General features: G+C 36.9%; 55 protein-coding genes, 3 tRNA genes and 3 rRNA genes. 52 read left to right on the forward strand and 9 right to left on the reverse strand.

Features of this window, described 5'->3' with window-relative positions:
* Window positions 1–49 precede the first annotated feature (49 nt).
* From A5819_RS09825 to A5819_RS09850, 6 genes are all read left to right on the forward strand, one after another.
* On the forward strand, window positions 50–985 hold the full coding sequence (locus tag A5819_RS09825) for a glycosyltransferase (RefSeq protein ID WP_086278631.1): 936 nt from the start codon (window positions 50–52) through the stop codon (window positions 983–985).
* A gap of 16 nt (window positions 986–1,001) precedes the next feature.
* Window positions 1,002–2,126 (forward strand): polysaccharide pyruvyl transferase family protein, encoded by a 1,125-nt coding sequence (locus A5819_RS09830; RefSeq protein WP_086353046.1) that lies wholly within the window; start codon window positions 1,002–1,004, stop codon window positions 2,124–2,126.
* The gene (locus A5819_RS09835) at window positions 2,119–3,534 is read left to right on the forward strand and encodes a lipopolysaccharide biosynthesis protein (RefSeq protein ID WP_086353047.1); all 1,416 of its coding nucleotides are present in this window, start codon (window positions 2,119–2,121) and stop codon (window positions 3,532–3,534) included. The genes A5819_RS09830 and A5819_RS09835 overlap by 8 nt, the downstream gene beginning before the upstream one ends.
* Window positions 3,535–4,280: 746 nt before the next feature.
* Window positions 4,281–5,411, forward strand: a complete 1,131-nt coding sequence (locus A5819_RS09840; RefSeq protein ID WP_086278635.1) for an LCP family protein — start codon at window positions 4,281–4,283, stop codon at window positions 5,409–5,411.
* 128 nt (window positions 5,412–5,539) lie between these two features.
* Complete coding sequence (gene nagB / locus A5819_RS09845) at window positions 5,540–6,241, forward strand: glucosamine-6-phosphate deaminase (protein WP_086278636.1); 702 nt, start codon at window positions 5,540–5,542, stop codon at window positions 6,239–6,241.
* A gap of 133 nt (window positions 6,242–6,374) precedes the next feature.
* Window positions 6,375–7,082 carry an MgtC/SapB family protein gene (locus tag A5819_RS09850; RefSeq protein ID WP_086278637.1) on the forward strand — a complete coding sequence of 236 codons (708 nt, stop codon included), beginning with the start codon at window positions 6,375–6,377 and terminating at the stop codon, window positions 7,080–7,082.
* A 73-nt stretch (window positions 7,083–7,155) separates the two neighbouring features.
* Here A5819_RS09850 and A5819_RS09855 read toward each other — a convergent pair whose 3' ends face one another.
* Window positions 7,156–7,977, reverse strand: a complete 822-nt coding sequence (locus A5819_RS09855; protein ID WP_086278638.1) for a DUF92 domain-containing protein — start codon at window positions 7,975–7,977, stop codon at window positions 7,156–7,158.
* A 179-nt stretch (window positions 7,978–8,156) separates the two neighbouring features.
* Here A5819_RS09855 and A5819_RS09860 point away from each other — a divergent pair, with 179 nt between their 5' ends.
* Window positions 8,157–9,275, forward strand: a complete 1,119-nt coding sequence (locus tag A5819_RS09860; protein WP_086278639.1) for an AI-2E family transporter — start codon at window positions 8,157–8,159, stop codon at window positions 9,273–9,275.
* Window positions 9,276–9,361: 86 nt separating this feature from the next.
* Here A5819_RS09860 and nrdF read toward each other — a convergent pair whose 3' ends face one another.
* From nrdF to nrdH, 4 genes are all read right to left on the reverse strand, one after another.
* Window positions 9,362–10,324, reverse strand: coding sequence for a class 1b ribonucleoside-diphosphate reductase subunit beta (nrdF, locus tag A5819_RS09865; protein WP_086278640.1), 963 nt, complete (start codon window positions 10,322–10,324; stop codon window positions 9,362–9,364).
* 104 nt (window positions 10,325–10,428) lie between these two features.
* Window positions 10,429–12,588, reverse strand: coding sequence for a class 1b ribonucleoside-diphosphate reductase subunit alpha (nrdE, locus tag A5819_RS09870; RefSeq protein WP_086279672.1), 2,160 nt, complete (start codon window positions 12,586–12,588; stop codon window positions 10,429–10,431).
* A complete protein-coding gene (nrdI, locus tag A5819_RS09875; protein WP_086278641.1) occupies window positions 12,569–12,946 on the reverse strand; it encodes a class Ib ribonucleoside-diphosphate reductase assembly flavoprotein NrdI in 378 nt (125 codons plus the stop codon). The genes nrdE and nrdI overlap by 20 nt, the downstream gene beginning before the upstream one ends.
* 1 nt (window position 12,947) lies before the next feature.
* Window positions 12,948–13,172, reverse strand: coding sequence for a glutaredoxin-like protein NrdH (gene nrdH, locus A5819_RS09880; RefSeq protein WP_010760423.1), 225 nt, complete (start codon window positions 13,170–13,172; stop codon window positions 12,948–12,950).
* Between the two features lie 493 nt (window positions 13,173–13,665).
* Between nrdH and A5819_RS09885 the strand changes: the two genes are divergently transcribed.
* The 5 genes from A5819_RS09885 (at window position 13,666) to A5819_RS09905 (ending at window position 17,667) form a co-directional block, all read left to right on the forward strand.
* The gene (locus A5819_RS09885) at window positions 13,666–14,136 is read left to right on the forward strand and encodes a ferrous iron transport protein A (RefSeq protein ID WP_086278642.1); all 471 of its coding nucleotides are present in this window, start codon (window positions 13,666–13,668) and stop codon (window positions 14,134–14,136) included.
* Window position 14,137: 1 nt separating this feature from the next.
* Complete coding sequence (gene feoB, locus A5819_RS09890; RefSeq protein ID WP_086278643.1) at window positions 14,138–16,291, forward strand: ferrous iron transport protein B; 2,154 nt, start codon at window positions 14,138–14,140, stop codon at window positions 16,289–16,291.
* A gap of 4 nt (window positions 16,292–16,295) precedes the next feature.
* Complete coding sequence (locus tag A5819_RS09895; protein WP_086278644.1) at window positions 16,296–16,427, forward strand: FeoB-associated Cys-rich membrane protein; 132 nt, start codon at window positions 16,296–16,298, stop codon at window positions 16,425–16,427.
* Between the two features lie 111 nt (window positions 16,428–16,538).
* A tRNA-Lys gene (locus tag A5819_RS09900) sits at window positions 16,539–16,611 on the forward strand.
* A 177-nt stretch (window positions 16,612–16,788) separates the two neighbouring features.
* Complete coding sequence (locus tag A5819_RS09905; RefSeq protein WP_086278645.1) at window positions 16,789–17,667, forward strand: hypothetical protein; 879 nt, start codon at window positions 16,789–16,791, stop codon at window positions 17,665–17,667.
* Window positions 17,668–18,109: 442 nt separating this feature from the next.
* On the opposite strand, the gene A5819_RS09910 is transcribed toward A5819_RS09905, so the two are convergent.
* Window positions 18,110–18,616 carry a phosphatidylglycerophosphatase A gene (locus tag A5819_RS09910; RefSeq protein ID WP_086278646.1) on the reverse strand — a complete coding sequence of 169 codons (507 nt, stop codon included), beginning with the start codon at window positions 18,614–18,616 and terminating at the stop codon, window positions 18,110–18,112.
* An 85-nt stretch (window positions 18,617–18,701) separates the two neighbouring features.
* Between A5819_RS09910 and A5819_RS09915 the strand changes: the two genes are divergently transcribed.
* Window positions 18,702–18,944: a DUF1450 domain-containing protein gene (locus A5819_RS09915; RefSeq protein ID WP_086278647.1), complete on the forward strand. Its 243-nt coding sequence runs from the start codon at window positions 18,702–18,704 to the stop codon at window positions 18,942–18,944.
* 42 nt (window positions 18,945–18,986) lie between these two features.
* Here A5819_RS09915 and A5819_RS09920 read toward each other — a convergent pair whose 3' ends face one another.
* The gene (locus A5819_RS09920; RefSeq protein ID WP_086278648.1) at window positions 18,987–20,000 is read right to left on the reverse strand and encodes an NAD(P)/FAD-dependent oxidoreductase; all 1,014 of its coding nucleotides are present in this window, start codon (window positions 19,998–20,000) and stop codon (window positions 18,987–18,989) included.
* 226 nt (window positions 20,001–20,226) lie between these two features.
* Here A5819_RS09920 and A5819_RS09925 point away from each other — a divergent pair, with 226 nt between their 5' ends.
* Complete coding sequence (locus A5819_RS09925; protein ID WP_086278649.1) at window positions 20,227–20,814, forward strand: peptidylprolyl isomerase; 588 nt, start codon at window positions 20,227–20,229, stop codon at window positions 20,812–20,814.
* 67 nt (window positions 20,815–20,881) lie between these two features.
* On the opposite strand, the gene A5819_RS09930 is transcribed toward A5819_RS09925, so the two are convergent.
* Window positions 20,882–22,048, reverse strand: coding sequence for a MalY/PatB family protein (locus A5819_RS09930; protein ID WP_086278650.1), 1,167 nt, complete (start codon window positions 22,046–22,048; stop codon window positions 20,882–20,884).
* Window positions 22,049–22,244: 196 nt separating this feature from the next.
* Here A5819_RS09930 and A5819_RS09935 point away from each other — a divergent pair, with 196 nt between their 5' ends.
* The 24 genes from A5819_RS09935 (at window position 22,245) to A5819_RS10050 (ending at window position 43,813) form a co-directional block, all read left to right on the forward strand.
* Window positions 22,245–22,613, forward strand: a complete 369-nt coding sequence (locus A5819_RS09935; protein WP_086278654.1) for a CvfD/Ygs/GSP13 family RNA-binding post-transcriptional regulator — start codon at window positions 22,245–22,247, stop codon at window positions 22,611–22,613.
* 64 nt (window positions 22,614–22,677) lie between these two features.
* A complete protein-coding gene (locus tag A5819_RS09940) occupies window positions 22,678–23,049 on the forward strand; it encodes a hypothetical protein (protein WP_176271402.1) in 372 nt (123 codons plus the stop codon).
* Between the two features lie 125 nt (window positions 23,050–23,174).
* Complete coding sequence (locus A5819_RS09945; RefSeq protein ID WP_086278656.1) at window positions 23,175–23,693, forward strand: GNAT family N-acetyltransferase; 519 nt, start codon at window positions 23,175–23,177, stop codon at window positions 23,691–23,693.
* Window positions 23,694–24,357: 664 nt separating this feature from the next.
* Window positions 24,358–25,918: ribosomal RNA gene (locus A5819_RS09950) — 16S ribosomal RNA — on the forward strand.
* An 83-nt stretch (window positions 25,919–26,001) separates the two neighbouring features.
* Window positions 26,002–26,074: transfer RNA gene (locus tag A5819_RS09955), tRNA-Ala, on the forward strand.
* Window positions 26,075–26,263: 189 nt separating this feature from the next.
* Window positions 26,264–29,175, forward strand: a 23S ribosomal RNA gene (locus A5819_RS09960).
* Window positions 29,176–29,271: 96 nt separating this feature from the next.
* Window positions 29,272–29,387: ribosomal RNA gene (gene rrf / locus A5819_RS09965) — 5S ribosomal RNA — on the forward strand.
* The 16S, 23S and 5S rRNA genes sit together here with 2 tRNA genes alongside, the layout of an rRNA operon.
* A gap of 10 nt (window positions 29,388–29,397) precedes the next feature.
* Window positions 29,398–29,471: transfer RNA gene (locus A5819_RS09970), tRNA-Asn, on the forward strand.
* A 288-nt stretch (window positions 29,472–29,759) separates the two neighbouring features.
* Complete coding sequence (locus A5819_RS09975; protein WP_086278651.1) at window positions 29,760–30,806, forward strand: glycosyltransferase; 1,047 nt, start codon at window positions 29,760–29,762, stop codon at window positions 30,804–30,806.
* 21 nt (window positions 30,807–30,827) lie between these two features.
* The gene (locus A5819_RS09980) at window positions 30,828–32,051 is read left to right on the forward strand and encodes a glycosyltransferase family 4 protein (RefSeq protein WP_086278652.1); all 1,224 of its coding nucleotides are present in this window, start codon (window positions 30,828–30,830) and stop codon (window positions 32,049–32,051) included.
* Window positions 32,052–32,130: 79 nt separating this feature from the next.
* Complete coding sequence (locus A5819_RS09985) at window positions 32,131–33,021, forward strand: NAD(P)-dependent oxidoreductase (RefSeq protein ID WP_086278653.1); 891 nt, start codon at window positions 32,131–32,133, stop codon at window positions 33,019–33,021.
* 100 nt (window positions 33,022–33,121) lie between these two features.
* A complete protein-coding gene (locus tag A5819_RS09990; protein WP_010773374.1) occupies window positions 33,122–33,352 on the forward strand; it encodes a YkuJ family protein in 231 nt (76 codons plus the stop codon).
* Between the two features lie 465 nt (window positions 33,353–33,817).
* Window positions 33,818–34,258 (forward strand): MarR family winged helix-turn-helix transcriptional regulator, encoded by a 441-nt coding sequence (locus tag A5819_RS09995; protein WP_086278657.1) that lies wholly within the window; start codon window positions 33,818–33,820, stop codon window positions 34,256–34,258.
* Window positions 34,259–34,273: 15 nt separating this feature from the next.
* Window positions 34,274–35,233 (forward strand): beta-ketoacyl-ACP synthase III, encoded by a 960-nt coding sequence (locus A5819_RS10000; protein ID WP_086278658.1) that lies wholly within the window; start codon window positions 34,274–34,276, stop codon window positions 35,231–35,233.
* A gap of 50 nt (window positions 35,234–35,283) precedes the next feature.
* Window positions 35,284–35,508, forward strand: a complete 225-nt coding sequence (locus tag A5819_RS10005; RefSeq protein WP_010760445.1) for an acyl carrier protein — start codon at window positions 35,284–35,286, stop codon at window positions 35,506–35,508.
* A 184-nt stretch (window positions 35,509–35,692) separates the two neighbouring features.
* Complete coding sequence (gene fabK / locus A5819_RS10010) at window positions 35,693–36,649, forward strand: enoyl-[acyl-carrier-protein] reductase FabK (RefSeq protein ID WP_086278659.1); 957 nt, start codon at window positions 35,693–35,695, stop codon at window positions 36,647–36,649.
* A gap of 259 nt (window positions 36,650–36,908) precedes the next feature.
* Window positions 36,909–37,838, forward strand: coding sequence for an ACP S-malonyltransferase (gene fabD / locus A5819_RS10015; protein WP_086278660.1), 930 nt, complete (start codon window positions 36,909–36,911; stop codon window positions 37,836–37,838).
* A gap of 3 nt (window positions 37,839–37,841) precedes the next feature.
* Complete coding sequence (fabG, locus tag A5819_RS10020) at window positions 37,842–38,579, forward strand: 3-oxoacyl-[acyl-carrier-protein] reductase (RefSeq protein WP_086278661.1); 738 nt, start codon at window positions 37,842–37,844, stop codon at window positions 38,577–38,579.
* A gap of 26 nt (window positions 38,580–38,605) precedes the next feature.
* Window positions 38,606–39,841, forward strand: a complete 1,236-nt coding sequence (gene fabF / locus A5819_RS10025; RefSeq protein ID WP_086278662.1) for a beta-ketoacyl-ACP synthase II — start codon at window positions 38,606–38,608, stop codon at window positions 39,839–39,841.
* A 1-nt stretch (window position 39,842) separates the two neighbouring features.
* Entirely contained in the window at window positions 39,843–40,337 is a 495-nt protein-coding gene (accB, locus tag A5819_RS10030) for an acetyl-CoA carboxylase biotin carboxyl carrier protein (RefSeq protein ID WP_086278663.1), read from the forward strand.
* Window positions 40,338–40,346: 9 nt separating this feature from the next.
* Window positions 40,347–40,766: a 3-hydroxyacyl-ACP dehydratase FabZ gene (gene fabZ / locus A5819_RS10035; protein ID WP_176271463.1), complete on the forward strand. Its 420-nt coding sequence runs from the start codon at window positions 40,347–40,349 to the stop codon at window positions 40,764–40,766.
* Window positions 40,767–40,773: 7 nt separating this feature from the next.
* On the forward strand, window positions 40,774–42,144 hold the full coding sequence (locus A5819_RS10040; RefSeq protein ID WP_086278665.1) for an acetyl-CoA carboxylase biotin carboxylase subunit: 1,371 nt from the start codon (window positions 40,774–40,776) through the stop codon (window positions 42,142–42,144).
* Window positions 42,145–42,158: 14 nt separating this feature from the next.
* Complete coding sequence (gene accD, locus A5819_RS10045) at window positions 42,159–43,025, forward strand: acetyl-CoA carboxylase, carboxyltransferase subunit beta (protein ID WP_086278666.1); 867 nt, start codon at window positions 42,159–42,161, stop codon at window positions 43,023–43,025.
* Between the two features lie 2 nt (window positions 43,026–43,027).
* The gene (locus tag A5819_RS10050; protein WP_086278667.1) at window positions 43,028–43,813 is read left to right on the forward strand and encodes an acetyl-CoA carboxylase carboxyl transferase subunit alpha; all 786 of its coding nucleotides are present in this window, start codon (window positions 43,028–43,030) and stop codon (window positions 43,811–43,813) included.
* A gap of 476 nt (window positions 43,814–44,289) precedes the next feature.
* Here the strand turns inward: A5819_RS10050 and A5819_RS10055 are convergent, their stop codons facing one another.
* Window positions 44,290–44,694, reverse strand: coding sequence for a VOC family protein (locus A5819_RS10055; protein ID WP_086278668.1), 405 nt, complete (start codon window positions 44,692–44,694; stop codon window positions 44,290–44,292).
* A gap of 213 nt (window positions 44,695–44,907) precedes the next feature.
* On the opposite strand from A5819_RS10055, the gene A5819_RS10060 reads away from it, so the two are divergent.
* The 14 genes from A5819_RS10060 to A5819_RS10125 all read left to right on the forward strand — a co-directional run bounded on the left by A5819_RS10060 (window position 44,908) and on the right by A5819_RS10125 (window position 57,666).
* Window positions 44,908–45,435, forward strand: a complete 528-nt coding sequence (locus A5819_RS10060) for a YqeG family HAD IIIA-type phosphatase (protein WP_086278669.1) — start codon at window positions 44,908–44,910, stop codon at window positions 45,433–45,435.
* Complete coding sequence (gene yqeH / locus A5819_RS10065) at window positions 45,432–46,547, forward strand: ribosome biogenesis GTPase YqeH (RefSeq protein ID WP_086278670.1); 1,116 nt, start codon at window positions 45,432–45,434, stop codon at window positions 46,545–46,547. The genes A5819_RS10060 and yqeH overlap by 4 nt, the downstream gene beginning before the upstream one ends.
* A 31-nt stretch (window positions 46,548–46,578) precedes the next feature.
* On the forward strand, window positions 46,579–46,890 hold the full coding sequence (yhbY, locus tag A5819_RS10070; protein WP_086278671.1) for a ribosome assembly RNA-binding protein YhbY: 312 nt from the start codon (window positions 46,579–46,581) through the stop codon (window positions 46,888–46,890).
* 18 nt (window positions 46,891–46,908) lie between these two features.
* Window positions 46,909–47,553 carry a nicotinate-nucleotide adenylyltransferase gene (locus A5819_RS10075; RefSeq protein ID WP_086278672.1) on the forward strand — a complete coding sequence of 215 codons (645 nt, stop codon included), beginning with the start codon at window positions 46,909–46,911 and terminating at the stop codon, window positions 47,551–47,553.
* The gene (gene yqeK / locus A5819_RS10080; RefSeq protein WP_086278673.1) at window positions 47,543–48,145 is read left to right on the forward strand and encodes a bis(5'-nucleosyl)-tetraphosphatase (symmetrical) YqeK; all 603 of its coding nucleotides are present in this window, start codon (window positions 47,543–47,545) and stop codon (window positions 48,143–48,145) included. Before A5819_RS10075 ends, yqeK begins: the two co-directional genes overlap by 11 nt.
* A gap of 416 nt (window positions 48,146–48,561) precedes the next feature.
* On the forward strand, window positions 48,562–48,900 hold the full coding sequence (rsfS, locus tag A5819_RS10085; RefSeq protein WP_034701966.1) for a ribosome silencing factor: 339 nt from the start codon (window positions 48,562–48,564) through the stop codon (window positions 48,898–48,900).
* A gap of 1 nt (window position 48,901) precedes the next feature.
* The gene (locus A5819_RS10090) at window positions 48,902–49,639 is read left to right on the forward strand and encodes a class I SAM-dependent methyltransferase (RefSeq protein ID WP_086278674.1); all 738 of its coding nucleotides are present in this window, start codon (window positions 48,902–48,904) and stop codon (window positions 49,637–49,639) included.
* A 126-nt stretch (window positions 49,640–49,765) separates the two neighbouring features.
* Window positions 49,766–50,935: a nucleotidyltransferase gene (locus A5819_RS10095; protein WP_086278675.1), complete on the forward strand. Its 1,170-nt coding sequence runs from the start codon at window positions 49,766–49,768 to the stop codon at window positions 50,933–50,935.
* 95 nt (window positions 50,936–51,030) lie between these two features.
* Window positions 51,031–51,747 carry a YebC/PmpR family DNA-binding transcriptional regulator gene (locus A5819_RS10100; protein WP_086278676.1) on the forward strand — a complete coding sequence of 239 codons (717 nt, stop codon included), beginning with the start codon at window positions 51,031–51,033 and terminating at the stop codon, window positions 51,745–51,747.
* 168 nt (window positions 51,748–51,915) lie between these two features.
* Complete coding sequence (locus A5819_RS10105) at window positions 51,916–52,893, forward strand: LacI family DNA-binding transcriptional regulator (protein ID WP_086278677.1); 978 nt, start codon at window positions 51,916–51,918, stop codon at window positions 52,891–52,893.
* 222 nt (window positions 52,894–53,115) lie between these two features.
* Complete coding sequence (locus A5819_RS10110; RefSeq protein WP_086278678.1) at window positions 53,116–54,435, forward strand: sugar ABC transporter substrate-binding protein; 1,320 nt, start codon at window positions 53,116–53,118, stop codon at window positions 54,433–54,435.
* A gap of 15 nt (window positions 54,436–54,450) precedes the next feature.
* Window positions 54,451–55,335, forward strand: coding sequence for a carbohydrate ABC transporter permease (locus A5819_RS10115; protein ID WP_086278679.1), 885 nt, complete (start codon window positions 54,451–54,453; stop codon window positions 55,333–55,335).
* The gene (locus A5819_RS10120; protein ID WP_086278680.1) at window positions 55,332–56,180 is read left to right on the forward strand and encodes a carbohydrate ABC transporter permease; all 849 of its coding nucleotides are present in this window, start codon (window positions 55,332–55,334) and stop codon (window positions 56,178–56,180) included. Before A5819_RS10115 ends, A5819_RS10120 begins: the two co-directional genes overlap by 4 nt.
* A gap of 10 nt (window positions 56,181–56,190) precedes the next feature.
* A complete protein-coding gene (locus tag A5819_RS10125; protein ID WP_217808587.1) occupies window positions 56,191–57,666 on the forward strand; it encodes a glycoside hydrolase family 32 protein in 1,476 nt (491 codons plus the stop codon).
* Window positions 57,667–57,671 lie beyond the last annotated feature (5 nt).

Below are 57,671 nucleotides of genomic sequence, written 5' to 3' on the forward strand. Positions count from 1 at the left end.
GTATATTAGTATATTGACAATGTTTATTTTTGAAAGGTTGATTTGTTAGATGAGAGAAAAAGTTTCTGTATTAATGAGTGTTTATAATGAAAATCTAGATTGGCTAAAAGACGCAGTAGAATCAATAATAAATCAAACATACATAAATTTTGAATTCCTTATCATAGTAGATAATCCGTTTAATTTTGAAAATATAAATTATCTAAAAGGATGGGCATTAAAAGATAGTCGAGTGAGGGTAGTTATTAATGAACAAAATATTGGTCTAGCTGAATCACTAAATAAGGCACTAATATTATCTGAAGGGGACTTTATTGCTCGTATTGACGCAGATGATATTGCCGACAAAAAAAGGTTAGAGCGGCAATTAAATAAATTTAAAGAACAACCAACAATTGATTTTATTAGTGGAAATGTAGATATTATTGACGAAGATGGATATTTAGTTAGAAAAGCTAGAACAAAAGAATATAACATTGGAAAATTGATAAAAATATTACCAGTGGTAAATGTTTTGGTGCATCCAACTTGGATGATTAGAAGAGATGTGTACGAAAAATTACAGGGTTATCGTAAATTTCCTGCAGCTGAAGACTATGATTTTGCTTTAAGAGCTATAGACTCTAATGTGAAGATTCTCCATATGAAAGAAAAACTAGGGCAGTATAGAATCCGAAATACAAGTATGGGTTATGATACTGCATTAATCTCTCAAGTTGTAAGTAAGTATATTGTGGAACTTCATAAGAAAAGAAAAAATGAAGGATTGGATAGCTATGATATAGAGCATTTAAATAGACTTCTTCTGATTCCAGAAGAAGAGCAAAAAAAATATTCTAAATACATAGTAGAACTGAAAATAAAAAATAGAGGAAACTTCATGAAGATGTTAATAACTATTTTTAAAGCAAGCGTGAATTCCAAATATTTTAGACGAGAATTTATAAATATGCTGTATGTTCAATTTACATTAAGAGTATACTGAAAGGACTAATTTGGCTATGAGAAAAATAAAAAAATGGATAGTAGATAATCCAGATAAGTTTCAATTATTGTTCTACTACTATTTTAAAGTTAAATATTCAAGAAAAAGAGACCTCAGTAAGGAGGAGTTGTTTAATGAAATAATAAAAGAACTGAAGAGAAATGGTGCTAAATTTATTGTAGTTGGTACTCCTGAACATGGAAATATTGGAGATGCTGCAATCGTGTATGCAGAATACATGTTTGTCAAAAAAGAATTTCCTAAATTTCAATATATTGAAATTCCGGAAATTTATGTGCCAGAGTTTTCAGAAATATTACCCACTATGATATCAAAAAAGGATAAGGTACTGTTTCATGGTGGAGGGAATTTAGGTTCATTATATCCGGCCGTAGAAATTGTTCGTGAAAAAGTTGTAAAGAATATGATTGAATGGGAAATAGTATCCTTTCCCCAATCAATATATTTTGAGCAAACTAAAGTTGGAAAAAAAATGCTAAAGTTGAGTAAAAAGAACTATAAAAATCCAAAATGGAGTTTTTTCGCTAGAGAACCTGTTAGCTTTAATATAATGAAGGAAAATTATCCTGATTCATTTGTTGAATTAGTTCCTGATATTGTTATGTCTTTAGATATTTCACAAGAATTTGAAAAAAAAGAACGAAAAGGGGTCATTACACTACTACGAACAGATAATGAAAAAGTGATTTCAGGTGAAACCACAGATCAGTTAAATCAGGTCCTTATGAAATTTTTTTCAAATTCTATTACTCAAAGTGATACAACGTTAGAAGAAGGAAAAACAATTCCACAGAAATTGAGAAAAAAAATATTAGTAGAGAAATGGAAAGAAATAGCTAGTCATGAACTTGCTGTTACTGATAGACTCCATGGGATGATTTTTGCTTTTATCACGAAGACACCTTGTATAGTGTTCAAAAATGGAAATCACAAAATTGAATCAACGTACCAACACTGGCTATCAAAATGTGACTTTATACGGCTTGTTGATGATCAATCAATTAGTGAGATTGAGTTAATGATTCAAGAGGTGCTAGATGCGAAAGATTTTGGCTTTTCTTTAAAAGGGGAATATAATCCTTTGATCGAGAGAATTAATAGGATGAATCAAGATGAGTAAGTATCAAAAATTAATAAATAATTCTATCATTTTTACTATTGGCAATTTTGGAAGTAAATTGTTGTTGATTTTATTGGTTCCTCTATATACCTATTCGCTTACCCCGGCAGAATACGGATCAGTTGATTTGTTAATGACAACAGTCAGTTTATTACTTCCAATTGTATCTTTAAATATTTTTGATGGTGTCATTCGTTTTGTCATGGATAAAAATGAATCGAAAGAAAAAGTATTTACAAACAGTATGTTGCTACTTTTTGCTATGGCTGTTGCTAGTAGTTTTGGAATTATGTGTTTGTCATTTTTTTTTCCATTAACAAATCATTTTTGGTATTACTTATATTGGATATTGATACTACAAGCACTTCAAACAACGTTTGCTCAGTTTGCTAGAGGAATTGACAAAATTAAAGTTTATGCTCTTAGTGGGGTGTTATTAACATTTGCTACGGCTGTATTGAATATTGTTTTATTGGTTATTTTTAAAATGGGTATACAGGGGTACCTCATATCTTTAGTATTAGCAAATATAATTACAATTGTATATCTTGCTTGTGTACTGAAAATATGGTCATTTTTTAACTTTAAGAATTTAGATAAACAGTTGATAAAAAGGCTTTTAATTTATAGTCTACCATTAATTCCCAATGCAATTATGTGGTGGTTAATGAATGCTTCAAGTCGATATTTTGTTGTATTTTTTATTGGTAGTTCTGCAAATGGATTGTTAGCTGTTGCAAATAAAATTCCCAGCTTAATATCACTTTTAAATACAATTTTTATGCAGGCTTGGCAGATGTCGGCGATTGAAGAATTTGATTCTAAAGATAAGTCAGTATTCTATTCCAAAGTATTTAACTATTTTTCGCTTGTAATGCTTTTGGGCGCTTCTGGATTACTAATGATTTTAAAACCATTGGTTAAATGGGTTATTAATATAGATTTCTATAATTCTTGGGAAATAGTTCCACCATTATTACTAGCTGTAGTATATTCAAGCTATTCGGGATTTCTAGGAACAAATTATATTGCTGCAAAAAAAACGCAAGGAGTATTTTTTTCGTCGATCATTGGAGCTCTGGCTAGTGTTATTTTGAATCTTTTGCTAATTCCATCTATAGGAACTAGTGGAGTGGGAATTAGTTCTATGGTTAGCTTTTTTTTAATATTTATAATCAGATATTTTGATACTAAAAAGTTTATTCACATGACAATTAATATTAAAAATATAATCATTATCCATCTAGTAATTATACTTCAAATCGTTTTTCTGTACTTATTGGATGGATCTAAATTGATGATAGTTGAGGTACTATTATTTTTCTGTACAATTTTTATCAGCAAAGAGATATTTATTTTGATATTTCAATTTTTAAGAAAAAAATATGTGAAAAAAGATGAAAGTTAGTTAATTTATTAGGGAACATAATGAAAAGTATAAAATTATATGCGGTATTTATTTTTGTTAGCTTGCTAGTGTCTCTATTATTTATTAGATTGTTGATGTTGATAATAAAAAGATACACGCAATTAGTCTATCTTTTTAATTCAATAAACTTTTCATATTTAATTCTATTCTTAGTTTGCTTTTTTCTATGTTTTTTCTATTAATACAGTTAAATGCGAAAAAAATAATAATTTATATGTATGCTTTTTATAGTTGCTATTTTTGCTTACTGTTTATATTTCTTTTTTTTAAACAGGCAAATAATCATGATATTAGTTTAAATATTTTAACAGATTGGATGTATTCAGGAGGAATAATCGAAAGTATATTGAATGTGGTTGGTTTTATTCCTTTTGGCATTTTATTTAACAGACTACAGGCTTTACAAATGGTTATTTTAAGTTTGTTTCTAGTTACAAGAATTGAGATAGCACAATACTATTTTTATGTATGAACGTTCTCCTTATCAGATATTATCTTAAACGTTTTTGGAATGTCTGTAGGTTACTATTTAATAAAAAAATTAAAGGATTTGGAAATAGGGAAAAAGCCCTTTTTGTAAGGAAAGATAGATTTGCTTAAGTTTGTTATTATTTTACAAATACATTAAGATATCATGCCAATTCCCCAAAAAAGTTGCGGCGTGATTCAAATTGTGAGAAAATAGGTTTCATGAATTATTCTTGTAAAAAATGAGGAAGTGTCTTATGAATCTATGGAAAAAAGTAATATTGACTGTTTTAGGAGTGGTTCTTATATCGGTTGCTGGCTTTTGTGCATATGGGATTAAAATGTACTCCGATGCAACATATACAGTGAAAGGGGTTTTCGAGTCTATCGATCGAACATCTAAAAAAAGAGATGTAGCTGTAAATATCGATGCTCAAGAGCCATTCTCTGTTTTATTGATGGGAATCGATACTGGGGATCTAGGTCGTACGGAACAAGGTCGCTCAGATACTACAATGGTAGTTACTATTAATCCGAAAGAAAAGAAATCAACAATGATTAGTTTGGATAGAGATATCTTGACGGAAATTGTTGGTAATGGGACCGAAGATAAATTGAATCATGCATATGCTTTTGGTGGGGCTAAGATGGCGATTGATACGGTTGAAAATTTATTGGATATTCCAATAGATAATTATGTGTCGATCAATATGAAAGGTATGAAAGACCTAATTGATGCTGTGGGCGGTATTGAAGTTGATAATACAATTGGTGAGTTCACATTAGATGGCATCGTTGTTCCTGCTGGTAAAGTTAAATTGGACGGAGAAACTGGCTTAGCATACGCTCGTATGCGTAAAGAAGATCCAGAAGGCGATATTGGTCGTCAACGTCGTCAGCGAGAAGTGGTTGAAAAAATTGTTAACAAAGTAATCAGTTTAGACGGTGTAGCGAAATACAGAAAAATTTTGGACGCGGTAAAAGATAATGTAAAAACCGATTTGACTTGGGATAACATGGTAGATATTCAAAAGAAATATATGCCTGCTTTTAAAGACATCGACTCCTTACAATTAGAGGGGGAAGGTACCGAAATCGGGGGCATTTACTATCAGTTACTGGACCCGACGAAATTGTTTGAAGTCCAAACTGATTTACGTGCTCAATTAGGTATGGCTAAAAATGAAAAAATGCAGGCAACTGATAATGCCAACTATAGTAATTATGCTACTGGTGATGAGACGGGCACGTATAGTGGGTATGATACTAATGCTTACGGTACAACTAGTTATGTAGATCCAACGACAGACGTTAATGGTGGCGGGTCTGGATATACTGATCCAAATGCCGTAGCAGAAGAAACTCCTTATTCAGGAGATGGTTACTGAAGCTAAAACTTCTATTCTTAATCAGAATAGAAGTTTTTTTAATTTCCACCTACTTTAGACTAGAAATCTTTTTTATACGATGTTATAATTGGACTATACCAAATATGAATGCAAGGGAGCAATTTTTAATGCAAATTATCAAAGTAGCGAACGCTGAAGAAGGCGGGAAAAAAGCATTTGAACTGATTAAAGAAGGCATGAACAATGGTGCGAAAGTTTTGGGGCTTGCTACAGGAAGTACGCCAGAAACTTTATATAAAGAAATGACTGCAAGTGATTTAGATTTTACTGATATGACTTCTGTAAACTTGGATGAATACGTTGGTTTAGGTGGAGAAGATGATCAAAGTTACCGTTATTTCATGAACGATCAATTATTCAATAAAAAACCATTTAAAGACACATATGTACCTAATGGAAAAGCAGAAGATCTAGCGGCTGAATGCAAGCACTATGAAAGTATTATCTATAGTAATCCAATCGATATTCAAATCTTAGGTATTGGCCAAAATGGACATATTGGTTTTAATGAACCAGGAACACCTTTAGATAGTTTAACTCATGTTGTTGAATTAACGGAATCTACGATCAATGCGAATAAACGTAATTTTGAAAAAGTGGAAGATGTACCAACTAGAGCTGTTTCTATGGGAATTGGTTCAATCATGAAAGGGAAGAAAATGATTTTAATGGCTTATGGAGAAGCTAAAGCAGATGCAATCAAAGGCATGATCGATGGTCCTGTTTCTGTTGATCTACCAGCAAGTGCATTACAAAATCATTCTGATGTGGTTGTCATTATTGATGATGCAGCAGCAAGCAAATTATAAGATTCATAGAGCTGTGCCGGGATTTAACTTAAATAGTTAGCTCCTAGGCACAGTTTTTTTGTTGAGAGGAACGTCATTCTCTTAATCTGAATTAGTGCTATAATGAAATAGAAGAGCAGTAGGAGGAATGAGTATGATGGATATAAGTTTAACAGTTCCTGAGATTATTATACGGCTATGTTTGGCCATGCTGATTGGTGGTGTGATTGGATTTGAACGCCAATACAAAAATCGACCGGCGGGTATGCGGACACACATTTTAGTTTGTATGGGTGCAACAATCATTGCCTTGATTCAAGTTGAAATTGCAGCAAGTGCTTTGCGGGATGCGATCAATCATCCAGAATTGACTGGTGTGATTCGTTCGGATCAAGCACGTCTAATTGCTCAAGTAGTGAGTGGAATTGGGTTCTTAGGCGCTGGAACGATCATTGTTACCAAACAGTCGGTGAAAGGCTTAACCACAGCTGCTTCTCTTTGGGCTGTAGCAGGATTAGGTATTGCGATCGGTATGGGTTACTATGCTATTGCAATTACTAGCTTTGTGGGTATTTTCATTGCATTGACATTGGTTAGAAAAGTAATTCATGTTCCGACAACCAAAAAATTAGAAATTCGTTATATCCACAAGCAGGAAACAAAAGAATTTATCAATCAATATTTTGAAGAACATAAAATCGAAATAGAAGATGTTAACTTTAATGTGTTATTGGTTGATGATACGCAGATTTACACAAATATTTATACGATCGATTTACCAAAAGGCATGACCTATGCAGAGGTTATAGAGGATTTGTCGATCTATAAAAATATAACGAAATTGCGTTTAGTTAGTATCTGAGTTGCGTTGATAAACATAAAAAAGAAGGTCCTTGAAAATGTTCAAGTGAACCTTCTTTTTATATGATTACTATTTAGATGAAAAAAAGTATGCTCCAGCTTAACAAAACTGTTAAGCTACCGCTAAGAAAATTAACCCAATCATTTGATAGCCAGGAAATGCCACTGATCTGTTTAGTTTGTTGAAGATGGTGTTGTTTTTGTTCAGTCAGTTGTCCACAGATAAGACAACGATACTTTGCTTGAAGTGTTGCGCCTAATAGGCTATCCACAAGAGAGTTAATAAGACCGCAAATAAGCGGCACCATGATTAGTAAACTTATGGGATATTGGTACAGTTGATACCAACCATAAAGAAGCCAAAAGGTTATTGAAATCAACAAACTACCACAGAAAGAAGCAAGGCTGCCAAGAACAGAAACACCACCAGAAAGACCAGCTTCAACTGGTTTAAATGAAACAATCGAGCGTGGGAGTTTGTTACTTAACATACCGATCTCTGAGCCCCAGGTATCAGCTGTTGCTCCTGTGACACCACTAACATAACCAACCATAAATAATTGATTTTTTGTATAATAGAAAAGAACTAATGAAATAACTGCTGGAAGACTGTTAGCAAATACTTGCCAAGCATCTCTTGTATGGTTTTTTTCAGTAATAGATTCAATATCAGATACTTTGAGTATCTTTTTTACTAGATGAATGCACCCTGAACTACCAAAAAATAAAATCAGTAAGCTCCAAGTTTGCCATGAGCCAAATCCACAAACGAACATAGCGATAATAACTACAGCCATAACACCAGACTTTGTTAGTAACTCTGTGATATATGAAAACATACCAATCAAGATACCTGCAATAAATCCTAGCAATAATTTATAAACTAAAATAGTCATGAGACACCTCTTGAAGTAATTGATTTGGTCAAATAGTTATACAACGTAAGTATAGCATGAAAAAGTTATGAGTATTAGAGAGAGAAATTTTTTGCTAAGATAACAGTTTAAATTGAAAAAAATCTTTTTATACTTGAAAAGAATGATAGAATGAAATTACTATGTATTGGAGGTTTTGTATGGGTTCTTTGTTTAAACAATCAAAATTATTATTTTGGACAGTAGAAATTGTACTAACAATCATCGGTGTTTTCTTTTTATTAAAAATGCCAAATGTTTTTAGCCCAATAGTAGGAATGGTATCTGCAGTTTTTATGCCATTATTGATTGCCGGATTTTTATATTATATGTTCGATCCAATCGTTGTTTTGTTAGAAAAACGAGGACTTCCTAGAATTGTTGGGTTTATGCTTACGTTTGCAGTTTTGATTATTTTGATTGCATTGATAGTTAGGAACGTGGTACCTCAATTGGTTAATCAATCTTTAGAATTGAGCCAGTCGCTTCCAAGCTATGCAGAAGAAATGAATCAATGGTTGAATGAATTAAGTGATTTAGAAGCGTTTAAGGGGTTTAATATTCAAGAACAATTAGATAAAGTGAACATTACAATCAGTAATATTTTAAATTTTGCGATTGTCGGTGTAACGAGCAGTCTTTCAAAAATTGTTGGGGTATTGATGAGATTCTTTATTTTACTTTTTACTGTGCCATTTATTTTGTTTTTCATGTTTAAAGATGGTCATAAGTTTTTGGATGCAATGTCCCATTTCTTTCCAAAGAGTATTCGCAGTGAGTTACGTCAAACGGTTAGAGAATTAAATCAAACGTTGTCAGCTTATATCAGTAGTACGGTGTTAGATGCGCTGATTATTGGGATTCTAAGCTTTATTGCGATGACGATATTTAAACAGCCATATGCTTTGCTGTTAGCTGTTTTTTGTGGTTTAACGAATATCATTCCTTATGTTGGACCGTTTATTGGTGCTGTTCCAGCTATTTTAGTTGGGCTGTTCATTTCACCTTGGCAAGCGTTATACATGGCTTTATCGATTTTAGTGATCCAACAATTGGATGGTAATCTGATCAAGCCACTTTTAATGGGGAAATCAATGAATATCCATCCACTGACGATTATTTTAGTTTTGATCGCTTCAGGAAGTGTGGGAGGAATTATTGGGATGCTGATTTGTTTTCCTGTTTATGCCGTGATCAAGACCTTGGGCATTAATATTAGTAAGATTTATAAGATTAAAAAAGAGGCTAAAGAGAGTGGGCTAGAAGATCAAATTGTTTAAAGTCTGATTTTCTTTTAAATGTTGAATGGATAAAAAAAGTCTAAGATAAAACCGTTGGGTTTTATCTTAGACTTTTTTAGAAAGAATTAATCCATACCAATTAGATAATCATCATCTTTCATTGCTTCAACAGTTCCTAATAAGTAACCATTACCAACTTGAGAGAAGAAATCATGATTGCTTGTACCAGTAGAGATACCATTCATAACGATCGGGTTGACATCATTCGCTGTATCCGCAAATAATGGGTCCATACCAAGGTTCATCAAGGCTTTGTTTGCATTGTAACGCAAGAAGGTCTTCACTTCTTCAGTCCAACCTAAACCATCATACAATTCTTCTGTATAACGTTCTTCATTTTCGTATAATTCATAAAGAAGGTTGTACATCCAATCTTTCATTTCGTTTTGCTCTGTTTCAGATAATTCATTGAAACCTAATTGGAATTTGTAGCCAATATAAGTTCCGTGAACAGATTCATCGCGAATGATCAATTTGATGATTTCAGCAACGTTGGCTAGTTTGTTATTCCCTAGGTAATAAAGAGGCGTATAAAAACCTGAATAGAATAAGAAGGTTTCTAAAAAGACACTCGCAACTTTCTTTTCTAGCGGCGTACCATTTTTATAAATTTCGTTGATTTTTTCTGCTTTTGTTTGCAGATAGACATTTGAATTTGTCCATTCGAATATTTCATCGATCTCTTTTTTAGTGTTTAATGTACTAAAAATAGAAGAATAGCTTTTAGCATGGACCGATTCCATAAATTGGATATTATTTAAAACAGCCTCTTCGTGTGGCGTGCGGACATCATTTCTTAGTTGTTCCATCCCACTTTCAGATTGAACGGTATCTAGTAGCGTTAAACCACCAAAAACGTAGCCGACAGTTGTTTTTTCTAAGTCTGAAAGGGTTCTCCAATCATCTAAATCATTAGACAAAGGAATACGAGTATCTAACCAGAATTGTTCCGTTAGTTTTTCCCAAGTAGATTTGTCGATAACATCTTCGATAGCGTTCCAGTTAATCGCTTCATAATAGGTTGCCATGTATTTTCCTCCTCATTACCTTTACGTTAAAATACAGTAAATCATAGAACAAGGCGACCAGAGGGCGCCTTGTTTGTTTTTTGCGAGTTTGTTGCTCTTAATTTTTAGATGACACAACTTTCACATTGGTTGCTGCCGATTTCTTCGGCATCGTCAGTAAATGTTCTTACGTAATAAATTGATTTAACGCCTTTATGGAAAGCATAGTGACGTAAAATATTCAGATCACGCGTTGTTTGTTTTGGTGAATCTTTCCATTCATATAAACCTTCAGGAATTTCAGAACGCATAAACAAGGTTAAACTCATTCCTTGATCCACATGTTGTTGCGCTGTTGCATAAACATCGATAACTTTACGCATGTCCATGTCATAAGCAGATGTATAGTATGGAATCGTATCATTAGCTAGATAAGGAGCAGGATAGTAAATTTTACCGATTTTCTTTTCTTGACGTTCTTCGATCATACGAGTAATCGGATGGATACTAGCACTTGTATCATTGATGTAAGAGATAGAGCCATTAGGAGCTACAGCTAAACGGTTTTGATGATATAAACCATCTGTTTTCACTGCATCACGTAATTTTGCCCAATCATCAGAACTTGGGATAAAGATATCTTTAAAGATTTCTTTGACTTTATCTGATTGAGGAGTGAAATCTCCTTCGATATATTTATCAAAGTATGAACCATTCGCATAATCAGATTTATCGAAATTATAGAAGGTCTCATTGTATTGTTTAGCGATATTATTACTTTCAACTAATGTCCAGTAATTTAATAGAGTAAAGTATACATTAGTAAAATCTAGTGAGTCTTTTGAACCATACTCCATATGATTTTTGGCAAAGAACGTATGCAGACCCATTGCACCAAGTCCAATTGTGTGACTTAATTTGTTTCCGTTTTGAATAGAAGGCACGACATCGATATCAGAAGCATCTGTTACAAATGTTAAGGCACGAGTCATTGCACGAACCGATTTACCAAAGTCTGGGCTGTCCATCAAGTTAACGATATTAGTTGAACCTAAATTACAGCTGATATCTGTACCAAGTGTTTCATATTCTTGTTTACCATTTAAAACAGATGGTGTTTGAACTTGTAAGATCTCTGAACATAGATTACTCATGATGATTTTACCATAAGCTGGATTGCTTCTGTTGGCTGTATCAATGTTGATGATATATGGATAACCAGATTCTTGTTGTAATTTAGAAATTTCATTTTCTAGATCACGGGCTTTGATTTTACGTTTACGAATCTTAGGATTAGCTACTAGATTATCGTATTCTTTTGTAATATCAACATAAGAGAACGGTACACCGTATTCACGTTCAACACTATATGGGCTAAATAAATACATATCATCATTGTTACGAGCTAATTCATAAAATTTATCAGGAACCACAACACCTAAAGAAAGAGTCTTCACACGAACTTTTTCATCCGCGTTTTCTTTTTTCGTTGAAAGGAACATTTCGATATCTGGATGGAAAACGTTTAGGTAAACAACTCCAGCACCTTGACGTTGACCTAATTGATTAGAATAGCTAAAGCTATCTTCGAACAATTTCATAACAGGAACCACGCCACTGGCAGCACCTTCGTATCCTTTGATTGGAGCGCCTGCTTCACGCAAGTTCGCTAGTGTGATTCCCACACCGCCACCAATACGTGATAATTGTAAGGCTGAGTTGATTGAACGACCAATGCTGTTCATATCATCGGTTACTTGGATCAGGAAACAAGAAACAAGCTCGCCACGACGTTTGCGTCCAGCATTCAAGAAAGAAGGCGTTGCAGGTTGGTAGCGTTGATGGATCATTTCATCAGCTAAAATCAACGCTAGTTCTTCATTGCCATCAGCAAAGTACAAAGCATTGAAGGCCACACGATCTTCATAGCTTTCTAAGTATTCAGTTCCTTCGTTGTTTTTAAGCGCGTATTGTGAATAAAACTTGTAAGCTGCCATAAATGATTTAAATTCAAATCGTTGTTCATCAAGAAATGTATATAGTTGTTCAATAAAAGACATAGAATATTTGGCGATAAATGCAGTTTCTAAATAATCATTTTCAATTAAATAATTGATTTTTTCTTCTATAGTATTGAAAGTTCTTGTATTAGGAAGAACATTCTCATTGAAAAATGCTTCTAGTGCTTCTTTGTCCTTATGTAAAGGGATTTGTCCATCAACAGGACGGTTAATCTCATTATTCAGCTTAAAATAGCTGACATCTTTAATTTCTTTTAGACTCAAGTTCACTCACTACTTTCTTAAAGGATTCTACATCTTCGTTCGTGCCGCTAAATTCAAAAGCAAAAACCATAGGAACTTTATACTCGCGGGCTATGTCTTTGGCAGTATACACAAATAATTCTGCAAAATTAAGATTGCCGCTGCCGGCCACGCCTCTTAACTGTTTCTGATTACTTTTGTAATCAAGAAAATCGTTCACTACTTCAGTGATTTCTTGGTCATAAGTAGGAACGACGAGGACAAAAGGCTCATTTATCTCAAAAAAAGGATCCGCAGGCTCAATCTCATAAGCTGCTAAATCCAATTTTTTAATGAAGCGTCTGGTTTGTCCGGTGACAGTAAAATAAACGATTTTCATTTTAGCTAGCCAATTGTTTTAATTGATCAGGACGGAATCCTACAACTGTTGTAGCATCAGAAGTGATAACCGGAACACTTTGGAATCCTTGTTCTTTTAACCAATCGATTGCGTCTGGTTGGATATCGATATTTACTTCTTCAAATGCTATATTATTCTCGCTCAAAAAGCGTTTTGCCATTTTACATTGGATACAATTATTTTTAGAAAAGATTTTTACGTTCATTTTTAATTCCCCCTCAATTAGTTTACTTCACTAGTATAAATCTCTCAGGGAAAAAGTCAACACTTAGGCACTACATATTGTGGTCATTTTTAGATGGAATACCATGTTTTGTGTTTTTGAAAGAAATATGAAAGCACGTATTCTCTAGATTTGAGCGGCTATTCTTGCTATTTTAGCGTTAAAAAAAGAAATTTATTAAAATTTCCATCGGAAATTCTAATTGGCGAAACACAAGATATAGTGGTCGATTGATCTAAGATACACTAATCAAATTTAGTTACTTAAGCGCAGAAAATATTATCTTACTATAGGTAGAAAGAAGATTGATTTAAGTCTCACAAACAGGTATACTTAATGAGAACGATTATCAATATCATTGATGATTAAAATGAAAATTTTTCACAAATGCTTAGCGTGGTTGTTTTTATATTGAAAAGTACAAAGTGAAACGTCGTTATCATATAGTGGTATTTAGAATGGGGAGGGTAATCCAATGCTGACATTGGCACAAGCAAAGTTAAACAAGGTTTATACAATTGAAGAGATTCAGGCAGAAGGTTTTGCGAAGAAGCATTTGAATAATCTTGGTCTTGTGCCAGGTGGAAAAGTCGTGTTGGTAAATTATTCGAGTGAGAATGGAATTGTTTTGTTACACAATAGCCGAATTGCGATCAACCTATCTGTATTGAAACAGATTATTATAGTAGAAAAAAGTATTGATGAAGAAAATTGGGTGTCTCTCGACCAATTAACAATTGGGGAGAAAGCTCGTGTAATTGGTATTCATGGGCAAGGAGCGGTTAAAAGACGGTTGATGGATATGGGACTGACAAAAGGTGTAGATTTACTTGTTAGAAAAATGGCGCCATTAGGAGATCCAATCGAAATCAATTTACGTGGTTATGAATTGACATTAAGAAAAAATGAAGCAGAACTAGTCTTGGTACAGAAAGAGGGAGTATAGGATGAAAGAGCAACATATTGCGCTGACAGGAAATCCGAATAGTGGAAAAACAACAGCATTCAATGCACTGACAGGTGCCAATCAATATGTAGGAAATTGGCCAGGTGTTACTGTTGAACGAAAAGAAGGTAAACTGAAAAAAAACAAACAAGTAACGATCCAAGATTTACCTGGTATTTATTCCCTTTCTCCTTACACTCCAGAAGAAGTCGTTGCCAGAGACTATTTACTGGGCGGTGGACCAGATGTTATTGTCAATATTGTTGATGCGACAAACTTAGAACGAAACTTATATTTAACAACACAATTGATGGAAACAGGTATTCCAGTTGTGGTTGGATTGAATATGATGGATATTCTGGATAAAACAGGTAGGAAAATCAATATTGAAAAACTTTCTTATGGTTTAGGTGTGGATGTATCTGGTGTTAGTGCTTTAAAAAATCGAGGACTGGATGAATTAGTAAAAAAAGCAGTAAAAGCTGCTGAAATTTTTCCTCCAGAGTTGAACTATCCAACGTATGATAATCGTTTAGAAGCAGCATTAAATGAAATCATGGATGTTTTAGGAAATAATGTGCTGGCAAAACAAGCACGTTGGTATAGTATTAAATTGTTTGAAAGAGATGCTAGGGTTCATGAAGAACTTGAGTTAAGTGAACACCAACAAAAGGAAATAGAAGAAATCATCAAGATCACTGAACAAATCTTTGGTGATGATAGTGAAGCGATCGTGATCAATGAACGTTATGAGTTTATCACGCGTTTGACTGCTCTATGTGCAATTGAAAAAAATGAAATTACATTTAGTACAAGTGATAAAATCGACCGAATCGTAACCAATCGTTGGTTAGCCTTACCAATTTTTGCACTGATCATGTGGTTTGTATATTATTTAGCGATTCAAACTGTTGGGACAATGGGGACTGACTGGATCAATGATGAATTATTTGGAAATATTGTGCCGACAACGGTTGAAGGACTATTAGCAAGTTGGCATGTAGCCCCGTGGATGCAAAGTTTGATTTTAGACGGGATCATCGCTGGAGTTGGCGCGGTCTTAGGGTTCTTACCGCAGTTAGCCGTTTTATTCTTATGCTTAGGCTTTTTAGAAGATTGTGGTTATATGTCAAGAATCGCTTTTGTGATGGATCGTTTATTTAGAAAATTTGGTCTATCAGGAAAATCTTTTATTCCGATGTTGATTGCAACAGGCTGTGGTGTACCAGGAGTTATGGCGAGTCGAACGATTGAAAATGAAAAAGATCGTAAGATGACGATTATGGTTACTACATTTATGCCTTGTTCAGCGAAATTACCGATCATTGCCTTGATTGCTGGGGCCTTTTTTCCAAAAAGTAGTTGGGTATCGCCATCCGCTTATTTTATTGGGATCGCAGCGATTGTGTTATCAGGGATTGCATTAAAGAAGACGCGTTCATTTTCAGGTGATCCAGCACCATTTATCATGGAATTACCAGCGTATCATATGCCGCAATTGCGTGGCGTTCTCCGTCATGCCTACGATCGTAGTAAATCATTTGTGAAAAAAGCCGGAACAATTATTTTTGTGATGAGTATCATCATTTGGTTTACATCTACGTATACATTTACATTACAAGAAGCGGCTGAAGACCAAAGTATTTTGGCAAATTTGGGTAAAGTCATCGCACCACTATTTGCACCACTTGGCTGGGGCACTTGGCAAGGAGCTGTTGCGACGATCACAGGCTTAGTTGCAAAAGAGAATGTGATTGGTACATTTGGTATTTTGTTTGGTCATTTAGGTGAAGTATCAGAAGATGGCGTGGAAGTTTGGTCTGCATTGCAGGGCGCGTTTACACCCGTTGCAGCCTATTCATTTTTAGTCTTTAACCTATTATGTGCACCATGTTTTGCAGCAATTGGTGCAATTCGTAGAGAAATGGGTGATTGGAAATGGACTTGGGGCGCGATCGGTTATCAATGTGGCTTAGCTTATGTAGTCAGTTTCATTATCTATCAGTTTGGGCATGTTATCTTTGAAAATGGCCAATTTGGTGTAGGAATAATTATGGCAATGCTATTCGTAATCATTATGGGCTATTACCTAGTTAGAAAACCAAAAGTAACGGAAGAACCAGTTGTCACAATGGCAACATTAGAAAGAGGGTAAAAGTATGGCAACGTTGATTTTAGCAGTATTGATTTTTGGCGGAGCAGGATATGTTGTCTATTCTCGAATTAAAAAAGGGGAAAGTTGTGATGATTGTCATACGACTTGTCCTGTAAAAAAAGAACAAGGGGAATAAAAAAGAGAAGATACAATGAGATAAAATGGTCGTGATTTATTTCATTGTATCCAATGTTTCCTCTTGAACAAACGACTTTCAAGTGCTACAATATTTAAGTACTAATTATTTGGGTCGTTAGCTCAGTTGGTAGAGCAGCTGACTCTTAATCAGCGGGTCATGGGTTCGAGCCCCTTACGACCCATTGGGTGCCAAACCCACGAGAATGGTATTCTGTCGGCGTCTTCGGACGTTTAGAAGATGGAATATGCGTTCTCTTTTTTTGTTTATTTCCAACTTATTTAACGTAATAATCATATAAAGTGAGTAATCAGCTATTTGATGATAAACTAAAAGAAAGAAACATCTAGGAGGGGAAATCATGAAAAAGAAATTGATTTATTCATTCATATTAATCGCAGGACTATCACTAGCTGCTTGCGGGGGAAAAGGTAAAACAGCAGAAAGTTCTAGTTCATCCAAAAATACTGAAAAAACGAGCCAAACATCCAAATCAACGAGCACAAGCACTACGAAATCAAGTACAAGCGAAAGCACTACAAAAACATCTACATCTTCAACAGAAACAAAGACCAGTGAAAGTAATTCTGCCGTAAAAACAGAAAGCAATACGCCGGCTAAACAGGCCGATACAGTTTTGAATCAATTAAATACAGCATTTTCAACTACACATCTACCGCAGGCTATATTGACGAGCCGAACGGCTGAATATTTGACTGCAGCGACTACGAGTGCAGCAGATCAAGCTAATTTTAGAATTTTGTATTATGCTGAAACAAGTCCAATTGAGGTGAATGATCTGGCCGTCAATGATTTACAACCAATTGCTTCATTTGAGAAAAAAACTTATGCCTCAAACGAAGCAGCGGCTAGCGCAGTAAATCAAATCATTGATAATGGTGGGAATCCGATTGATCTAGGTTATGGAATAACTGGGCATCAGCAAGGAGCGGCAGGTTCTACTTTTTTATCATGGCAGGAAGGAAATTGGAGCTTAGTTGTTCGAGCGTCAAACATCAACGGTGAAGTAGCAGAGCCTGTGGCTAAAGAAACAGTTGCGTACTTAGAAACCGCAATGTTGCCGGCACCACAAACAGTTGGACAGATTTCTTTGACAGCTAGTACGAGTGATAGCTATCAAACGAATTCAGTGGTATGGCAAGAAGGAGCAGTTGTTTATACGATTCAACATTTTGATCCGTTACAAGCACTCAAGATGGCTGTGTCAACAAATCAATAATTGAATGAGTTGCTTCTGCATCTACGGTTCTCGTTTCACTCTGATTCTCGAAGTATGGAGGACCGTTTGCTCTCATTTTGTATTCGAATAGTAAGATCCTGAGATACAACTCTTTGAGTTATACCTCAGGATCGTCTTTTTATTTTTTCTTAAAAGTAAGATGAATAAAGTTTACCGCTATAGGCCTTTGATTTATCTTTTGGGGAAGAAAATCAACGACTGAAAAATTTACTTACAACTGTCGGAAGAACTCTTTGTGCCTATAGCGGCAACTTTAAACTTAAGTATAAATAGCATCATATACTTTGAACTTATTGTAATGTAAGAATTAATGTATAGGCAATTGATACGATGCTAAAAATAGAAATAAAAGCAAAACTCTTTTGTTTAGTCACCAATAAATAGTGAGACAGTAGAGTTTTGCTTTTGTATTTAAGAACAATTATTGTGTGATACTACTTTTGTCAGGTTGGGAATGAGCAAGGCGACTAGCAGCGGCAGCTGCAATTGCACCAACGATATCATCTAAAAAGGTATGAACTTGTGGTTTTTCATGTGAATTCAATTTAGCTAAGATTCCAGGTTTTACTTTATCGATATAACCATAATTCGTAAACCCGATCGATCCATAAACATTCACGATCGAAAGTGCCAAAATCTCATCGATTCCATAGAGACCTTCATCTTCTTCTAGAATTTCTTGTAACGGATGAAGTAACTTTTTTTCTTCAGCTAAAATATCTAATTGGATACCTGTAATGATGGTATTATGGACTTCACGTTTAGATAAAACGCTATCGATATTTTCAATACAAGTTGCTAAATCAAGATCTTCAATATAGGGTTTTTGTAAAAATAAAACTAATTCAGCTAAATCTTCCATCTCAACGCCACGGTCTTTTAATAACTGTCGTGCTTTTTTTTCTAATGTTTCGCCTTTTATGACCAAAATAAAAACCTCCAATGCTTCATTTTTAAACTTAGAATACATCAATGGTATACTAACTACAGAGAAAATTGCAAGGAGAAGATCAATGAATCCACTAATAGAATGTTGTGAACAAAATTTGGCTAAAGGAGCAGAGTTGTTGTTAAGTGATCCTTTTATTGAAGAAAATGGGGATGTGATCTCTTATTCTTGTATGAACGAATGCGTTCTTTGTGCCCAAACATATTTTGTTTTATTTGAAGGGGAGCGAATTACCGGGACTACTCCAGAAGAACTGGTTGACAATACAAAAAAGGCAATTATACTTTGGCAAGAAGAAATGGGGTAACAAAAATGGAACTGACTTTTTAACAGCCAGTTCCATTTTTTATTAAAGCATTTTCGCTTCTTTTCCTTCAAATAAACTAGTACTATGCATTGGTTGCGTTCTAGCATCTGGTTTAATAAAGTGCAGTGCATTATTGACGGCGGTCGGCGCTTCACCAAAACCCGTTGCAATCAGTTTGACTTTTCCATCATAGTTGCAAATATCACCAACGGCATAAACACCAGGGATATTTGTCGACATATCAGAGTTGACTTCGATTGCATTGCGGCTAACATTTAAGCCCCAATCTTTTAAATGACCTAATGATGAAGTGAAACCGTAGTTGATAATTAAAGAATCTAAATCAAGCTTTTCAAAGTTATCTGCTTTCGTTTCTTTTAATTGGATTCCTTTAAACGAGTCATCTTCAACTAAAAGTTGATCAATGACATAAGGTGTGTAGATCGAAACTTCAGAATTTTTTAAATTATCTACGCTATGTTCATGTCCACGAAATTCTGGACGACGATGGATAATGGAAACTTTTTCTGCGATTGGCTCTAACATTAAAGCCCAATCAATTGCGGAATCACCACCACCTGCAATTGCGACTTTTTTACCTGAAAATTTATTCATATCCGTTACATAATAATGAACATGATTGCCTTCAAGTTCAGCTGCTCCATCAATCGTTAAACGTCGTGGTTGAAATGAACCATTTCCGATAGCGAAGATAACAGCCTTGGAGTAATGGACACCTTTTGATGTTTCGATGCGTAAGTAGCCATCTTCCTGCACCAGATTTCTCACTTCTTCTTCTAAACAAGTTTCATGAGCAAAGGGAGCAATTTGTTTTTCTAAATTTTCAATCAACTCACTGGCTTTAATTGCTGGAAAACCAGGGACATCATAAATATATTTTTCAGGGTAAAGCGTGGATAATTGTCCGCCAAGTTGGGGCAAACTATCGATTATTTTGGTTTTGGCTTTACGAATCCCTGCATAAAAAGCGGCGAAAAGGCCAACCGGACCTGCGCCGACGATGGTTAGATCATAAATGTTTTTTGAATCAGACATCAGAATTTCCTCCCGTTTCTATAATAAAAAAGCTTTAATTTATATAAAATGAACCTCAAAGTAATTGTATATCGTTTTTCACAAAATAGCACTTGTAACAGAAAAAAGCAAGTAGAAGTTTGTGAATAAAAGGTTCTCTTAAAAGAATAACAAAGATAATGGAATTTTCAAGTGGAGTTGTTTATGATATTATAAGTAAGTAAAAATTAACGAGGAGGAAATAACAATGTCAGAATTTCCACAATTAGATTTAGCAAATGTTAAAGGCCCTAAAGCCGTGATAAAAACCAACCGCGGAGATATTACAGTGCAACTTTTCCCGGAGCACGCACCAAAAACAGTTGAAAACTTTGTTCAACTTGCGAAAAAAGGGTACTACGATGGAGTGATTTTCCACCGCGTTATCCCTGACTTCATGATTCAAGGCGGTGATCCTACTGGAACAGGTATGGGCGGCGAAAGTATTTACGGCGAAAAATTTGAAGATGAGTTTTCTAAAGATGTCTTCAATTTACGTGGTGCACTATCAATGGCCAATGCTGGACCAAATACAAATGGCAGCCAATTTTTTATCGTAAACAACCAAAATGTACCTGCTAACATGTTTGGTCAATTAGAAGGTGCTGGATTCCCGACAGAAGTGATCGAAGCGTATAAAAAAGGTGGAACACCTTGGTTAGATTTCCGGCATACGGTTTTCGGTCATGTTGTTGAAGGCATGGACGTTGTCGATGAAATCGGCGGAGTACAAAGAGACTCTCAAGATCGTCCAACATTCGATGTCGTTATTGATAAAGTAGAAATCAGCGAGTAAGCATTTAACAGTCAAAACCAAAACCCAAACCAAAACTAACTCTTAGTCCTGGCTTGGGTTTTTTATGCTATTCAAAAGAAGCTTTGATTCTACGTAAACCTTCAAAAAGTGTTTCCTTAGGACACGCAACGTTCAAACGCATGTGCTGAGTGCCATTTGGACCGAAGGAAATACCTGGATTCAACACGACTTTTCCGGTATGAATCAGTTGATTTTGCAGCTGTGCATCAGTCAAACCGTAGGCAGAAAAATCTAGCCAAATTAGGTAAGTGCCTTCTGGGCGCATCATTTTGACTTTAGGAAGCTCTGCCTGTAAAAAGTCGTTCACAGTGTCGATATTTTCTTTTAGATAAACTAGCAACTCTGATAACCAACGATCACCATTTTGATATGCCGCTTCTGTCCCTACATAACCAAAAATATTGATCTCGTTTTGGAAATTCCGTTCTTGTGCAGCAATGAATTTTTTTCGAAGATCAGGATTTTCAATAAAAATCATTGAGTTTTTAATACCAGCTAAATTAAATGTTTTTGTTGCAGCAGTTAAGGTAATTGAGAAATCTTTAAATGTCGGATGAACATTTGTAAATGTTGTAAACACGTGTGGCGCAAAAATCAAGTCTTGATGGATCTCATCGCTGATAACAAGCACATCATATTTGGCACATAGTTTACCAAAAGCTTCCAGCTCACTTTTAGTCCAGACGCGTCCACCTGGATTATGAGGGTTGCAAAGAATAAAAAGGCGAATATTTTCAGCAACGATTTGTTTTTCCATTTCTGTAAGATCCATGACAAAGTGACCTTGTTCTGTTAGTAACTGACTACGAACCAGCTTACGGTCATTTTGTTCAACGACTTTAGCAAATGGGGGATACACAGGATCGTGAATCAAGATGGCATCACCAGGTTTAGTATAAGCTTGTATAGCTAAAGAAAGACTTGGAACAACACCGCTGTTGAAAAGAATTGCGTCTTTACTGATCGAATAATTGTGGTGTCGCTTTTGCCAACTTTGAATTGCATCATATAAAGAATCAGGAGCAGGGGAGTAACCTAAAATTCCCTGTTCGGCCGTGTCTTTCAATGCTTTTAGCACAGGTGGATTCGCTTTGAAATCCATATCGGCAATCCATAAAGGCAGCAAGTCATCTTCTCCATAAGTCTCTTTAATGGAGTCCCACTTAGAACAATTTGTATTACGACGATCATAAACTGTATCAAATTCTACCATTCAATTCATCCTTTCTATTGAAAACATGTTCATTTATTAAAACCTAACTATAGTATAATGGACTTTCAGTAAAATATGAACAAAAAGAATCAATAATTTAATAGTAGAAATAAATTCATGCACTTTTGCTTGGAACATGATATCATTTTAGATGAGTACAACATTTTGATGGGAACAATGAAAAGAGGATATGAATATGGAATACAAAATAGGGATGGTTCTTGATGGGACGATTACAGGGTTACAACCTTATGGGGCTTTTGTTTCATTAAGCGATACAGTTCAAGGGCTGATCCATGTCTCAGAAGTGCAAGCAGGCTATACCAAAAATATTCATAGTTTATTAACAGTTGGACAAAAAGTTCAAGTTCAAGTTATTGACATTGATGAATATTCAAAAAAAATTAGTTTATCATTGAGAACATTGGAGGAGCAAATACCGCAGCCAAATCATCGCCGCAAAAAATATTTTACCAATAAAAATAAAAAAATTGGCTTTGAAACGTTAAAGAAAGAGCTTCCTATCTGGACTGACGAGGCAATGGATGCTTTACTTGAGAAATAATTCTGTTTTTTTTCAGAAAATATGGTACAATTTTCCTAGTTTCTGAAAACAAAAATTAATTGAGGTGGATGTTTTGTCTAACAAAAAAGTCGCTGGTACTATTATGCTGAACCTAAATGATGGTTCGAAAAAGTTTCTTGTTCATCCAGTAGGTGAGTCAATGGCGTTTGTTACAACAAAAGTTTCTGAAGATATGACAGGATTAGCGAGTATGTTGCAAGTTTTCAAAGAAGAGGTTCAACTAGATGTTACTTCAATTAATTTGGTCGAGTTGACAAATGCACATACAGATGCTGAAAATATGCCTTTATTTGTATTTGAAATGAATGAAGATCTTGTAGTTCCTACTATTGATAATAGATATGTGTGGGAAAAACCATCTGAATTAAAAAATTTATTAGCTTCTTATGATATTCAGGGAGTACCGATGTTTTAAAACAAAAGCAAATACATAAAAATAAGAGGCTTATACTGCTAGTTACCTTTTATTCAAATGTTACGGAACAAAACGAAATTATAGTTTTGTTCTGTTTTTTTACTATTAATTAGGAGAGTACGACTATGGAATTAAGAAAAGCAACGATTGAAGAGACTGAAACTGCAATGTTTTTATTGAAAGAAAGTGCTGACTGGCTTAAATCAATCAGAAGCAATCAGTGGTCAGACGTTTTACAAGGGGAAGATAAGCATGGATTAGCAGATGCAGTAGCAAGAGAAGAAGTTTTTTTCTTCTATAATAGTAAGAATCATTTAGTTGGAATGGTTGCTGCATGGAAAAATCCTACAGAGTGGGATAGACTACTGTGGAAAACTGTTGGATTTAATAAGGAAGCTTGTTACTTACATCGTGTGATCATTCGTCCATCATATAGAGGAAAATCTTATGGGACAGAGTTACTTAGCGCATTAAAATTGGAATTCAGTGGTGAAGTATCAGAGTTGCGCTTGGATTGTTTAGCTAGTAATCAAAAGCTAAAACAGTTTTATGAGAAAAATGGCTTTACAAATAGTGGAAGTTCAAGTGATTCAAATGGGAATCTATTCGAACTATTTCTGTTTGAACTAACAAATCAATCGTAATTAGGCAGAATTTTAGTAAGATTGACAAATTTTAATAGTCTTTTTATTCTAAAGCCGAAAATATAACGAATGATAGTAAAAAACGAAAAAAACCTTTTATAATTCTTTCAAAAAAAGGTTGACCAATAAAGAAAAACTTGTTATATTATATCTTGTCGCAAGGCACCGAGGAAACACGCCAAACGATGAAGATAATATAACAGCTTAAGTTTGAAAAAAACTTTTGCAATCAGTAAAATAGTTGTTGACAAGCAGCTGCGGACCTGATAAACTAGTGAAGTTGTCGCAAGAAACAAAGACAGCTGAACGAAAATAGAATAACAATTCGAGTTTGAAAAAACTTGAAAAATCAGCGAGAAAGTTGTTGACAAATAACAAGTAACCTGATAAACTAATGAAGTTGTCACGAAACAGTTGATAACATCAAGCAGAAAAAAACTTTGAAACTTTTTTTAAAAAAAGTGTTGACATCAAATCGAAGATTTGATATGATATAAAAGTTGCTGCGAGGTAACACAGTAGACCTTTGAAAACTGAACAAAGTAAGACGAACCAAATGTGTAGGTTGTTTTTACAACGGTAAAAACAAACAACAATTTATAACAAGCAAGCAATATGCTAGCAACCAAATGAGCTTATCGATCGTAAGATCGTGTTCAACTTTTATTATGAGAGTTTGATCCTGGCTCAGGACGAACGCTGGCGGCGTGCCTAATACATGCAAGTCGAACGCTTCTTTTCTACCGAGTGCTTGCACTCATTTGAAAAGAGGAGTGGCGGACGGGTGAGTAACACGTGGGTAACCTACCCATCAGAGGGGGATAACACTTGGAAACAGGTGCTAATACCGCATAACAGTCGACACCGCATGGTGTTGATTTGAAAGACGCTTTCGGGTGTCACTGATGGATGGACCCGCGGTGCATTAGCTAGTTGGTGAGGTAACGGCTCACCAAGGCCATGATGCATAGCCGACCTGAGAGGGTGATCGGCCACACTGGGACTGAGACACGGCCCAGACTCCTACGGGAGGCAGCAGTAGGGAATCTTCGGCAATGGACGAAAGTCTGACCGAGCAACGCCGCGTGAGTGAAGAAGGTTTTCGGATCGTAAAACTCTGTTGTTAGAGAAGAATAAGTAGGAGAGTAACTGCTCTTACCTTGACGGTATCTAACCAGAAAGCCACGGCTAACTACGTGCCAGCAGCCGCGGTAATACGTAGGTGGCAAGCGTTGTCCGGATTTATTGGGCGTAAAGCGAGCGCAGGCGGTTTCTTAAGTCTGATGTGAAAGCCCCCGGCTCAACCGGGGAGGGTCATTGGAAACTGGGAGACTTGAGTGCAGAAGAGGAGAGTGGAATTCCATGTGTAGCGGTGAAATGCGTAGATATATGGAGGAACACCAGTGGCGAAGGCGACTCTCTGGTCTGTAACTGACGCTGAGGCTCGAAAGCGTGGGGAGCAAACAGGATTAGATACCCTGGTAGTCCACGCCGTAAACGATGAGTGCTAAGTGTTGGAGGGTTTCCGCCCTTCAGTGCTGCAGCTAACGCATTAAGCACTCCGCCTGGGGAGTACGACCGCAAGGTTGAAACTCAAAGGAATTGACGGGGGCCCGCACAAGCGGTGGAGCATGTGGTTTAATTCGAAGCAACGCGAAGAACCTTACCAGGTCTTGACATCCTTTGACCGCTTGAGAGATCAAGTCTTCCCTTCGGGGACAAAGTGACAGGTGGTGCATGGTTGTCGTCAGCTCGTGTCGTGAGATGTTGGGTTAAGTCCCGCAACGAGCGCAACCCTTATTGTTAGTTGCCATCATTCAGTTGGGCACTCTAGCGAGACTGCCGGTGACAAACCGGAGGAAGGTGGGGATGACGTCAAATCATCATGCCCCTTATGACCTGGGCTACACACGTGCTACAATGGGAAGTACAACGAGTCGCTAGGCCGCGAGGTCATGCAAATCTCTTAAAGCTTCTCTCAGTTCGGATTGTAGGCTGCAACTCGCCTACATGAAGCCGGAATCGCTAGTAATCGCGGATCAGCACGCCGCGGTGAATACGTTCCCGGGCCTTGTACACACCGCCCGTCACACCACGAAAGTTTGTAACACCCGAAGTCGGTGAGGTAACCCTTGTGGAGCCAGCCGCCTAAGGTGGGATAGATGATTGGGGTGAAGTCGTAACAAGGTAGCCGTATCGGAAGGTGCGGCTGGATCACCTCCTTTCTAAGGAATATTACGGAAACTTACACATTCGTCGCTACTTTGTTCAGTTTTGAGAGGTTTACTCTCAAGTAAATAGGTATTAAGGGGCCTTAGCTCAGCTGGGAGAGCGCCTGCTTTGCACGCAGGAGGTCAGCGGTTCGATCCCGCTAGGCTCCATTAGTAACCAATGAGTTACTAAGTATTGTTCATTGAAAACTGGATATTGAAGTAAAAAAATAATCAAAACAAACCGAGAACACCGCGTTGAATGAGTTTTTTAAGTAAAATAGTTCGAATGCTTATTTTATTGGTCACGCCTCTATCGCTAGAGAAACGAACCAAACAAAACCGATCGTAAGATCGTAAGGTTAAGTGAATAAGGGCGCACGGTGGATGCCTTGGCATTAGGAGCCGATGAAGGACGGGACTAACACCGATATGCTTTGGGGAGCTGTAAGTGAGCTATGATCCAGAGATTTCCGAATGGGGAAACCCAGCATCTTTTATAGGATGTTACTATTCAGTGAATACATAGCTGGATAGAGGTAGACGCAGAGAACTGAAACATCTAAGTACCTGCAGGAAGAGAAAGAAAATTCGATTCCCTGAGTAGCGGCGAGCGAAACGGGAAGAGCCCAAACCAACAAGCTTGCTTGTTGGGGTTGTAGGACTCCGTTATGGTAGTCTGTCAAGATAGTCGAAGAATCTGGAAAGGTTCGCCAAAGTGGGTAATAGCCCCGTAGACGAAATGTTGGCAACACCTAGGAGGATCCTGAGTACGGCGGAACACGAGAAATTCCGTCGGAATCCGCGGGGACCATCCCGCAAGGCTAAATACTCCCTAATGACCGATAGTGAACCAGTACCGTGAGGGAAAGGTGAAAAGCACCCCGGAAGGGGAGTGAAATAGATCCTGAAACCGTGTGCCTACAACAAGTCAAAGCCCGTTAATGGGTGATGGCGTGCCTTTTGTAGAATGAACCGGCGAGTTACGATTGCATGCGAGGTTAAGGTGAAGAGCCGGAGCCGCAGCGAAAGCGAGTCTGAATAGGGCGAATGAGTATGTAGTCGTAGACCCGAAACCATGTGATCTACCCATGGCCAGGTTGAAGGTGTGGTAAAACGCACTGGAGGACCGAACCCACGTACGTTGAAAAGTGCGGGGATGAGCTGTGGGTAGCGGAGAAATTCCAAACGAACTTGGAGATAGCTGGTTCTCTCCGAAATAGCTTTAGGGCTAGCCTCGGAATTAAGAATGATGGAGGTAGAGCACTGTTTGGACTAGGGGCCCATCTCGGGTTACCGAATTCAGATAAACTCCGAATGCCATTCATTTATATCCGGGAGTCAGACTGCGAGTGATAAGATCCGTAGTCGAAAGGGAAACAGCCCAGACCACCAGCTAAGGTCCCAAAATAACTATTAAGTGGAAAAGGATGTGGGGTTGCACAGACAACTAGGATGTTGGCTCAGAAGCAGCCACCATTTAAAGAGTGCGTAATAGCTCACTAGTCGAGTGACCCTGCGCCGAAAATGTACCGGGGCTAAATAGTTTACCGAAGCTGTGGATTACACCTCTGGTGTAATGGTAGGAGAGCGTTCTAAGGGCGTTGAAGGTCGATCGTGAGGACGGCTGGAGCGCTTAGAAGTGAGAATGCCGGTATGAGTAGCGAAAGACGGGTGAGAATCCCGTCCACCGTATGACTAAGGTTTCCTGGGGAAGGCTCGTCCGCCCAGGGTTAGTCGGGACCTAAGCCGAGGCCGATAGGCGTAGGCGATGGACAACAGGTTGATATTCCTGTACCAGTTGTTTTTGTTTGAGCAATGGAGGGACGCAGGAGGCTAAGGAATGCATGCGACTGGAAGTGCATGTCCAAGCAGTAAGTCTTGAGTAGAGTCAAATGCTTTACTCTTTACGGACAAGCTGTGATGGGGAGGGAAATAATAGTACCGAAGTTCCTGATGTCACACTGTCAAGAAAAGCTTCTAGTGAGAAAACAACTGCCCGTACCGTAAACCGACACAGGTAGTCGAGGAGAGTATCCTAAGGTGAGCGAGCGAACTCTCGTTAAGGAACTCGGCAAAATGACCCCGTAACTTCGGGAGAAGGGGTGCTGACTTCGGTCAGCCGCAGTGAATAGGCCCAAGCGACTGTTTATCAAAAACACAGGTCTCTGCAAAATCGAAAGATGAAGTATAGGGGCTGACGCCTGCCCGGTGCTGGAAGGTTAAGAGGATGGGTTAGCTTCGGCGAAGCTCAGAATTGAAGCCCCAGTAAACGGCGGCCGTAACTATAACGGTCCTAAGGTAGCGAAATTCCTTGTCGGGTAAGTTCCGACCCGCACGAAAGGCGTAACGATTTGGGCACTGTCTCAACGAGAGACTCGGTGAAATTTTAGTACCTGTGAAGATGCAGGTTACCCGCGACAGGACGGAAAGACCCCATGGAGCTTTACTGTAGCTTGATATTGAGTGTTTGTACCACATGTACAGGATAGGTAGGAGCCGATGAATCCGGAACGCTAGTTTCGGAGGAGGCGCTGGTGGGATACTACCCTTGTGTTATGAACCCTCTAACCCGCACCACTTATCGTGGTGGGAGACAGTGTCAGGTGGGCAGTTTGACTGGGGCGGTCGCCTCCTAAAAGGTAACGGAGGCGCCCAAAGGTTCCCTCAGAATGGTTGGAAATCATTCGCAGAGTGTAAAGGCAGAAGGGAGCTTGACTGCGAGACTTACAAGTCGAGCAGGGACGAAAGTCGGGCTTAGTGATCCGGTGGTTCCGCATGGAAGGGCCATCGCTCAACGGATAAAAGCTACCCTGGGGATAACAGGCTTATCTCCCCCAAGAGTCCACATCGACGGGGAGGTTTGGCACCTCGATGTCGGCTCGTCGCATCCTGGGGCTGTAGTCGGTCCCAAGGGTTGGGCTGTTCGCCCATTAAAGCGGCACGCGAGCTGGGTTCAGAACGTCGTGAGACAGTTCGGTCCCTATCCGTCGCGGGCGTTGGAAATTTGAGAGGAGCTGTCCTTAGTACGAGAGGACCGGGATGGACTTACCGCTGGTGTACCAGTTGTTCTGCCAAGGGCATTGCTGGGTAGCTATGTAGGGAAGGGATAAACGCTGAAAGCATCTAAGTGTGAAGCCCACCTCAAGATGAGATTTCCCATTTCTTTAAGAAAGTAAGACCCCTGAGAGATGATCAGGTAGATAGGTTGGAAGTGGAAGTGCAGTGATGTACGGAGCGGACCAATACTAATCGGTCGAGGACTTAACCAAAGAAACGAAATAAAAAAGTATTTTCGGAATGTTTGATTACTACTTCAATCCAGTTTTGAGTGAATAATCACTCAACTTAATAGTAACAACACCCAGTGTGGTGGCGATAGCGAGAAGGATACACCTGTTCCCATGCCGAACACAGAAGTTAAGCTTCTTAGCGCCGATTGTAGTGAAGGGTTTCCCTTTGTGAGAGTAGGACGTTGCCACGCTAGTTGTTATTCCGGCATAGCTCAGTTGGTAGTAGCGCATGACTGTTAATCATGATGTCGTAGGTTCGAGTCCTACTGCCGGAGTAAAAGAACGAAAACTGAATAGGTTTTCGTTCTTTTTCATTTTTTATTAGTAAAATAAACTTTATTATTTGATAGAAACATCAAAAGATGAAATAATGATAATAACTAGTAAAATTGATTATCTTCATCTAACAGTTTTGTCATGTGAAGCATCTATTTTGTGGAATAATGGCTTTCTGATGCAGTTTTTTGATATAATACTTGTAAGCTGATGGAACTAGGACTTTAGTTTGAGTGAGGTCTCTTTAACCTGTGTTATAATGATTTAAAGATGTTAGGAGGGGCAGCGTGAAGGTTTTATTATATTTTGAAGGTGAAAAAATATTAGCGAAGTCAGGAATAGGACGAGCGTTAGACCATCAGAAACGAGCTCTCTCTGAAGTGGGGATAGAGTATACACTTGATTCAGATTGCACTGATTATGATATTTTACATATTAATACCTATGGGATCAACAGTCACAATATGGTAAATAAAGCAAAAAAAATGGGTAAAAAAGTTATTTATCACGCCCACTCAACAGAGGAAGATTTTAGAAACTCATTTATTGGATCCAATCAAATTTCTCCTCTAGTAAAAAAATATCTGGTAAGTCTATACTCAAAAGCAGACTATTTGATTACACCTACGCCATATTCGAAAGATTTATTAGAAGGGTACGGAATAACTGTACCAATTGTTTCTATTTCAAATGGTATTGACTTAGATCGATTTAAACATTCTGTAGATAAAGAAGAAAAGTTTCGAGAGTATTTTAATATCAAGACAGAACAAAAAGTAATTATTTGTGTTGGTTTATACTTTGAACGAAAAGGAATTATTGATTTTGTTGAATTAGCCGAAAAGTTTCCTGAATATCGTTTTATCTGGTTTGGACATACACCTATGTATTCGATTCCTAAGGCAATCCGGACAATAGTAAAAGATGAGCATCCTGAAAATGTTGAGTTTCCGGGTTATATTAAAGGAGATATTATTGAGGGTGCATACTCAGCTGCTGATTTGTTTTTCTTCCCTTCCTATGAAGAAACAGAAGGAATTGTGATACTAGAAGCTTTAGCTAGTAAACAACAAGTTTTAGTCAGAGATATTCCAGTGTACCAAGGATGGCTCGTAGATAAAGAGAATTGCTACATGGGAAAAAATAATAAGGAATTTACTCGTTTGATTGAAGAGCTTGTTGAAAAGAAGATACCAGATACAAGCCTAGCAGGCTATAATGTGGCAAAAGAGAAAAGCATTGAGCACATTGGACATGAGCTAAAAGATGTTTATGAAAAAGTACTAAAAAATGAAAGTATTCAAAATAAAGAACAAATACAGCAGAAAAATTAGAATCAGTGGAGGTGAAAAAAAGTGAAATTTGGTTTCTTTACAGATACATATTTCCCTCAAGTTAGTGGGGTTGCAACATCTATCAAGACACTTAAAGAGGAATTGGAACAAAAAGGTCATGAAGTTTATATTTTTACAACGACTGATCCAAATGCTAAAGAGTTTGAAGAAGATGTTATCCGAATGCCTAGCGTTCCATTTGTATCATTTAAAGATCGGCGAATTGTTGTACGCGGCATGTGGTATGCTTATTTAATAGCAAAAGAGCTAGAATTGGATTTGATCCACACTCATACGGAATTTGGAGCTGGTCTACTAGGTAAGATGGTAGGAAAAAAACTTAAAATACCTGTTATTCATACATATCATACAATGTATGAAGACTATCTACATTATATTGCTAAAGGGAAAGTAGTACGTCCAACACACGTGAAATATTTTTCTCGCTTCTTTGCGAATCATACTACTGGTGTGGTTTGTCCAAGTGAACGAGTGATCGATAAATTAAAAGAATATGGCGTAACATCTCCAATGAGAATTATTCCAACTGGAATTGATATTAAAAAATTTGAAAGACCAGATATTACAACAAAAATGAAGCAAGAACTTCGTGAAGAACTAGGTCTAAATGATGATAATATTATGTTACTATCTTTAAGTCGGATTTCATACGAGAAAAATATTCAAGCTGTTGTTTGTGGCTTGCCAACTATTTTTGAACGTTTTCCCAATGCACGTTTTGTCATTGTGGGCGATGGTCCATATGTCGAAAAACTTCGTTGTCTAGGCGAAGAGCTAGGTATTGGAGATAAAATCCAATTTATTGGCGAAGTTCCTAACGATCAGGTTGCTATCTATTACAAAGCTGCTGACTATTTCGTCAGTGCTTCAACTTCAGAGACACAAGGATTGACATACACTGAAGCGATGGCTTCTGGTGTCCCATGTGTGGTTGAAGGAAATGCTTATTTAAATCATTTATTCGATCATGAGAGCTTGGGCCGAACGTTTAAAACAGATGCGGATTTTGCACAAACATTTATTGAATATGTTGAGGCTGGAATTGAACCAGATGAAGCAATTTTACAGGATAAGCTGTATGAAATATCTGCAACTCGATTTGGCAATGTAATGCTTGAATTCTATGAAGATATGATCAACTATTATGACCAGCGAACTATAGAAAAAGAGGCTGCTGCATCTATTGAACGTATTAAAGTGAAATTTACGTCATTAAGAAAATAAAATATCAAAACTTCTCCTCTTGGTTTATACTAAGAAGAGAAGTTTTTTCTTTATAAAAACCATTAGGAGGGACATAGGTATGCCACAAATAGGATTTATTGGAACTGGTGTCATGGGTGAGGCAATAATCAGAAATATGATGAAACAAGGTTTAAATGTAAATGTATATAATAGGACGAAAAGTAAGACTGACGAATTAGTAAAAGAAGGAGCTGTTTGGCAAGATTCTCCTGCTGAAATTACTGCGAGCAGTGATATTATTTTTACGATGGTCGGGTTTCCTAAAGATGTTGAGTCAATCTACTTTGCAGAGAAGGGGATTTTTTCAACAAAGATTACTGGTAAGATAATTGTTGACTTAACTACTAGTACCCCAACATTAGCGCAAAAAATTGCTATAAAGGCGAATCAACTTGGAGGTGCAGCATTAGATGCTCCAGTTTCGGGAGGAGATTTGGGTGCTAAAAATGGAACCTTAACAATCATGGTTGGTGGTGATCAAATAATTTATGATCAAGTATTACCAATTTTTAAAACCTTTGGGACAACAGTTACACTTCACGGCACATCTGGTAAGGGACAACATACTAAAATGGCAAATCAGATCATGATTGCAGGCACAATGACAGGTATGACTGAAATGCTCGTTTATGCGGATAAATCGGGGTTGGATTTAAATAAAGTGATTGAGACACTATCTGGAGGTAGCGCAGCAAACTGGTCATTAAGCAACTATAGTCCGAGAATTTTAAAAGAAAACTATTCTCCTGGTTTTTTTGTAAAGCATTTTATCAAAGATTTAAAAATTGCCTTAGATGAAGCTGAGAAAATGGGCCTTACTTTACCCGCTACTAAACTAGCAGCAGAACTATACGAAAAGCTTGCTGCTAAAGGCTTTGAGGATGATGGGACACAAGCGTTGATCAAACTTTGGTGGACAGATGGAAAACAACCAAACGTCAAAAATTAAAGAACAGCAAAAAAATTAAAAAAAATGACGAAAAATCATGCAAGAATGACAATGTTTTGATACAATGATACAGAACTAGTTTTTAAAGGGAGGCCCATTTATGAAACATTCACAACTTGTGGCGATTATCAAGCGACTTGAAGCGATGACTGAAGCAACAGACAACGAAATTCAAGTTCGTCGTTTTGAACGTGAAGGTGCAGAAAAATGCATCGTAAACTATGATAAATCAACTGAAACATTTGAGTTAACAGAAACTGATTCACAACAAAGTTATCAATTTGATAATATTGATATTGTTGCAATGGAAATTTATGATTTAATTCAATAATTAAAAATTTCAGTCTGAATTTAACAAAATCAATAAAATAATCAAAAATCCTGTGGCGTACATTTTTGTACGCCACAGGATTTTTTTACAACTATTTGACAGGGAAGAACAATCTAATTTTAGTAGGATTTACGAAGAAATAATGGCAAAAACTGCTTATAAGCTACAGTAAGTTACTATAATAAGAAATTTTAAAATCAAAAAATGTGTCTGTTTATTAAATTATCAAAAATAGTTTGATACTCAAATTAAAAATAAATGATGATAAAGCATATGAAAAAGTGCCGAATATCAATGTAAACTAAATTGAAGAATCCATTTTTTAATAAAAATGGGTGGATAAAATTGATTTCTTGATTAAGAAAAATTAAAAATCTACTATTTTACTTGCAATATTTTTTTATTTGCGATATAGTTTGAACATCAAATGATTTGATAATCAAAGTATATGGATGGTGTACACAAATGGAACCTAATTTAGAAACAGTCAATGATTATCTTGTCAGCGTCTTTAATGACATTTTGACGATCGAAGAATCCGAGCTGAAAAAATCACAATTTAAGGACTTATCCATTACTGAAATGCACACAATTGAAGCGATTGGGATGTATAAGAAAAAAACTTCTTCTGAAGTTGCCAAAGAATTGTCGATCACTGTAGGAACTTTGACAGTTGCAATCAATAACCTCGTGAAAAAGGGATATGTTGAACGTATAAGAAGCGAAGATGATCGTCGGGTAGTCAAGTTAGGTTTGACCAAAAAAGGAAAATTACTTTTTCGTGTTCATCAGCACTTCCATAGAGAAATGGTCAAGAGAATTTTAAACGAAATGGATAAAGCAGAAGAAAAAGCTTTATTAAAAGCATTGAAGAATCTTCATGATTTCTTAAAGGAATATAAATAAAAAGTGAGGACCAAGATGAACCAACATGCAAAAATAACTTGTACGAGCCGATATGTTCCTGAGAATGCCGTATCAAATCATCAGCTTTCGACGATGATGGATACATCTGATGAATGGATCTCAAGTCGGACTGGTATACGATCAAGAAATATTGTCATCAATGAAAATACTTCTGATTTATGTATTAAAGTAGCTGAAAAGTTACTAGAAAAATCTGGGAGAAAAGCACAAGATATTGATTTCATTCTAGTAGCAACCATGACACCAGATTATGGAACACCTTCTGTTGCTTGTCTTGTTCAAGGCAAAATCTCAGCGACAAATGCATTTGCTTTTGATATCAGTGCTGCTTGCAGTGGATTTGTCTATGCATTAAGTATGGGCGAAAAGTTGATTCGTACAGGTAAAAAATTAGGAATGATCATTGGTGGTGAAACACTTTCTAAAGTTCTTGATTGGAATGATCGTAGTACAGCTGTATTATTCGGTGATGGCGCGGCGGGTGTTTTACTAGAAGCAAGCGACGAAGAGCATTTTATCAGTGAAAAACTACAGTCTGATGGTCAAAGAGGAAAGTCACTAACTTCAGGTTATATAGAAAATCAAAGTCCCTTTTATACAGGAACTGCTGAAAGCTCCGGCTATTTACAAATGGCAGGTAGGGATATCTATGATTTTTCACTAAATGATGTGACAAATAATATTCGAGCAATCGTGGAAGAGGATGTAGATTATTTACTATTACATCAAGCAAACAAGCGAATCATCGAAAAGATATCAAAAAAACTCAATGTTCCAAGGGAAAAGTTTCTCACTAATATGGAACATAATGGTAATACCTCAGCTGCAAGTATCCCGTTATTACTAGATGAATCAGTTGAGAGTGGAGTGCTTCAATTAGGCTCCAAACAAAAAATTGTGTTAACAGGCTATGGCGGTGGATTAACTTGGGGTTCAATCCTCATGACGCTGTAAAACTGTAACTATATAAATTAAAAAAAGAAAATTATTGGAGGAATATACACATGGTATTCGAAAAAATTCAAGCAATTATTGTAGAAGAATTAGGTAAAGAACCTGAGGAAGTAAAATTAACAACAAACATTCAAGAAGAATTAGATGCAGACAGCTTAGATTTATTCCAAATCATCAATGAAATCGAAGATGCTTTTGATATAAAGATCGAATCAGAAGATGGTATTACTACTGTTCAAGATTTAGTAACATACGTAGAAAAACAAAAAGCATAACATTTAAGGCGATTAGGTAAAATAGAAGTTGGATGAGCAAGGCTCGGTGCGATTCTCAACAATTGCTAAAGACCTTGCATTATTCACACCGCTCGTTGGAATTCAAAAGGCTGGTACTAAACTTATAGGGTTTTGTTCCAGCTCTTTTTTGATTAATTATTCTATAATTTAAAGGATGTAATATATGCAGTCAAAGATATGTGAGCTAATTGGAATCCAATACCCAATTTTCCAAGGAGGAATGGCTTGGATTGCAGATGCTTCTCTAGCTGGAGCCGTTTCTGAGGCTGGTGGGCTTGGAATTATTGCAGGTGGTAACGCACCAAAAGAAGTTGTTCAAGCTGAAATCAAAAAAATCAAAGAAATAACAAATAAGCCTTTTGCGGTCAATATTATGCTGCTTTCACCATTTGCACAAGATATTGTAGATTTAGTTTGTGAAGAACGGGTGCCAGTCGTTACAACAGGAGCAGGTAATCCAAGCAAGTATATGGCTCGTTTTAAAGAACATAATATTAAAGTAATTCCAGTAATTCCTTCGGTTGCGCTTGGTGCTCGTATGGAAAAAATAGGCGCAGATGCAGTGGTTGTTGAAGGAATGGAAGCTGGAGGACATATTGGTAAATTGACAACGATGAGTCTGGTACCACAAGTTGTAGATGCACTGACCATTCCAGTGATAGCGGCAGGAGGCATTGGGGACGGACGAGGTATGGCTGCGGCATTGATGTTAGGTGCAGACGCAGTCCAAGTTGGCACACGTTTTCTAGTTGCAAAAGAATGTACTGTACACGAAAATTATAAGGCTAGAATCATCAAAGCGAGAGATGTCGATACGACTGTAACATGTCAGCATTTTGGACACCCAGTGCGGACAATCAAAAATAAATTGACTAATGAATACGATCGTTTAGAAAAGATAGAATTAAGAAAAGATGAACCTGATCTTGTAAAATTTGATAAATTAGGTCAAGGTGCCTTACGTAAAGCTGTTGTTGAAGGGGATATACATCACGGATCAATCATGGCTGGTCAAATTGCAGGACTTATAAAAAAAGAAGAAACAGCAAAAGAAATTATTGAATCATATATTATTGAAACAAAAGAAGTGATGGCGGCAAGATGTGGCCAATGGATCTAACTGGATCTATTTGTGGATTATTAGTATTGACAAAAAAGATAAAAATTAATTGTGACAAAGAACATCACAGTTAATTTTTCCTATTTTAAGTCAGAGCTGAGTGAGCCCATTCAGCTTTTAATGTATCTAGCTTCGCAGGCTAGCCTTTCGGAAAAAAGATAAAACTTGAATGAGGTAAAAAGCACCTCAATCATGTTTCCCTATTTTTCATTCAAGGCTAAACGAGCCTGCTACGCTTTTAATGTAAAGGAGTAAAGTAATGAAAACAGCTTTTGTATTTAGTGGACAAGGGGCTCAATATATTGGAATGGGCCAGGAATTATTTGATCAAGAAGAAATTGTTCAAGAAACATTTAAAGAAGCAAGTGAAGCTTTAGGTTACGATATGGCAGAGCTTTGCTTTTCTGAAAATGATCGATTAAATGAAACTATGTATACACAACCAGCAATTCTAACAGTAAGTATTGCTTTTTATCGCCTGTTACAAGCGAGAGGATATCAGCCAGATGTAGTAGCTGGACTTAGTCTTGGTGAATATAGCGCACTCGTTGCCAGTGGCGCGATCTCATTTAAAGAAGCCGTTCAATTAGTTGCCAAGAGAGGAAAATATATGGCAGAAGCAGCACCCTCTGGAACAGGGAAAATGGTTGCAGTGATGAATGCGGATCGTTCATTGATCGAAGAGTGTTGTCAAAAAGCTAGTGATCTTGGCATTGTATCACCAGCTAACTATAATACACCACAACAAATCGTGATCGGTGGAGAAATACCTGCCGTTGATAAAGCAGTGGAGTTATTGACAGAAGCTGGTGTTAAACGCATGGTTCCATTAAAAGTCAGTGGTCCTTTTCACACTGCCTTGCTGAAATCAGCATCAGAACAATTAGCTAAGGAATTAGAAAAAATAAATTTTGCAGAAATGACGATTCCTGTAATTAGTAATACTACAGCACAAATAATGGAGCAAGCAGAGATCAAAGGATTATTAGAAAAACAAATTATGTCTGCTGTTCGTTTTGCTGACAGTATTGAAACGATTAAAAAAATGAATGTTGATGTCATTATAGAAGTGGGACCAGGAAAAACGTTGACTGGTTTTATTAAGAAGATCGATAAAGAAATCCAAACGGCTCGTGTTGAAGATGAAAAAACGTTATCTGATGCTCAAGCTTTGTTGGACAGGAGGTAACGAATGGATTTAAGAGGGAAAAATATTTTTGTAACTGGAAGTACACGTGGAATCGGAAAAGCTGTTGCTCTTGCCTTTGCACAAGAAGGAGCTAATATTGTCTTGAATGGGCGTAGCGAAATCAGTGCGGAGCTTATTGCAGAGGTAGAGTCTTTAGGAGTTAAATGCATCGGTGTTTCTGGTGATATTGCAGATTTTGAAGCAGCAGGAGCGATGATCCAAACAGTCGTTGATGGGTTAGGATCAATCGATGTTTTAATTAATAATGCAGGAATCACTAATGATAAATTACTATTGAGAATGTCAGAAGAAGATTTTACACGTTGCATTCAAATCAATTTAACGGGAACTTTTAATATGACACAACATACGGTCAAGAAAATGATGAAACAACGTAGTGGAAGTATCATCAATATGTCGAGTGTTGTAGGGCTGATGGGGAATATTGGTCAAGCCAATTATGCTGCAAGTAAAGCAGGAGTGATTGGCTTAACTAAGTCGGTGGCAAGAGAAGTTGCGGCACGCGGTATTACCTGTAATGCTATTGCACCAGGCTTTATTGAAACTGAAATGACAGAAGTTTTATCCGATAAAGTAAAAGAACAGATGAGTCAACAAATTCCATTGCAATCATTTGGACACGTAGAAGATGTTGCAAATGCAGCTATCTTTTTAGCGAAAAGTCCTTATATAACAGGACAAGTTTTAAATGTAGACGGTGGTTTAGTCATGAATGGCTAATGAATAAGTTTGAAAGGAGCGATTGAATGAATCGCGTAGTGATCACAGGTTATGGTGTAGCATCTCCAATTGGGAATGACGCTGAAACCTTTTTAGAAAGTTTACAAACAGGAAAAAACGGAATTGGACCGATTACAAAATTCGATGCCGATGAAACAGGTATTACGTTAGCAGCTGAAGTGAAAGATTTTCCATTCGATAAATATTTTGCTAAAAAAGATGCCAAAAGAATGGATTTATTTTCTCTTTTTGGTATCTATGCAGCGTTAGAAGCGTTGGAGATGAGTAAGCTAGATACTGATCAAATCGATGTGGATCGTTTTGGTGTTATGGTGGGGTCTGGAATTGGAGGACTTCAAACGATTCAAGACCAAGTGATCCGAATGCGTGAAAAAGGTCCTAAAAGAGTCGCTCCTTTATTTATACCGATGGCAATCGGGAACATGGCAGCTGGTAATATAGCTTTACGTGTAGGAGCTAGAGGGATTTGTACAGCGACGGTCACTGCATGTGCTACGGCGAATAATTCGATTGGTGAAGCGTTTAGAAATATCAAACATGGCTATTCAGATGTTTTGTTAGCTGGGGGAACAGAAGCATCGATAACTGAAATTGGGATCGCTGGATTTGCGTCTTTAACAGCTGTGACATCTGAAGAAAATCCAAATAGAGGATCGATTCCTTTTGATAAAGATCGTAGTGGGTTTGTAATGGGTGAAGGCGCTGGGATTTTAGTTCTTGAATCTTTAGAACATGCACAAAATAGAGGGGCTAAAATTTTAGGTGAAATCATTGGTTATGGTACAAACTGTGATGCGTATCATATGACTTCACCAAGACCGGATGGTAGTGGCGCGGCTAAAGCCATGAAATTGGCAATCGACGAAGCAGCGATTGAGCCAGCTAAAGTAGGTTATATTAATGCTCACGGAACTAGTACGCCTTCAAATGATGTGGCAGAAACCAAAGCAATCCAAACTGCATTGGGTGAAGCTGCTAAAAATGTTCGTGTCAGCAGTACGAAAAGTATGACTGGACATGCATTGGGAGCAACTGGGGGAATCGAAGCTATCGCAACATTGAATGCATTACAACATCAATTTATTCCACCAACGATCAATATAGAGAACCTTGATGAAGCTATCGAAATAAATATTGTGACAAATGAAAGTCAAAAACATGACTTTGACTACGCATTGACAAATTCTTTTGGCTTTGGTGGTCATAATGCAGTACTTTGTTTAAAACGTTGGGAGGATTAAGATGAATATCAATGAAGTCAAAGAATTATTAACACAGTTTGACCAATCGACACTAACAGAATTTGATCTTAAAGAAGGTTCTTTTGGCCTTTATATGAATAAAAATAAAGTAACACAAAAAACACCTGGTGAAGTAAAACAAGTTGCGGATAACAATGTAACCAGTCAAGGGACAGTAGAAGTTACTAGCCAAACTGTCGAAGTAAAAGAACCAATAATTGAAACAATAACATCAGAAACGAAACCAGAAAACACAGAAGAAATCATTTCTCCAATCGTTGGCGTTGTCTATTTAAAACCTGCACCAGATAAGGAAAATTTCAAGCAAGTTGGTGACTCGGTGAAAAAAGGTGATGTTGTTTGTATCGTTGAGGCAATGAAACTTATGAATGAAATCACTGCATCGGTCGATGGTGTAATTACTGAAGTATTGATACAAAATGAAGATGTTGTTGAATTTAATCAACCATTGTTCCGTGTATCAAAAGGAGTGTAAGCTATGAAAATGACTATTCAAGAAATCAAAGAAGTCATTCCACATCGTTATCCTTTCTTATTGTTGGATACAGTTGAAGAAATCGTTGTTGGAGAAAAAGTTATTGCAAAGAAAAATGTTACAATTAATGAACCTTTTTTTCAAGGTCACTTTCCGGGAGAACCTGTGATGCCAGGCGTTTTGATTTTGGAAGCACTAGCCCAAGCAGGTGCTGTAGCATTATTAGCGATGCCGGATTTTAAAGGCAAGACAGCCTACTTTGGTGGGATCGATAAAGCCAAATTTAGACAAAAAGTTGTTCCAGGTGATACTTTGATGTTAGAAGTAGAAATTATGAAAGTAAAATCAATAGCCGGCATCGGCAAAGGAACTGCAACTGTGAATGGGAAAAAAGTAGCGGAAGCAGAATTGACCTTTATGATTGGATAGGTGAGCTATGTTTTCAAAAGTTTTAATTGCAAATAGAGGAGAAATTGCTGTTCGAATCATTCGAGCATGTCGTGAATTAGGAGTGCAAACTGTAGCAGTTTATTCCGAAGCAGATAAAGAAGCACTGCACACACAGCTTGCAGATGAAGCAATCTGTATTGGACCAGCGAAAGCTGCTGATTCTTATTTAAATGTTCAAAGCGTATTAAGCGCGGCGATTGTAACAAATGCTGAAGCAATTCATCCAGGTTTTGGATTTTTATCAGAAAATAGTCAGTTCGCAGCAATGTGCGAAGAGTGTAATATTACTTTTATTGGCCCAAAAGCTGCAACGATCGATGCGATGGGAAATAAAATCAATGCCCGAGAATTGATGCAAAAAGCGAATGTGCCAGTTATTCCTGGAAGCACGGGTGTAATCAATTCGGTTGAAGAAGCTTTGACGATTGCAGCGGACATCGGTTATCCCGTTATGCTAAAGGCTGCCGCTGGCGGCGGCGGTAAAGGGATCCGTAAAGTGTTGAGCAAAGAAGAATTACCACAGCATTTTACCTCAGCACAACAAGAAGCTAAAGCTGCTTTTGGTAATGACGATATGTATCTGGAAAAAATTATTTACCCAGCACGACATATTGAAGTGCAGATTTTAGGCGATCAATATGGTCATGTGATTCATTTGGGCGAACGTGATTGTTCTTTACAAAGAAATAATCAAAAAGTGTTAGAAGAATCACCATCAATTGCAATTTCACCTGAAAAACGTCAATTATTAGGTGAAACAGCTGTTCGAGCAGCCAAAGCTGTTCAATATGAGAATGCTGGAACAATCGAATTTTTGATGGATAAATCTGGTGAATTTTATTTTATGGAAATGAATACTCGAATTCAAGTTGAGCATCCTGTGACAGAAATGGTTACAGGGATCGATCTTGTTAAAGCCCAATTAAAAATTGCTTCTGGGGAAGAGTTACCTTATACCCAAGAAGATATTACGATTACGGGGCATGCGATTGAATGTCGAATCAATGCGGAAAATCCAGCATTTAACTTTGCTCCTTCTCCAGGGAAAATCAAAAACTTGCTACTTCCAAGTGGAGGTATGGGCTTAAGAGTAGACAGTGCCATGTATTCTGGCTATACGATTCCGCCTTTTTATGATTCAATGATCGCTAAGGTGATCGTTCATGGGGAAGATCGCATGGATGCTTTGATGAAGATGCAACGGGCGTTACATGAGATTGTGACAGATGGAATTATCACAAATGCAGAATTTCAGTTAGATTTGATCACTCATAAAAACGTACTAGCTGGTGATTACGATACAAGCTTTTTACAAGAAACATTTTTACCAAATTGGGAACCAGAAAGCGATAATTAAAAAGGAGCAGGTGTATGGCTTTATTTAAAAAGAAAAACTACATTCGAATCAATCCGAATCGCGCGGGCGACCAATCTGCTGTAAACAAACCTACAGTTCCAGATAATATGTGGGCTAAATGTCCTTGTTGCAAACGTACGCTCTATACAAAAGATATGGGGGCAGAAAAAGTCTGTCCTTATTGTGGTTATAGTTTTAGAATCGGTGCGTGGGAACGACTTGCTTTGATAGTCGACGAAAAAAGTTTTGAAGAATGGGACACAGACTTAATTACAAAAGATCCGTTGACCTTTCCAGGTTATTTAGATAAAATCGCGATAATGCAGGAAAAAACAGAACTTCATGAAGCTGTTTTAACTGGTAAAGCTAAAATCGATGGTCAAGAAATCGGGATCGGGGTAATGGATGCTAATTTTATCATGGGTAGTATGGGGACAGTCGTAGGCGAAAAAATTACCCGTTTGTTTGAACGTGCAACTGAACAACGCTTACCTGTAATTATTTTTACCGCATCAGGTGGAGCAAGAATGCAAGAGGGGATTTTTTCTCTGATGCAGATGGCAAAAATCTCAGGTGCGCTAAAACGTCATAGCAATTTGGGCTTATTTTATATCACAGTACTGACTGATCCAACAACCGGTGGTGTTACGGCTAGTTTTGCTATGGATGGTGATGTTATTTTAGCTGAACCGCAAAGTTTGATTGGTTTTGCTGGACGACGCGTGATCGAACAAACCATTCGTCAAGAATTACCAGATGATTTTCAAAAAGCCGAGTTTTTATTAGATCATGGATTTGTTGATAAGATTGTTCCTAGAAATCAATTGCAGGAAACACTTAGCAAACTAATAAAAATTCATACGATGAAAGGGTGGAAATAGCGATGGAAAAAACAGCCAATGATATTGTCACCCTAGCTAGAGCGCAAGATCGCTATACGTCATTAGAATATATTGCGGCAGTCTTTGATGATTTCATAGAATTCCATGGTGATCGTTACTTTGGCGATGACTTGGCTGTTGTCGGTGGTGTTGCAACGTTAGAAGACAAGCCGGTGACGGTTGTTGGAATTCAAAAAGGTCGCAATTTACCGGAAAATATTGAACGGAATTTTGGCGCACCCCATCCTGAGGGATATCGTAAAGCCTTACGTTTAATGAAACAAGCTGAAAAATTCGGCCGACCAGTGGTTACGTTTATCAATACAGCAGGCGCTTATTGTGGGATTGAAGCAGAAGAGCGTGGTGAAGGTGAGGCAATTGCTAGAAATCTAATAGAAATGTCTGATTTAAGTGTGCCGATCATTGCAATTATTATTGGTGAAGGTGGCAGTGGCGGTGCATTAGCACTCGCGGTGGCTGATGAAGTTTGGATGTTAGAACACACAATCTACGCAGTGCTCTCTCCAGAAGGATTTGCTTCAATTCTTTGGAAAGATGGAAGTCGAGCTAAAGAAGCAGCTGAGTTAATGAAGATCACAGCCACAGAATTAAAAGAATTAACGATCATTGATCGAGTGATCCCAGAAGAAATGAACGGTGAAGTATTAGAACAACCCAAAATCAATCGAATGATTCAAAAAGCACTTATTAGTAAGTTTACTGAACTTTCTCAATTAGAAACGGATGTGCTGTTGGAAAATCGCTATCAGCGTTTTCGTAAATATTGATTTGAAGATATAAAAAAGAGGCTGGGACAGAAGCGTTTAATCCGGAGAAATAAGAAGGAATTCATGAAAATTGCCAAGAATCACAGTGAGTTTACGAACTGATGATGATTGGTACCTACTTGGTGCTCTCCAAATTTTTGTGACCAGGTAGGTATTGTGCAACATCAACTCGTTCCTCGTTGTGTTTTACAGCAATTTCGGCTTATTTCCGAAGCCTTCAAATCTTAGTGCTTTAGCACTTAGAATTTGATGTGATCGAAGCGAAGTGTAGTCCTTTAACTCTAGCATGTTCCATGCGTAGAAGTTAATGAGATCGAAACGAAGTGTAGTGTAGGGATTGCTTCTGCATCTACGGTTCTCGTTTCACTCCGATCCTCGAAGCATGGAGGACCGTTTGCTCCCGCCGTTTATCTGTATTTAGGGTGTGAGACAAAAGTGTTTTTTACTTTTGTCCCACACCCTTTTTTGTGCAGTTCTCAATGAGTATAGACTTCTGAAATCGACCAGATAAAACCAAATGGATCTTTAATATTTGCCACTTTAAATTTATTTGGCACAATAGTGATTGGCATGTCTAAAGTACAGCCAGCAGCCAATGTTTTTTCAACAAGCTCTTCAACATTATCACAAATCAACTGGATACAAAGTGGTACCCCATGCAATGCCAAAGGTGATTTCCCACCGTTTTCTGGTTGTTCATCGGCTAAAGCAAACAAACTTTCACCAATGCTGAAGCGAGCAGAGTTCCCTTCTTCCGCAAGCACCAATTCAATATTCTTTGCACCGAATATTTTTTCATAAAGTGTCATTGCTGCTTCTGTATCAGGGACAAAAAGATTGATTGATGCTTTTTTGATTGTAACGGCCTTTTTTTTCCTCATTTCATTTATTTACAAAAAGCTTATCATAGAAATCAAGAAAGTAACAAATCAATGTTTGAACTGTCATACGATTGTCATCGAATCTTATGAAAACTTATGGTGAGCATTTATAGAATTTTTCGCAAAAATGCAGTATAATACAAATTGGAGGAGTGCTAGCTTAGTACTCCTTTCACTATGAAATAGTTTATGGTGGAGATGAGAGGAGTTACTATGTTTTCAAAATTTAAACCAACTTGGATGGTAGATGCGATTTATAAAATCACACCGAGCCAATTAAAAAATTTAGGGATCAAGGCAGTATTGACTGATTTAGACAATACCTTGATTGCGTGGGATAATCCAGACGGGACTGAAGAACTACTATCATGGATCCTCGAAATGAAAAATGCTGGAATTCCAGTTATCGTTGTATCAAATAATAAATCTAGCCGTATTAAACGAGCAGTTGAAAAATTTGATTTAGAATATGTATCTAGAGCGTTAAAACCGTCAACTAGAGGTTTCAGAGAAGCTGAAAAGAAACTAAATTTAAAGCCAGAAGAATTAGTAATGGTCGGTGATCAAATCATGACTGATATTCGTGGTGCAAATGCTGCTGGGATCAGAAATATTTTAGTTCGTCCGATTGTTGATACGGATGGTTGGAATACGAAAATTAATCGATTTTTTGAACGGAAAATCATGAAACATTTAGCGAAGAAACATCCAGATATGATATGGAAAGGCGGACTAGAATGAGTGATATGGAAGCAATTCACTGTATCGGCTGTGGTGCAGTCATTCAAACGGAACACCCGAATGAATTAGGCTATACGCCAAAAGCTGCATTTGAAAAAGGGATGGAAACAGGGGAAGTTTATTGCCAACGTTGTTTTCGTTTAAGACATTACAATGATATTCAAGATGTTCAATTAACAGACGATGATTTTTTACGTTTGCTAAATAAATTAGGAAAAGAGGATGCATTGATTGTCAATGTAGTGGATATTTTTGATTTTAACGGATCGTTGATTCCAGGACTACATCGTTTTATTGGCGATAATCCTGTTTTGATGGTAGGAAATAAAGTCGATATTTTACCTAAATCATTAAAGAAACCTAAGATGATTCAATGGATGAGAGAACGTGCTCATGAAGAAGGCTTACGCCCAGTTGATGTATTATTGACAAGCGCTAAAAAACCGCAGGAAATGGAGCACTTACTTAAGACGATCGAAAAATATCGTGATGGTAAAGATGTTTATGTGGTCGGGGTAACGAATGTTGGTAAATCAACGCTGATCAATCAAATCATCAAACAGACAGCTGGAGTACAAGATGTCATTACAACATCGCAATTTCCGGGAACGACATTGGATAAAATTGAGATTCCATTAGATGATGGGCATTTCTTGATCGATACACCTGGAATCATTCATCGCCATCAAATGGCGCATTATCTTGGCAAAAAAGACTTAAAAATCATTGCACCGCAAAAAGAGATCAAACCTAAGGTGTACCAACTAAATCCTGAGCAAACATTATTTTTAGGTGGGTTGGCTCGGTTTGATTTTATTCAAGGAGAGCGTAGTTCATTTATTGCCTACGTATCAAATGATTTAGCAATTCACCGAACTAAATTAGTGACAGCTGATGCTTTTTATGAGAAACATGTTGGCGGTTTGTTACGACCGCCACGCCCTGATGAAGTGGCAGAATTTCCCGAGTTGGTTCGGTTTGAATTTTCTATCAAAGAAAAAACAGATATTGTTTTTGCCGGACTAGGCTGGATTACGGTCACAGAACCATGTGTGGTTGCTGGTTGGGCACCAAAAGGCGTCGACGTTTTAAGAAGAAAAGCCTTGATTTAATCATAAGCGAGAATAGAGAGAAGGAAAATTAGTGGATTTAAGAGGAAAACAAAAGCGTTTTTTACGCAGCCAAGCTCACCATTTACAACCGATTTTTCAAATTGGTAAAGGCGGCTTAAACTCTGCGATGGTGGTACAAATCAATGAAGCGTTAGAAAAACGTGAATTGATCAAAGTCACTTTACTACAAAATACTGATGAGATCGCTGAAGATGTGGCAGTGGCATTAAAAGCGGATATTCATTGTGATATCGTTCAAATCATTGGTCGTGTACTAGTATTATTCAAACCATCATCTAACGAAAAATATCAAAAGATCTCTAAAGAAGTTAAAGCAATTTAAAACTTGGAGGTAAGAAAAATGGGGACAAATACGAATGCAGTATTAAAAGCAGAAGTAATTGTGGAAGAAGCAGAGCTTTTTCAAAAGCGTAAACAGGTAGGAATATTAGGTGGAAATTTTAATCCAGTTCATTTGGCTCATTTAGTGATGGCCGACCAAGTACAGCAACAACTTGGGCTTGATAAAGTCTATTTGATGCCTACTTATTTACCACCTCATGTAGATGAAAAAAAGACGATCGATAGTCAACACCGATTAGCAATGCTCGAGCTTGCAATTGCGGATAATCATAATTTAGCAGTTGAGCCGATCGAGTTGTTCCGTAAAGGAAAAAGTTACACATACGACACGATGAAAGCTTTAACACAAAACAATCCAGATACAGATTACTATTTTATCATTGGTGGGGACATGGTAGAATATTTACCAAAGTGGTACAAGATCGATGAGTTATTGACATTAACTAATTTTGTCGGTATCCGCCGTCCTCATTACGGAACGATCACACCTTATCCAATTATGTGGGTGGATGTACCTCAAATGGATATTAGTTCAACTCTTATTCGGGAAAAAATCAAAAATGGTTGTTCTATACGCTACTTACTACCTGATAGTGTGATACACTATATAGAAGAAAAGGAGCTGTATGTAGATGGATTTTAGCGGTAAATACACATCGTTCAAACGAGAAGAATTGATGCAAGAAGTTCAGATGCATATGAGTGAACGCCGTTTTCAACATGTTTTAGGTGTAGAAGAGACTGCTGTAGCTTTAGCGGCTAAGTATGGTGCCTCAGAAGAAAAAGCAAGTATTGCGGCCTTAACGCACGACTACGCTAAAGAACGTCCGAATGAAGAATTTGAAATGATTATTCAGCGAGATGGTTATGATCAGGAGCTGTTAAATTATGGCAATGCCATTTGGCACGGACTCGTTGGTGCAAGTATGGTCCAAAGAGAACTAGGCATCAAGGATGAAGAAATTTTAGAAGCAATTCGCTTACATACCACTGGTGCTGCTAAAATGAGTTTGTTAGATAAAATTATATATGTAGCAGATTATATCGAACCAGGTCGTAACTTTCCCGGTGTGAAAGAAGCACGTGAATTGGCTTTAGTTGACTTGGATGAAGCTGTTGCATATGAAACAAAACATACATTACTTCACCTTATCGAACAAGAACAAAAAATCTATCCAAAGACGATTGAAACATATAATTATTGGGTAGTAGGAAAAGCTGAGCAAAGCGTTTAGCTCTTTAGAAATTTAGGAATCTAAACGTGGAATGGTTTTTATTCCATGTGAAGATTATCTAATTTCCTCAAGAGCTGCATTGTAAAGCTGGATCAAGGAAAAGCTGATTGAACTCGTTCAGCAAAGCGGAACGTTGTTACCATGCATTATCTAGCTGCGCGGGCTAGCCCTTCGGAAAAAAGATAAAAATTGAATGTGACAAAAAACGTCACAGTCAATTTTTCCTATTTTTCTGTCAGAGCTAAACGAGCCCGCTCCGCTTTTACATTATTTAGCTGCACAAATCAATCCTTAGGAAAATAGACAAATTGTCAGTGAAACAAAGAACGTTTCAATGCCAATCTCCTAATTTCTACAGGATTAACCGATTTGTTCCGCTTTAAAATTAGGAGGAAACCATCATAGATAGTCAACAGATTTTAGAAATCGCTGTAAAAGCAGCTGATTCAAAAAGAGCAGAGGAAATTGTCGCGTTAGATGTACATGAGATTTCACTTTTAGCAGATTACTTTATGATTTGCCAAGCAACAAGTGAACGTCAAATCAATGCCATCGTGGAAGAAATTATTGAAAAAGAAGAAGAAGCACAGGTTGAAGTAAAACGAATTGAAGGAAAAGATGGCGGTAAATGGGTCTTGATTGATTTAGGCGATATTATCGTTCATGTCTTCCAATCAGCAGAACGCGGGTTTTATAACTTAGAAAAACTTTGGTCAGACGCACCAATGGTCGACCTTCACGCTTGGGTCGAATAATATGGCTTATGAAACATTTGCTTTTGTTTATGACGAGGTAATGGATGATAGCCTCTATAATGAATGGCTGGAATTTTCAAAACGTCATTTACCAGATGGAAAAATGGATGTTTTAGAAATGGCCTGTGGGACTGGCGCATTAGCTGTAAATTTTGCCAAAGCAGGTTTTACAGTCACGGCTTTGGATTTATCCGAAGAAATGCTGATGATGGCTAGTAAACGAGCTGCAGAAGAAGACGTTCATGTTCAGTTTGTCCAAGGAAATATGATGGATTTATCTGAAATGGGCCAATATCATGCAATCACTTGTTTTTCTGATTCATTATGTTATATGGCAAACCGTCAAGAAGTCCAACAAGTATTTGATGATGTATATCAAGCTTTAGAAGATGATGGTGTCTTTATTTTTGATGTTCATTCGATTTATCAAGTTGATAAAGTCTTTCCAGAGTACAGTTATCATTATCAAACAGAAGAATTTGCCTTTTTATGGGATAGTTATCCTGGTGAAAAAGAACATAGTATCGAACATTTTCTAACGTTCTTTGTAAAAGAGCATGGGAATGATGAACTGTTTATTCGGCAGGATGAACTGCATCAAGAAAGAACCTATACAATGGAAAATTATTTAATGATGCTGGAAAGTGCTGGTTTTATGAATGTTGAGGTTTATGCTGATTTCGCGGATGTTGCTCCGACTGAAGAAAGCAGACGCTGGTTTTTCGTTTGTAAAAAATAATCCAATAGATGAGTGGTACAAAACTTTTAAAAGTTGCTGCCGCTCATTTTTCTTTTGTTTTCGTAATAAACTAAACATGTTATGATAGAATTCTATTAGAAAAGAGCCGGAAGAAGGAGCAAAAAGATGAGAAGTTGTGGCATTATTGTTGAATATAATCCTTTCCATAATGGACATCAGTATCATGCTGACATGGCCCGGAAACTGAGTGATGCAGATATTGTGATTGCTGTGATGAGTGGGAATTTTCTACAGCGAGGCGAACCGGCAATTATTGATAAATGGACACGTGCCAAAGAAGCGCTCAATCATGGCGTGGATTTAGTGATTGAATTACCATTCGCATATGCTGTACAGTCAGCTGATTATTTTGCAGCAGGTGGAGTAAAGCTATTGCAAGCCTTGCAGTGTGATGCTTTGTGCTTTGGTACGGATAATCAATCAGAGCTGGATTATGAGCTCTTTGGAAATTTTGTACACAGTCATCAAAGGGAAATCAATCAAGCCTACCAAGAAATCAAAAATAATGGCATGAGTTATCCACAGCAAATGACAGAGGTTTTTCGCAAATTTTATCCAAATGATGTATTCGATTTTTCGTCTCCCAATCATATTTTAGGTTTAAGTTATGCCAAAGAGAATGCAACGTATGAGAAGCCAATGACATTATACCCTTTAAAACGGGAGGTAGCTGGTTATCACGATACTAAAATATATCAACATTTTGCGAGTGCTACAGCCATTAGAAAAGCTATTTTTTCAGACGAATTAGATCAGATCAAGCGAGTGTTACCAACACAAGTGGCGATCGATTTAAATAGTTCACCGACAGTTTCCTGGGAAGAGTATTGGCCATTATTAAAATATAAAATACTTAGCAGTTCTCTGCTAGAACTCCGAGAGATTTATCAGATGAAAGAAGGCATCGAGTATCGTTTGCAAGAAACCGCAAAAGTGTCTGATTCTTTTCAGCAGTTTATGGAGCGTGCTAAGACCAAACGCTACACATGGACACGTTTGCAACGATTGGCGACCTATATTTTAGTCAATGTGAAACAATGTGAAATAGAGAGTGTCAGACAAAATAGTTACATACATGTGCTAGGTTTTACAGAGCAAGGGCAACGTTTTTTAAAAGAAAAGAAAAAAAATCTAAGTTTGCCTTTTATCACTAAAATCTCTAAGAATTTGACTACTCAATTAGCTTTAGATATTCGCAGTAATCAACTATATCAGTTAGGGAACGATCGTATTTTAGAGCAGAGCTTTGGTCGTTTTCCGATCGGTGTCACTTAAAAGCAAAAAACACTTAACAAAAGTCCATTTGGCAAGTATAATGATAAGGGCACTATAATCAAAAATATAATACTAATTGAAAGCGAAGTGAGAATATGGGTCGTAAGTGGGCAAATATTAAAGAGAAAAAAGCTGCCAAAGACGCAAATAACAGCCGAGTTTATGCAAAATTCGGAATTGAAATTTACGTAGCAGCGAAATCGGGTGATCCTGACCCTCAAGCAAATCAAAAGTTACGGTTTGTTATCGAGCGCGCAAAAACATATAATGTACCAAAACATATCATTGACCGAGCGATCGAAAAAGCAAAAGGATCTGGCGATGAACAATATTCTGAATTACGTTATGAAGGATTTGGACCAAATGGCTCAATGGTTATCGTTGATGCATTGACCAACAATGTCAATCGTACAGCGTCAGATGTTCGTGCAGCATTTGGGAAAAACGGCGGAAATATGGGTGTCAGCGGAGCTGTTGCTTATATGTTCGATCATACAGGTGTGATTGGTTTTGCAGGTGATGATGCAGATGAAATTCTTGAGTACTTGATGGAAAAAGATATTGACGTTCGTGATGTGACTGAAGAAGATGGTCAAATCATTGTCTATACAGAACCAGAAGATCTACATGCTGTTCAAGAAGCATTAAGAGAAAAAGGCGTTGAAGAATTTTCAGTGGCTGAATTAGAAATGATTGCTCAAAACGATGTAGAATTAGCGGGAGAAGACTTAGAAAAATTTGAACATATGATTGATGTTTTAGAAGAGCTTGATGATGTTCAAAAGGTGTATCATAATGTTGATTTAGATTAGTTTGAGAATCTCGAGCTATAACCTTATAGCAATCTGATTTTGAGATTGCTATAAGGTTATAGCTTATTTTGTATAAACGAGACATTCGCTCATATTTTTTGGAATCGTTTCCCTATTTTTGAAATTATATGTTACAATTCTAATCAGTATTAAGAAAGCAGGGATAGGATGAAAGCAACGATGAAAGATGTTGCCGCATTAGCTGGAGTGGGAGTTGGAACTGTTTCTAGAGTCATAAATGGAGTAAAAGTAAAAGAAATAACTAGAAAAAAAGTTGAAGCTGCTATCGATGAATTATCTTACGAACCTGATGAATATGCCAGGGCTTTAAAAACAAATCGTAGTAATACGTTAGCATTAATTCTTCCAACAATTTGGCATCCTTTTTTCTCAGAGCTTGCCTACTATATTGAAGAAGAACTAAGTAAACAAGGGTACAAACTTTATTTGTGCAATGCAGATGGTGATCCAGAGAAAGAGTATGAATATATTCAAATGGTTAAGCAAAACAAGGTTGATGGCATTATAGGAATTACGTATTCAGACGTCGATAAGTATGTTTCGTCTAATTTGCCGTTTGTAAGTATAGATCGACATTTTTCAGAAGACGTGACTTACGTGACATCAGACAATTTTGGCGGGGGAACATTAGCCGCAAAAGAATTAGTCATGCGAGGGTGTAAGACGGTAGCTTACATAGGTGGTTTCTCGCCATTTCCAAATGAAACCGTTAATCGGCGGGAAGGTTTTTTATCATATTGCAGAGACAAAAAAGTGCCGTTTAAAATACTGGATATGCCAGAACCAATTACGGATTTACACAATCAAATTTTACGATTTATCAAGGAAAATGATACGATTGACGGTATTTTTACAGTAAATGATTTTATGGGATTAACTGTTTTGGAAACATTAAAAACAATCGGTAAAACAGCTCCTCAAGATTTTCAGTTAATAGGATTTGATGGGGTGAGAATGGCTCATGAAAGAAAATATACACTTTCAACAATCGCTCAATCTGTTCCATTGATGGCAGCTACAGCAGTTGATGCTATTTTGAATAAAATAAAAGGAATAGAAGTTCCAAAGAGAATTATTTTGCCTGTGAATTTTGTTTCGAATAATACAACGATTGAACTGCGATAATCGAATTTTTTTATAAGTATTTTTAGGTGTTTAGGATGGAACTTTGTTGTTCATTCTAGACACTGTTGTTTTTTTCGCAGAATTAAAAGTCGAATGACTAGTTAAAATCCAGTTGACAGAAAACGGTTTCAATGATATTCTTTTTTTATTAATTAATGAAACGTTTCCAAAATTTGCTTTTCGATTAAAATGGAAACGTTTCAGATTTGGAGGATTAGATGAATGAGGAAAGATTTTTATAAGATACTAGCAGTAGTCAGCGTCGTTTTATTTATTTTTTCTGGATGTGGAAACGTTTCCGAAAAATCAAACAAGCAAATTAACAATAAAGGGGACATAAAAATTTGGGTTCAATTCTCAGATGAAACACCTGAAGGGAAAGCTTGGCAGAAAATTGTCGATAATTTTAATAAGGAATATCAAGGTAAATATAAAGCGATTACTGAATATATTCCAAGAAGCGGTAGTGGTGGTGGCTATGAAGATAAGGTGAATGCTGCAATCACAACGAATAGTTTGCCAGATGTTCTCACACTTGATGGCCCAAATACTGCAGCATATGCCAATGCTGATGTAATTGAACCATTAGATGATTATTTAGAGGATGCAAATATGGAGGATGTACTTGATAGTATCATTCAACAAGGAACTTATAATAAGAAATTCTACGCTTTTGGTTTTTCTGAATCTAGTGTTGGTATTTATTACAATAAACAATTATTTAAAAAGGCTGGTATCAAGGAGGATGCATTACCAACATTGGATAAGCCTTGGACTTGGAATGAGTTTAAAGTGGTTTGTCAAAAATTAGTGGATGAATATAAGTTACCAGCAATCAATATTCAATTAGCGTCTAAAGACGAAATGCTGACGTATGCTTACACACCGTTTATCTGGTCAAATGGAGGAGACGTTGTAAATCAAGCTGGAACAAAAGCATTAGGCTATTTTAATGATCCAAAAAGTGCAGAAGCACTTCAATTTATTCAAGATTTAGTGAAAAAAGGATATACAACGAATACTCCAATTGAAAAAGGGTTTGAAACAGGAAAATATCCAATGCTTCTAAGTGGCTCATGGACGATTGCTGATTTAAATGAAAATTACAAAGATCTGGAATATGGCATATTACCTTATCCTGTATCAGATAAAACGAAAAAATTAGTTTCACCAACAGGTAGTTGGCAAGTAGCAATGTCTTCCAAAACAAATGAAAAAGAAGCATCAGCTACATTTATAAAATATGTCACCAATACAGAGTCAAGTAAAATCATGAGTTTAGGCAATAGCGTTTTACCTATTAGAAAGTCAACGATCGAATTGATCAAAAACGATGTGTCTGAGGAAATGCGTTTTCTAATGGAACAAAACCAAAAATCAGGTCATGCGCGACCCGTTGTAGTAGCCTATCCACAAGTTTCTCGGGCATTTCAGCAATCAATTCAAGATGCGAGTTATTACAAAGAAAATCCTGATGTACAAAAAATAGTAGATGTGCATGCGGAAGAAATGCAGCAAGTCATCGACAGGATGTTGAAGTAAAAAGGAGGAAACAAGATGAATCGGAAACCGACAGTTAAAGAAAATTTAGTAGGGTATAGTTTTTTAGCACCAGCTCTTATTTTATTGACAATTTTTCTTTTGATTCCAGTAGGAATGGTTGTCTACTATGCGTTTACAGACTATTATTTACTGACGCCAAACAATCGTCAATTCATTGGGGTAGACAACTTTAAACAATTATTTAACGATCCCATTTTTATCAAGAGTATGGTTAATACGGCTAAGTTTGTTGTTTGGATCATTCCAGTCCAATTGGGAGCAGCATTAGGAATGGCCTTGATCATCAATAAAAAAAGAAAAGGGAATTTATTGTTTAAAGTAGCATTTTTTGCCCCAGTTGTCATGTCTTTGGTAGTTATCTCTATCTTATGGCTGTATTTATTAAATCCAAATGAAGGGCTAATCAATTCATTATTAATGAAAATAGGAATTTCTGCTCAACCCTTTTTAACAAGTCCTAAACAGGCGATGTACACGATCGTTTTTGTCTCTGCTTGGCAAGGAGCTGGTTATCAAATGTTGCTATTTTTAGGCGGTATGCAGAATATCCCACAAGATGTCTATGAAGCCGCCGAAATGGATGGCTTCACAAAATTTCAACAATTTTGTTATATTACACTGCCTTTATTAAAGCCAACAGCTATCTTTGTCTTATTAACAACGCTTATCTCAGCCTTTAAGCTGATCGTTCAACCAATGGTTATGACCCAAGGTGGACCAATGAATTCTACCATGACGATGGTCTATTATATTTATCAGATAGGCTTCACCGACCGAATGGTAGGTTACTCTAGTTCAATAGCGTTGATTTTTACAACCATGATTGGTTTGATTACGATCGGTCAAAGAAGGTTAATTAAGGAGGATAAAGACAAATGAAAAAAAAGATGGGACCACTGATGTTTTTTGAATATGTTCTATTATTTATTTTAGCGGCAATGTTTATTTTTCCAATGCTTTGGATGATCGTTTCTGCTATGAAATCAAACGCAGAAGTTTATACAAACCTTTCTTCTTTTAAAGCTTTTTTACCTAGTCTAAATCCTGCAAACTGGTTTAAAACCTATCAAGAAGTCATTGAACGATTCAGTATTTGGACGTATTTGCTAAATAGTATTTTTTACGGCATCACTTTTGCAGCAGGATCTATTATTGTTAATTCATTAGCAGGTTTTGCTTTTGCTAAAATCAATTTTACAGGAAAAAAAATAATTTTCGGATTCTTGTTAGCACTTTTGATCATTCCAATGGAGACTGTATTGATTCCTCAGTTTACAATTGTAAATGCATTAGGGTTAGTTAATAGTCGTATTGCAGTGATTTTACCAGCGATGGCTAGTGCATTTAATATCTATTTATTTAGAAATTTTTTTATAGCTATACCAGAAGAAATCATCGAATCAGCTAAAATAGATGGTGCAAATATTGTTAAAATATTTTTTTCAATCATGTTGCCGATGTCTAAACCAGCAGTAGCGACCGTTGGGGTTTTATCTTTTATTGGGAGCTGGAATGATTATATTTGGCCATTAATGGTATTGACAGATAAAAGTAAGTTTTCCATGCAAGTCGCTATTACAACGATTAACACGACACAACCTGTTTATATTAATCAGGTCATGGCAGTTTTAACAATTTCAACGATTCCTTTAATCATTATTTATATTGTCGCTCAAAAATATATCCTTCAAGGATTGGGCGGTTCTGGAACAGGAATCAAATAGGAGAGATATGATGAGAGAAAAAATAGAACGAGCAAATCAATTTATTAAAGAAAATAAAGGAATGATTAATAACGTTTATCGCCAAAGCTATCATTTGATGGCTCCTGTAGGTTGGATTAATGATCCAAATGGATTTGTCTATTACAAAGGTGAATATCATTTGTTTTACCAATATTATCCATATGATAGTGTTTGGGGGCCAATGCACTGGGGACATGCTAAGTCAAAAGATTTAATCCACTGGGAAGATCTCCCTGTAGCGCTAGCACCTAGTGAAGAATATGATTTAGATGGATGTTTTTCAGGAAGTGCAATTGAAAAAGACGGGAAACTATATTTGATGTACACAGGTCATTATGAACGAGAAGGTATCAAAAGAGAAGTTCAGTGTATTGCAGTTTCAGAAGATGGTGTTCATTTTGAAAAAATTCCTGGAAATCCTGTAATTTCAGATCAACATATTAAGGGCATTGCGCAAATTGAAGATTTTCGTGATCCTAAAATAATCGAACATCGGGGGATGTATTACAGTGTAGTTGCCTCAAAGACAGCTGAACAACGAGGACAAATTTTATTATTTCAGTCAGATGATTTATTTAATTGGCGGTTTACTTCTATACTACTAAAAGGAAAAAAAGAACAAGGAGTCATGTGGGAATGTCCTGATTTATTTCATCTAGACGGAAAAGATGTTTTATTGATTTCCCCTATTGAAATGGAAAAGAAAGATAATTCTTATGAAAATATCAACTCTACTGTAGCTTTTATAGGTGAAGTGGATTGGTTAACAGGTCGGTTTAATGTAGAAAATTTTCATGAAATTGATTTTGGTTTGGATTTTTATGCGCCTCAAACATGTATAGATAAGCAGGGACGGCGGATTATGGTTGCTTGGATGCAGATGTGGGGACGAAATATGCCAACGAATGATTTGGGGCATTTTTGGGCAGGTGCGATGACCTTACCACGTGAACTCCATGTGGAAAAGCAACGATTAATCCAACAACCTATTAACACAATTTATACATTCATCACTGATAAAAAAAGTATAATAGAAGAAAAACTAGATAATTCGTCTATTGTAATAGAAAATAATGGAACCAAGCAATTCTATATTGAATTTAGTGGAAACCTGACACTAACTAAAAAACTTAGAATGAAAATTATTAGATCGGATGATTCTGCTATTGAATTAATCTATGAGCCAGTTACTGAACATCTATCTATTAGTCGTGATAGCTTTGGTTTCTCTATTACGGGTGCTGAAACAGACAAATTAACAAAGCGAACGGCTAGTGTTCCTTTAATAGACAATAGACTAGTTTTAGAGATATTTAGAGATACATCATCAATAGAAATATTTGCAAAAGGCGTTGCTGTAATGTCAATGAATTTTTATGAAAAAGGGCAAAGTGAACCCGCGACTTTATCTGTAGTTGGAATGCTTGAACAAGTTGAAATAAATTATGGATTAATCAAAGTATAATATTA

Source organism: Enterococcus sp. 7E2_DIV0204 (assembly GCF_002140855.1).
Classification (GTDB): domain Bacteria; phylum Bacillota; class Bacilli; order Lactobacillales; family Enterococcaceae; genus Enterococcus_L; species Enterococcus_L lemimoniae.

Excerpts from the sequence above, each read along its gene's own strand:
- A5819_RS09825 (WP_086278631.1), top strand. The coding sequence starts at position 50 with ATGAGAGAAAAAGTTTCTGTATTAATGAGTGTTTATAATGAAAATCTA.
- A5819_RS09830 (WP_086353046.1), top strand. The coding sequence starts at position 1,002 with ATGAGAAAAATAAAAAAATGGATAGTAGATAATCCAGATAAGTTTCAA.
- A5819_RS09835 (WP_086353047.1), top strand. The coding sequence starts at position 2,119 with ATGAGTAAGTATCAAAAATTAATAAATAATTCTATCATTTTTACTATT.
- A5819_RS09840 (WP_086278635.1), top strand. The coding sequence starts at position 4,281 with ATGAATCTATGGAAAAAAGTAATATTGACTGTTTTAGGAGTGGTTCTT.
- nagB (WP_086278636.1), top strand. The coding sequence starts at position 5,540 with ATGCAAATTATCAAAGTAGCGAACGCTGAAGAAGGCGGGAAAAAAGCA.
- A5819_RS09850 (WP_086278637.1), top strand. The coding sequence starts at position 6,375 with ATGATGGATATAAGTTTAACAGTTCCTGAGATTATTATACGGCTATGT.
- A5819_RS09855 (WP_086278638.1), bottom strand. The coding sequence starts at position 7,977 with ATGACTATTTTAGTTTATAAATTATTGCTAGGATTTATTGCAGGTATC.
- A5819_RS09860 (WP_086278639.1), top strand. The coding sequence starts at position 8,157 with ATGGGTTCTTTGTTTAAACAATCAAAATTATTATTTTGGACAGTAGAA.
- nrdF (WP_086278640.1), bottom strand. The coding sequence starts at position 10,324 with ATGGCAACCTATTATGAAGCGATTAACTGGAACGCTATCGAAGATGTT.
- nrdI (WP_086278641.1), bottom strand. The coding sequence starts at position 12,946 with ATGAAAATCGTTTATTTTACTGTCACCGGACAAACCAGACGCTTCATT.
- nrdH (WP_010760423.1), bottom strand. The coding sequence starts at position 13,172 with ATGAACGTAAAAATCTTTTCTAAAAATAATTGTATCCAATGTAAAATG.
- A5819_RS09885 (WP_086278642.1), top strand. The coding sequence starts at position 13,666 with ATGCTGACATTGGCACAAGCAAAGTTAAACAAGGTTTATACAATTGAA.
- feoB (WP_086278643.1), top strand. The coding sequence starts at position 14,138 with ATGAAAGAGCAACATATTGCGCTGACAGGAAATCCGAATAGTGGAAAA.
- A5819_RS09895 (WP_086278644.1), top strand. The coding sequence starts at position 16,296 with ATGGCAACGTTGATTTTAGCAGTATTGATTTTTGGCGGAGCAGGATAT.
- A5819_RS09905 (WP_086278645.1), top strand. The coding sequence starts at position 16,789 with ATGAAAAAGAAATTGATTTATTCATTCATATTAATCGCAGGACTATCA.
- A5819_RS09915 (WP_086278647.1), top strand. The coding sequence starts at position 18,702 with ATGAATCCACTAATAGAATGTTGTGAACAAAATTTGGCTAAAGGAGCA.
- A5819_RS09920 (WP_086278648.1), bottom strand. The coding sequence starts at position 20,000 with ATGTCTGATTCAAAAAACATTTATGATCTAACCATCGTCGGCGCAGGT.
- A5819_RS09925 (WP_086278649.1), top strand. The coding sequence starts at position 20,227 with ATGTCAGAATTTCCACAATTAGATTTAGCAAATGTTAAAGGCCCTAAA.
- A5819_RS09930 (WP_086278650.1), bottom strand. The coding sequence starts at position 22,048 with ATGGTAGAATTTGATACAGTTTATGATCGTCGTAATACAAATTGTTCT.
- A5819_RS09935 (WP_086278654.1), top strand. The coding sequence starts at position 22,245 with ATGGAATACAAAATAGGGATGGTTCTTGATGGGACGATTACAGGGTTA.
- A5819_RS09945 (WP_086278656.1), top strand. The coding sequence starts at position 23,175 with ATGGAATTAAGAAAAGCAACGATTGAAGAGACTGAAACTGCAATGTTT.
- A5819_RS09985 (WP_086278653.1), top strand. The coding sequence starts at position 32,131 with ATGCCACAAATAGGATTTATTGGAACTGGTGTCATGGGTGAGGCAATA.
- A5819_RS09990 (WP_010773374.1), top strand. The coding sequence starts at position 33,122 with ATGAAACATTCACAACTTGTGGCGATTATCAAGCGACTTGAAGCGATG.
- A5819_RS09995 (WP_086278657.1), top strand. The coding sequence starts at position 33,818 with ATGGAACCTAATTTAGAAACAGTCAATGATTATCTTGTCAGCGTCTTT.
- A5819_RS10000 (WP_086278658.1), top strand. The coding sequence starts at position 34,274 with ATGAACCAACATGCAAAAATAACTTGTACGAGCCGATATGTTCCTGAG.
- A5819_RS10005 (WP_010760445.1), top strand. The coding sequence starts at position 35,284 with ATGGTATTCGAAAAAATTCAAGCAATTATTGTAGAAGAATTAGGTAAA.
- fabK (WP_086278659.1), top strand. The coding sequence starts at position 35,693 with ATGCAGTCAAAGATATGTGAGCTAATTGGAATCCAATACCCAATTTTC.
- fabD (WP_086278660.1), top strand. The coding sequence starts at position 36,909 with ATGAAAACAGCTTTTGTATTTAGTGGACAAGGGGCTCAATATATTGGA.
- fabG (WP_086278661.1), top strand. The coding sequence starts at position 37,842 with ATGGATTTAAGAGGGAAAAATATTTTTGTAACTGGAAGTACACGTGGA.
- fabF (WP_086278662.1), top strand. The coding sequence starts at position 38,606 with ATGAATCGCGTAGTGATCACAGGTTATGGTGTAGCATCTCCAATTGGG.
- accB (WP_086278663.1), top strand. The coding sequence starts at position 39,843 with ATGAATATCAATGAAGTCAAAGAATTATTAACACAGTTTGACCAATCG.
- fabZ (WP_176271463.1), top strand. The coding sequence starts at position 40,347 with ATGACTATTCAAGAAATCAAAGAAGTCATTCCACATCGTTATCCTTTC.
- A5819_RS10040 (WP_086278665.1), top strand. The coding sequence starts at position 40,774 with ATGTTTTCAAAAGTTTTAATTGCAAATAGAGGAGAAATTGCTGTTCGA.
- accD (WP_086278666.1), top strand. The coding sequence starts at position 42,159 with ATGGCTTTATTTAAAAAGAAAAACTACATTCGAATCAATCCGAATCGC.
- A5819_RS10050 (WP_086278667.1), top strand. The coding sequence starts at position 43,028 with ATGGAAAAAACAGCCAATGATATTGTCACCCTAGCTAGAGCGCAAGAT.
- A5819_RS10055 (WP_086278668.1), bottom strand. The coding sequence starts at position 44,694 with ATGAGGAAAAAAAAGGCCGTTACAATCAAAAAAGCATCAATCAATCTT.
- A5819_RS10060 (WP_086278669.1), top strand. The coding sequence starts at position 44,908 with ATGTTTTCAAAATTTAAACCAACTTGGATGGTAGATGCGATTTATAAA.
- yqeH (WP_086278670.1), top strand. The coding sequence starts at position 45,432 with ATGAGTGATATGGAAGCAATTCACTGTATCGGCTGTGGTGCAGTCATT.
- A5819_RS10075 (WP_086278672.1), top strand. The coding sequence starts at position 46,909 with ATGGGGACAAATACGAATGCAGTATTAAAAGCAGAAGTAATTGTGGAA.
- yqeK (WP_086278673.1), top strand. The coding sequence starts at position 47,543 with ATGGATTTTAGCGGTAAATACACATCGTTCAAACGAGAAGAATTGATG.
- A5819_RS10090 (WP_086278674.1), top strand. The coding sequence starts at position 48,902 with ATGGCTTATGAAACATTTGCTTTTGTTTATGACGAGGTAATGGATGAT.
- A5819_RS10095 (WP_086278675.1), top strand. The coding sequence starts at position 49,766 with ATGAGAAGTTGTGGCATTATTGTTGAATATAATCCTTTCCATAATGGA.
- A5819_RS10100 (WP_086278676.1), top strand. The coding sequence starts at position 51,031 with ATGGGTCGTAAGTGGGCAAATATTAAAGAGAAAAAAGCTGCCAAAGAC.
- A5819_RS10105 (WP_086278677.1), top strand. The coding sequence starts at position 51,916 with ATGAAAGCAACGATGAAAGATGTTGCCGCATTAGCTGGAGTGGGAGTT.
- A5819_RS10110 (WP_086278678.1), top strand. The coding sequence starts at position 53,116 with ATGAGGAAAGATTTTTATAAGATACTAGCAGTAGTCAGCGTCGTTTTA.
- A5819_RS10115 (WP_086278679.1), top strand. The coding sequence starts at position 54,451 with ATGAATCGGAAACCGACAGTTAAAGAAAATTTAGTAGGGTATAGTTTT.
- A5819_RS10120 (WP_086278680.1), top strand. The coding sequence starts at position 55,332 with ATGAAAAAAAAGATGGGACCACTGATGTTTTTTGAATATGTTCTATTA.
- A5819_RS10125 (WP_217808587.1), top strand. The coding sequence starts at position 56,191 with ATGAGAGAAAAAATAGAACGAGCAAATCAATTTATTAAAGAAAATAAA.